The sequence below is a fragment of the Pedobacter sp. L105 genome (assembly GCF_009765875.1).
GTDB lineage: Bacteria > Bacteroidota > Bacteroidia > Sphingobacteriales > Sphingobacteriaceae > Pedobacter.
In genome coordinates this window covers 1,009,436-1,066,333 of record NZ_LMUP01000004.1, presented here as the reverse complement: position 1 = coordinate 1,066,333, position 56,898 = coordinate 1,009,436, and the positions used below count along the sequence as shown (strand labels likewise).

Sequence of the window (56,898 nt, the reverse complement as noted above, 5' to 3'; positions counted from 1 at the left end):
ATAATCTTTCCGGTTACCTCTATTCTGCCATTCGGAACAGGATACTGGATATCATTAGTCATAAAAAAGTAGAAGAGAAATATATTGACTCTTTGCAGCACTATATCGACCATGATTTTACTTATGCAGATCATTTAGTGCGTGAACGTGATCTGGCGAGACTCATTGAAAAGGAAATAGCCTCTTTGCCGCCTAAAATGCGGGAAGTTTTTGTGTTGAGCAGGAAATCACATCTAAGTCATAAGGAAATTGCCGAATTATTAGGTATTTCTGAACAAACTGTACGTACGCAAATTAAAAAAGCGCTTAGGATTTTACGTTTGAAGCTGGGTTTCTGGATTTATCTGCTTATTCTTTTAAAATTTCGTTAAACTGACGTACCCTATTCCTTTTATCTTCCCGTCTTAGTAGTGTAAGGATGAATTATCCGTCATGGCTATGGAAAAGAAAAGTGCGAAGATCTTATTGGAAAAATATACTGCAGGACTTTGTACTGATGAAGAAAGGGCAATAGTAGAGCGTTGGTATGTCACATTGCCTGATAGAGGTGAAACACCGGATTATGAAGCCATCCTTAGGGTAAAGGGTGAAATTTGGAATTCATTAGGTATTTATCCAGGAAATTCTTACCCATTTAACTGGCTTAAAATAATCAGTATAGCCGCAGTACTCATCATTTGCCTCGGGACGGCGGTTTATTTTTCTGCTGATCTTAAAAAGAAGACCACTCAGACCCGCATTGTTAAGAATGATATTGCCCCGGGTGGTAACAGGGCTACCCTTATTCTGGCTAATGGAAGGAAGATCATTCTTGATACCCAGCATAATGGCAGGATTGCACAACAGCAGGGGGTAACCATTACCAAGACTGCGGGAGGACAGCTCGCCTTTACCATTAGCGGTGCTGTGTCACCACATCCGGATACTTATAATTCTATTGTCACCCCCAGGGGTGGGCAATATCAAATCTCCTTACCCGATGGTACCAGGGTATGGCTCAATGCCTCATCGTCCTTGAAATTTCCTGCAACTTTTTCGGGAATTGAACGCAGGGTAGAATTAAATGGCGAAGCTTATTTCGAGGTAGCCAAAAATCAGCACATGCCTTTTAAAGTAGTAACTGCCCAACAGGAAGTGGAGGTAATGGGTACACATTTCAATATCAATTCCTATAGCAATGAACCTACTACACGAACAGCACTTTTTGAAGGATCTGTTAGGGTAGCCTTAAATTCTTCCGGTTTTTTCGAAATCCTTAAACCCGGGCAGCAGTCGGTTATTCATGGCGAAAAACTGGAACTCAGTGATGCAGATACAGAAGAAACGCTGGCCTGGAAAAATGGCTTATTCATTTTTAATGATGAAGCGCTGGAAAGTATTATGCGTAAAGTTTCCAGGTGGTACAATGTAGAAGTAGTTTATCAAAATGAGGCGGTAAGAAGAGAGGTCTTTGGCGGCAGTGTATCGCGCTTTGGAAATGTCTCCGAGATTTTAAGAATGCTGGAGATAACAGGAAATGTCCATTTTGAAATTGAAGCGCATAGAATTATAGCAACAGAAAAATAAATAAAATAATCAACTCAACCATTAACCAACCAAACATGAAAAATCAATCACAGAGTCCTTAGCAGGAGCAGGAAAAAGTTAAAAATCAGGGACGGTTGCAACGCCCCTGATAGAATAGCTGATCAACCGGAAATTATTGCGAAACACATTATTCAAATTAATCAGATACCCAAATGTATAGAATTTATACCAAAATTTTATGTTGGCAGCAATGCCGCATGCCCAAAATCCTGCTCCTAATGAAGCTAACCGCCGTCTTATTTATTGCTGCTATTATGCAGGTAAGCGCCTCAGGATTTGCCCAGGTAACCTTTAAAAAACAGGATGTTTCCCTAGAACAGCTGTTCAAAGAGATCAGGAAGCAAACAGGCTATAATGTATTGTGGTCTGCACTCAGCTTAAAGCGATCAGGTCTGATCAATGCTGATTTTAAAAGTACACCCTTGCAGGAAGTTTTAAAAAAGAGTCTTGCCGGACAGAATTTATCATTTACAATTGAAAACAACACCATACTAATCCGGTGCCTGAAGGAGGAGTATAAGGAAAAACAGAAAGATATTGTAGTTAGGGGCGTCGTCAAGGATGAAAAGGGCATCCCTCTGCTGGGTGCAGGCGTCAGGGTAAAAGGAACGCTGAATTCTACTTCTACTGATAATAACGGGGCTTTTAGCATTACCGTAGCAGATGAAAAAACAGTATTGATCTTTTCTTATGTAGGTTATGATCCCGTAGAAATGGTTGTAGGTACTCAGAAAACCATTACCCTGCAGTTAAAACCTACAGGCGGACAGTTGGAGGAAGTAGCTGTTGTAGCTTATGGCACTCAAAAAAAGGAGAGCCTGGTAGGTGCACAATCTTCTGTAAATGCTGCCGACCTGAATCAGCCTACGGCTAATATCAGTTCTATGCTGGCAGGAAGAATTGCCGGAGTAGTAGCTGTCACCAGGAACGGAGAACCGGGTTCGGATCAGGCTGACGTATGGATCAGGGGGATTTCAAATATTGGCGGCGACCGTAATCCGCTGATCGTGGTAGATGGTGTGCCAAACCGTCCGATTGACGGTCTGAGCCCTCAGGATATCGAATCTTTTACGGTGTTAAAAGATGCATCTGCCACTGCTGTTTATGGGATAAGGGGAGCCAATGGGGTAATCCTTGTGAACACCAAAAAAGGTAAAGTTGGGAAGCCGACCATCAGTTTGAATTATTACGAGGGGATCACCAGGCTGACAAAAACACCTGATCTGATTGACGGGGTGGAATATATGAAACTGGCAAATGAAGCGACCGCCACTGAAGCGATCAGGCAGGGTAAAACCTATACGCCACTGTATTCAGACGATATTATCAATAAGACAGCTTCGGGTGCCGACCCTTATGTGTACCCTAATGTAGACTGGTTATCTACACTGTTTAAGAATTTCGGCCAGAGCCGTACAATGACAACCAATTTATCCGGTGGAGTAAGTAATGCCCGCTATTTTGTTTCTCTGGGTTATTATGATGAAACCGGTCTGTTTAAAACAGATGATTCACAAAATTATGATGGGTCGCAGAAATATTCCAGGTATAACATTACCACCAACCTGGACTGGGACCTGACGCCGACCACCAAAATGAGTTTAGGTATTAAAGGGGTGTTAGCCCAGGGCAGGTATCCGGGAGCAAATAACGCCCAGGATATTTTTGCCCAGGCTTTTGAGATTTCTCCGGTGGAGTTCCCAAAGATGTATCCCAATGGATATGTACCCGGGATAAGCGCGCAGGGTGATCAGCGGAATCCCTATGCAGATTTAACGACCAGGGGATACCGGACCAATTATACGAACCAGCTCTACTCCAATTTACGTTTAACACAGGACCTTTCTTTCCTGACCAAAGGACTTGCAGCAACAGCCATGTATTCGTTTGATGCAACCAATAGTAATGAGGTAGACCGTACCAGAAGGGAGAGCACTTATTATGTAAGTCCGAATAATCCCTATTTGCCTGACGGTTCTTTAAATTATGGTGACCCTACTTATACGGGACAAAAATATCTGACTTATAGTTACGCGAACTCTGGTGACAGAAAGTTATATGCCGAAGCTGGGTTTACTTATAACCGCCAGTTTGGTAAACACAGCGTATCTGGTTTAGCACTTTACAATCAGAGTGACAATTTAAACCCTTTTGCGGGTTCTTTCACTTTATCTATCCCTTACAGAACCCTGGGTGTTGCAGGACGTACCACATATTCTTATGATGACCGTTTTTTTGCGGAGGTAAACATAGGGTATAATGGTTCGGAGAATTTCGCCGCCGACCGGCGCTTTGGATTTTTTCCTGCTTTTGGTGCCGGCTGGATCATCTCTAATGAGAAATTCTTTGAGCCTTTAAAAAATACTTTTCAGCTGCTTAAATTCAGGTATAGTGATGGTAAAGTAGGTAGCGGGGGCAGCACTTCAGGTTATGCCACCACCGACGATCAGCGGTTTTATTACCTGACACAGGTATCATCGAGCCAGCCGGGTTATACCTTTGGCCAAACCCGCGGACAGACTTTTCCTGGTATAAACGTAACAGCTTATGGCGTAAACGTTACCTGGTCTACTACACGAAAACAGGATCTGGGAATGGAGTTAAGAACCCTGAATAACAATCTCTCTGTGGTGGTAGATCTGTTTAAGGAACACCGTACCGATATTTTCCTGCAACGTGGAGCAGTGCCTGACTATATCGGTCTGACGACAGACCCCTACGGAAATTTAGGCATAGTGAACAATAAAGGTGTGGACGCAACTTTAGAATATAATACCAAGCTGGGTGACAGGCTGCACCTCACACTAAGGGCAAATTATACCTATAATAAGGATATCGTTGTAGAAAATGATCAGGCACCGGTTAAGTATAGTTACCAGGAATTGCGCGGCCATAATATCCTTGCCCGCATGGGTTATATCGCCGAAGGTTTGTTTACCAGTCAGGATGAGATTAATAAAAGTGCGGTTTTCGGCAGCAGGGCAGCAATATTACCGGGTGACATTAAGTACAAAGACTTAAATGGTGATGGAGTGATCGACGCTTATGATCAAACTGTTATTGGTCACGGTGATGTACCATCTGCAGTTTATGGATTTGGTTTTACACTCAATTACAAAAACTGGGATATCGGCTCGTTTTTCCAGGGGCAGCACCATGCAGATATTATGCTGAACGGAGATGCGATTAATCCTTTTACTGCTTCGGGAGGACTAAGTAATATCTACGCAAATGCTACCGACCGCTGGACGGTTTCCAATCCGAGCCAAAATGTTTTTTATCCCCGTCTTTCTTACGGTACCAATAACAATAATTTTCAGCCCAGCACCTGGTGGCAGCGCGACATTAGTTTTTTACGATTGAAAACAGTTGATCTGGGTTATACGATCAAAAATGGTTTAAAATCAATAGGTGTTCAAAATATGCGTGTTTATTTTACCGGTTACAATCTGGCCACCTTTAGCAAATTCAAATTGTGGGATCCGGAGCTTGCTTCTACAAATGGCACCCGATATCCTTTGGTCTCTACTTACTCTGTTGGTTTTACTGTTAAATTCTAATCATATGAAAAAATTATATCTATCCCTATTTGCCCTGGTATTAGTGCTGAGTAATTCTAGCTGTAAAAAATACCTGGACCAGGTGCCTGATGACAGGCTTACCTTTGATGAAGCCTTTACTACCAGAGCTACCGTTGATCAGTTGCTGGCCAACGTCTATTCTGTTTTACCTGATGAAGCCAGTCAGCGTTTTGCACCCTCCAGTAATGCCGGCGTATGGACGGGAGCTTCTGATGAGGCTGATTATACACTGGCCTTCGTTCCTGCCAATTCATTAAACCAGGGTGCCTGGGATGCCACCACCAGTTTTGTGGAAAGCTACTGGCAGAGTTATTACAAGGGCATACAGTCGGCCAGTAATTTTATTGCCAACGTGGATAAATGCAAGGATTGTAACCTCAATGAAGACCGGATTACCCGGTATAAAAATGAAGCCCGCGCTTTACGTGCCATTTATTATTTTTACCTGGTTCGTCAGTATGGGCCGGTTGTAATTTTAGGGAATGATCCTACCGCCGCAGATGCTACACTAAGTTCTATCAGTAAGCCGCGCAGTACTTTTGATGAGTGTATTAATTTTATCGTTTCAGAACTGGATGCTGCGACTGCAGGATTGCCTGCTGTACCCAATTCCACTGATGCTTACGGGCGTATCAATAAGGCAGTGGCACAAGCTTATAAAGTTAAAGCACTGCTCACGGCTGCCAGCCCTCAGTTTAATGGTAATGCGGATTTTGCCTCACTAAAAAATACCGACGGTACACAACTGATCAGTCAGGCTTATGATGTTTCCAAATGGAAAAAGGCGGCTGATGCAGCAAAAGCTTTTATCACCACCTTTCCTACCTTTTCCCTCTACAGGAAAAATGATGATAATGGCGCCTATAGTGCTTATCTTTCCTGCAGGGACGTGATGTTAACAGACTGGAATTCTGAAATTATCCTTGCGATGGGAAGTGCGGGGGTAACCAATTACTTTTACGACATCACACCAGATCATGCTAATGCCCCTTCATCGAGCAAGGGCGGATCATTCTGTTCCGCTACACAAAATATAGTGGATGCTTTTTTTACCGCAAACGGGCGGTCTATTGATGATCCACTCTCTAATTATAATAGCTCGGGTGTTTCTAATTTTCAATCTCCTTATGATAACCAAACGAGATCTGTTTCCAACATGTATGTTAACAGGGAACCACGTTTTTATGTAGATATCACCTATAACAATAGCAGGTGGCTCGATTTTGAGGATAACATTGTCACCAGTTTTGAATACAATGGAAATGCTGGGAAAGCTGGAATAGGCAATACCGATTATTCATCTACCGGTTATACCATACGCAAAAATATGCCCCTGGGCAGCAGGGAAAATGGAGGGAAGACCTTTGTGATGATCCGGCTGGCAGAGATCTACCTGGATTATGCGGAAGCACTGAATGAATCAGATCCTGGTAATCCGGATGTTCTGCTCTATTTAAATAAGATCAGGGACAGGGCAGGAATACCTTTATATGGTGGTGAAATCTCTGTTCCATCCAGCCAGGCCGATATGCGTACAGCAATATGGAAAGAGAGGAGAGTAGAGCTTGCTTTTGAAAATGCCCGTTATTTTGACGTCCGCAGATGGAAAATTGCGGAGAGCACGGAGACCTCAGTAAATGGACTCGATATTTATAAAAACGCCAACAATGGATTTTATAATGTTATCAGGACGGAGTCGCGGGTGTTTGAGAAAAAACATTATCTATTTCCCATCCCGAATGGAGATGTTCAAAAAGTGCCTTTAATTGTTCAAAATCCAGGATGGTAAATTCCTGAACTTATTTGTAAATTTATTGCCCATCACCAGGTAAAACTAGTGATGGGCTTTTTTAACCAGAATTTATATACCACGGTTTTTATATTCTTCCAGTTTATTGCGTTCATCCTGCAATTCGCGCGCTAATTTCTTTTCTTTCTCATTAGCTTTAGTTTTATAAGTCTGGTACTCCTGTGAAATTTCTTCGTAAAGTCCGGTTCTGTATTTTGCTTCCTGTATACCTTTTGCTGATCTGATGATGACGAAGGCCAATGCTAATGCCAGTAATACAATGATTGACCAAACCAGGGTGTTATAAGATGATTTGCTGAAGGCAATCCCCAGGAAACTTATCTCATCTATCTTTGAATTGGAAGAGGCCAGTGAGCTCTCATTGCCTTTAATTTCGCCATTCAGTTTTGTAATTACCGCATTCTGTTCGGTAAGGCGTGCTTCTGTTTTTTTCCTGATGGAGCGCTCAGCCCGGATAGAGTCTGCAACGTTTTTATAGAACACGGTTAGTTTATAAGGGTTGATCAACTTAAATCCATAATAAACCTTAGACCTGTATAAGAGTGTTTCATACTGTCCTTTAAGGCTTGGATCTACAATAGTACTATTTGGAACTACGGTGGTACTGTCCTGTGCAACGGCTTGTTTTACAGAAAGGTTAAAGGCGACCAGGGTGAAGAATAGCAGTATTAATTTGTTCATTTTTTTAATTTTATACTAATTTAACAATGATATTTAAATTTTGTTGGCTGTTTAATTGCGGATAATATATCCGCGGCCAATGTCGTTATTAGAATTCATAATTGGTGTTTTAGTAGCGGCTTTTTTCGCATATGAAATTGAAGCCTGCGGATAAAGCAGTCAATTCTTTCTTTATATTGATCAGTTTGACTGCTAAGCTGATAGCTCAAAACTGACTTTAACCGGCTGTTATCGGAATAGTCGTGAAATAATAGCATTTATTTGAAAAAATAATTCGCTAACTATTTGAAAATTAAGATTTCTTTCTTATTTTTGCCCTCCCGAAAAGGGAAAGTGTATCCACCTTGAACGAAGCCCTACTGCTTCGATGGGTGTTAAATTAAAAAAAGAAAATGTCAGGTATTATTGGAAAAAAAGTAGGAATGACCAGCATTTTCGACGCCGAAGGAAAAAACATTCCTTGTACGGTGATCGAAGCTGGGCCTTGTGTTGTTACACAGGTTAAGACCGAAGAGAAAGACGGTTACGTTTCAGTGCAATTGGGCTTCAGTGAAGCTAAAGAAAAAAACACGACCAAACCTCTTATGGGCCATTTTGCGAAAGCAAACACTACCCCAAAACGTAAATTAGTAGAATTCGAACCTTTTGAAGAGCCTGTAAGTTTAGGTGATACAGTAACGGTAAGCATTTTTGCTGAAGGCGATTTTGTGGATGTTGTTGGTACATCAAAAGGTAAAGGATTCCAGGGTGTTGTGAAACGTCATGGATTTGCCGGTGTTGGTGGTCAAACTCACGGTCAGCACAACAGAATGCGTGCTCCGGGTTCATTGGGTGCTGCATCTTATCCTGCACGTGTATTTAAAGGTATGCGTATGGCAGGCAGAATGGGTGGCGACAGAGTAAAAGTTCAGAACTTACAGGTTTTGAAAGTTTATGCTGATCAAAATCTTGTTGTAGTTAGTGGTTCCATTCCAGGAGCTAAAGGTTCTTACGTAATCTTAGACAAGTAAGCAGATGGAAGTTAATGTAGTAAACATTTCAGGAAAAGAGACAGGTGCCAAGGTGCAACTTCCTGAGTCGGTATTTGGTGTAACACCTAGCGATCATGCGATTTATTTAGATGTGAAACAGTATTTGGCTAACCAACGTCAAGGAACACACAAATCTAAGCAACGTAACGAAATTGCAGGTTCAACCCGCAAATTGTACAAACAAAAAGGAACTGGTGGTGCCCGTGCGGGTAGTATCAAATCTCCATTGTTTAATGGTGGTGGTCGTGTATTCGGTCCTCAACCACGTGATTACAGTTTTAAACTGAACAAAAAATTAAAATCTCTGGCACGTAAATCTGCGTTGTCATACAAAGCTCAGGATAAAAACATCCTTGTTTTAGAAGATTTTACTTTTGATTCAATTAAAACTAAGAATTACATCAACTTAGTTAATGCGTTAAGCTTAACTGGTGAAAAAACTTTGCTGGTTTTACCTGTACAGGATAACAATATCTATTTATCAAGCAGAAACATTCAGAAAGTAAAAGTAATTACAGCTGATCAGTTAAATACTTATGATGTATTAAACTGTGGTAAACTTTTGTTGACTGCAAATACTGTTAAATCATTGGAGGAGGCATTTGCCAAATAATATGGAATTTTTAAAGAAACCAATATTAACCGAAAAAGCTTCGGCTTTAACGGAAAAATCAAGCCGCTTTACTTTCAAAGTTGAACACAAAGCAAACAAGCTGCAGATTAAACAAGCTATCGAAAAAATGTATGGTGTTAATATCCTTGCAATCAATACTATGATTGTAAACGGAAAATTAAAATCAAGAAATACAAAAGGTGGTTTAGTAACGGGACGTAGCCCGAAATACAAAAAAGCGATTGTAACCCTGGCAGCAGGCGAAACGATTGACTATTACGCGAATATTTAATAAGAATTGAATTATTTATAACTATGGGCTTAAGAAAATTTAAACCAGTCACTCCGGGAACCCGCTTTAGAGTTGGGGCTGATTTCTCGGAGATTACAGCAACCAAGCCCGAAAAATCATTGGTTGTTTCTTCTAAAAAATCGGGAGGACGTAACAATACAGGAAAGATGACTATGCGCTACATGGGCGGTGGTCACAAGAAATCTTACCGTTTAATTGATTTTAAACGTGATAAGTTTGATATTCCTGCAACAGTAGCTACTGTTGAATACGATCCTAACCGTACAGCACGCATCGCATTATTACATTATGCAGATGGTGAGAAGCGTTATATTATTGCACCTGAAGGGTTGCAAGTAGGGCAAAAAGTAGTATCGGGAGATACAGCAACTCCAGAAGTTGGAAATACTTTAAAATTAGCTAACATTCCGTTAGGTTCAATTGTACACAATCTTGAAATACAGCCAGGACGTGGAGCACAATTAGCACGTAGTGCTGGTGCTTATGCTCAGTTAGCAGCACGTGATGGTAAATATGCAACATTGAAAATGCCATCAGGCGAGGTAAGATCTATCTTAACTACTTGTTTAGCAACAATCGGAGCAGTTTCCAATTCAGATCATGCAAATGAAGTATTAGGTAAAGCAGGTCGTAAACGTTGGTTAGGACGTCGTCCTAGAACACGTCCGGTTGCGATGAACCCTGTCGATCACCCTATGGGTGGTGGTGAAGGTCGTTCATCAGGTGGTCAGCCACGCTCAAGGAATGGTCTATATTCTAAAGGCTTCAAGACCCGTACACTTAAAAAATACTCAAATCGTTTCATCATAGAGAAAAGGAAGAAATAATGGCTCGTTCGATTAAAAAAGGACCTTATATTGACCACAACGTAGAGAAGAAAGTAGTCTCTATGAATGATTCAGGCAAAAAGTCTGTCATTAAAACTTGGTCACGCAGATCGATGATCTCACCAGATTTTGTGGGTCATACATTTGCAGTGCATAACGGTAATAAATTTATACCGGTATACGTAACAGAAAACATGGTTGGTCACAAGCTGGGAGAGTTTGCTCCAACCAGAACATTTAGGGGTCACTCTGAAAAGAAAAAATAATTAAGAGATGGAAGCAGTAGCGAAATTAAACAATTGTCCAACCTCACCACGTAAGATGCGTTTGGTTGTAGATCTTATCAGAGGTGAGCGTGTTGAGAAAGCATTACATATTTTGAAATTCACCAATAAAGATGCAGCAATAAGAGTTGAGAAACTTTTGTTATCTGCGATCAAAAACTGGGAACAAAAAAATGAAGGTTCTCGCCCTGAAGAAAACCAGTTATTTGTGAAAACAGTAATGGTTGGCGGTGGCCGTCAGTTGAAAAGACTGAGACCAGCACCTCAAGGTCGTGGTTATAGAATACGTAAACGTTCTAACCATGTAACTTTGATAGTAGATAGTAAAAACGTTGAAACTCAAACTAATTAGTAGAAATGGGACAAAAAGCACATCCAATAGGTAACAGGTTAGGAATCATCAGAGGATGGGACTCTAACTGGTTCGGTGGCAACAACTATGCTGACAAATTAGTTGAGGACGAAAAAATAAGAAAATACCTTTCTGTGCGTATCGCAAAAGGAGGAGTAGCTAAAGTAGTTATCGAACGTACGTTAAAACGTATCACTGTAACTATCCACACTGCCCGTCCGGGTATCGTAATCGGAAAAGCAGGAGCTGAGGTTGATAAGATCAAAGAAGAGTTAAAGAAACTTACAAAAAAAGAGATTCAGATTAACATTTTTGAGATCAAACGTCCTGAGCTTGATGCACAACTGGTAGCAGAAGGTGTAGCAAAACAATTAGAGGCAAGGATCTCTTTCCGTAGAGCCATGAAGTCAACTATCGCATCAACGATGCGTATGGGAGCTGAAGGTATCAAAATAATGACTTCAGGTCGTTTAGGCGGAGCAGAGATGGCTCGTAACGAGCAGTACAAAGAAGGAAGAATTCCTTTGCATACTTTCCGTGCTGATATTGACTATGCATTAGCTGAGGCATTAACTACCTATGGTAAGATTGGTGTTAAAGTATGGATCTGTAAAGGTGAAGTTTACGGTAAACGTGATCTTTCTCCAAACATTGGTGCAGTAAGTAATGCTCCTGGTAAAGGTGGCAGACCTGAAGGTGCTTTTGGTGCAGGCGGCAGAGACAGAGATAACCGTGGCGGTGGCGACAGAAGAAACGACAACAAAGGCGGTGCCGGTGGTCGTGGCGGAAGAGGTCCAGGTCAGGGTGGTCCGGGTCAAGGCGGTCCAGGTAGAGATAACAGAGGCGGAAACACTCCTAACAGAGGTCCTCGTAAATAATTAGTCAACAGATCGTTTAACGATAATATTAAAATAAAATGTTACAGCCAAAAAGAACGAAGTTCAGAAAGATGCAAAAGGGCAGAATGAAAGGTTTAGCAACACGTGGTGCTGAATTGTCATTCGGGTCTTTCGGGATAAAATCTTTAGAGGCGACCTGGATTACCAGTCGTCAGATAGAGGCAGCCCGTATTGCGGTAACTCGTTTCATGAAACGTGAAGGCCAGGTGTGGATTAGAATATTCCCGGACAAACCGGTAACTAAAAAACCAGCCGAAGTACGTATGGGTAAAGGTAAAGGTGCTCCTGAATACTGGGTAGCAGTTGTAAGACCAGGACGCATCATTTTTGAAGCTGAAGGCGTATCTTTAGAAGTTGCTAAAGAAGCGATGAGATTAGCTGCTCAGAAATTACCAATCCAAACAAAATTTGTAGTACGTAGAGATTACGTAGAGGCATAAAAAATTTTGGGGTCAATGTTGTCAATAACTTGTTGTGATAACCGCTAGACCCAAAATATAAAAATTAATAAAATGAAGAACTCAGAAATCACAGGTCTTTCACAAGAAGAACTAGTAGTCAGGATTGCAGAAGAGAGAGAAAACTTAGTTAAGTTAAAATTTGCACATACAATTTCGGCTATAGAGAATCCTACCCGTATCAATAAGGTAAGAAAAGACATTGCCAGATTAAATACTGAAATGACTAAGCGTAAAGCGGCGTCTACTAGTGAAACTAAATAACTTTAGAGTCGAAATGGAAAGACAATTAAGAAAAACAAGAACCGGGTTGGTAGTAAGCAATAAGATGGATAAATCTGTTGTTGTTGCAGTTGAACGTAAAGTGAAACACCCGATCTATGGTAAGTTTGTTAAGAAAACTACCAAATTTATGGCTCATGACGAGAAAAACGATTGCGGTATTGGTGATACAGTACTGATCATGGAGACTCGTCCGCTGAGTAAAAACAAGAACTGGAGATTAGTGGAAATTTTAGAGAGGGCTAAATAACATGGTACAACAGGAATCAAGATTAAACGTAGCCGACAATAGCGGCGCAAAACAAGTATTGGTTATCCGTGTACTTGGTGGAACCGGCAAAAGATACGCTTCTATTGGTGACAAAATCGTTGTTACCGTGAAAAGCGCATTACCTTCTGGAAACATTAAGAAAGGGGCAGTTTCTAAAGCAGTTGTTGTAAGAACGAAAAAAGAGATCAGACGTAAAGATGGTTCTTATATCCGTTTTGACGACAATGCCGCAGTCTTGTTAAATGCTCAGGATGAGCCGCGAGGAACACGTATTTTTGGCCCGGTGGCGAGAGAACTGCGTGAAAAACAATTCATGAAGATTGTATCATTAGCACCGGAGGTATTATAATATGAAAAATAAAGTAACTGTTCAACCAAAAATTAAAATCCGTAAAGGAGATTTAGTAAAGGTTATCGCTGGTGATTCAAGAGGCCAGGAAGGTAAAGTACTTTCTGTATTGATTACTAAAAGTAGAATTCTGATAGAAGGTGTGAACCTTGTATCTAAACATACAAAACCAAATGCTGCTACTCCAAACGGAGGTATCATTAAAAAAGAAGCTGCTCTTCATATTTCTAACGTTGCGTTAATTGATCCAAAAACTGGAAAAACTACGCGTGTTGGCAGAAAGCTTAATGCTGATGGGAAATTAGTTAGGGTATCTAAAAAATCAGGAGAGGAGATCAAATAATGACTTACATACCAAGATTAAAGACTAAATACAAAGAGGAAATTGTAACTGCACTTAAAGATAAGTTCAATTACAAAAGCGTAATGCAGGTTCCTAAGTTAGAGAAGATTGCTATCAACCAGGGTGTTGGTCGTTTCTCTGTAACTGATAAAAAGATTATGGACAGTTCTATTTTAGAAATGTCTACGATCTCTGGTCAGCAGGCAGTAGGTGCGAAATCTAAAAAAGATATCTCAAACTTTAAATTACGTAAAGGTATGCCGGTAGGTGTACGTGTAACTTTACGCGATAACAACATGTTTGAGTTTTTAGATCGTTTAATTTCCGTAGCTTTGCCACGTATTCGTGACTTCAAAGGTATCAACGATAAAGGATTTGATGGAAAAGGTAATTACACATTGGGTATTACTGAACAAATCATCTTCCCTGAGATCAACATCGACAAAATCTCTAAGATTTTAGGTATGGATATCACCTTTGTAACCACTGCAACAACTGATGTTGAAGCATTGGAATTGTTAAAGCAATTCGGATTACCGTTTAAAAATCAAACACCTAATACAGAGCAATAATGGCAAAAGAAGGAGTAAAAGCTCGCGAAGTTAAGCGCCAGAAATTGGTAGCTAAATATGCAGACAAACGTGCAGAATTAAAAGCTGCAGGTGATTTCGAAGGATTAGACAAGTTACCAAAAAACTCGTCGCCGGTACGTTTACACAACCGTTGTAAATTGACAGGACGTCCTCGTGGTTATATGCGTACTTTCGGTATATCAAGGGTATTATTCCGCGATATGGCTTTAGCAGGAAAAATTCCTGGAGTTACTAAAGCAAGCTGGTAAAAAAAATCGTTTTACGTTAGTTGTTGCACCCCGGTGTAAATGGCTAACGTTATAACGTTTAACAAAAAATATTAACCGATGGAAGGTCGCTCCGAATGGTTCGGAAAGGAAACCACTATCACAACTAAATAAAGATGAATACAGATCCAATAGCAGATTATCTTACAAGGGTAAGAAATGCCATTAAGGCAAATCACAGAATTGTAGAAATTCCTGCATCAAATCTTAAAAAGGAAATTACGAAAGTACTTTTTGACAAAGGTTACATTGCCAACTACAAGTTCGAGGACACTACAGTGCAAGGAACGATTAAAATCGCTTTAAAGTACAATCCAATTACTAAAATACCTGCGATCCGCACATTAGCGCGTATCAGCAAACCAGGTTTAAGGCAATATGCAGGCGTTGATAATATGCCAAGAGTATTGAACGGTTTAGGTATCGCTATCTTGTCTACTTCCAAAGGAGTAATGACAGATAAAGAAGCGGCCAGACTAAACATTGGTGGCGAAGTTTTGTGTCACGTTTATTAATTAAAGGAGGATAGCAAAATGTCAAGAATAGGAAGAGCCCCAATTAGTATCCCGGCAGGAGTAACCATTACAGTAGATGAAACTAATTTAGTTACTGTAAAAGGTCCAAAAGGAACATTAACACAAGCAGTCGATACAGAAATGACTGTTAGTCAGGAAGACGGAATACTTACAGTATCACGTCCGACAGAACAAAAAAGACACAAAGCATTGCACGGTTTATACCGTTCATTGATTAACAATATGGTTATTGGTGTTACAGAAGGTTATAAATTATCACAAGAATTAGTTGGTGTGGGTTACCGCGCAACGAACACAGGTAACACTTTGGATCTTGTTTTAGGTTATTCTCACCATTATGTATTCCAGTTACCGGAAGAGATTAAAGTGACTACTACCTCAGAAAAAGGTCAGACACCTAAAATCATTTTAGAAAGTATTGACAAACAACTGATTGGTCAGGTAGCAGCGAAAATACGCTCATTACGTGCACCAGAGCCTTACAAAGGTAAAGGTATCAAGTTTGTAGGAGAAGTGTTAAGAAGAAAAGCAGGTAAATCGGCTTCTAAAAAATAATCATCATGGCAGGGAAAAAATTATCTCGTAGAGATCGTATAAAAAAAGGAATCAGAAAAAGACTTACCGGTTCTGAAAACCGTCCACGTTTATCAGTTTATAGAAGCAATAAAGGAATTTATGCGCAGATCATTAACGACGTAACTGGAAGCACATTGGTATCAGCATCCTCATTATCAAAAGATTTTTCTGGTAATGGAAACAAATCAGAGCAATCTGTAGCTGTAGGTAAATTAGTAGCTGAAAAAGCAATCGCAGCTGGCATTAAAGAAGTTGTTTTCGATAGAAACGGCTATTTATACCACGGTCGCGTTAAATCACTGGCAGAAGGTGCACGTGAGGCTGGTTTAGTATTTTAATCTGAAAATAGGATAAGAATGTCAACTATCAATATAAAAAGAGTTAAGACTAGCGAGGTCGAATTGAAAGACCGTTTAGTTAGTATACAACGTGTTGCCAAAGTTACCAAGGGTGGTCGTACTTTCAGTTTCTCAGCTATCGTAGTTGTTGGAGATGAAAACGGAATCGTAGGTTACGGATTAGGTAAAGCGAAAGAAGTTACAGAAGCAATTGCTAAAGGTATCGATGACGCTAAAAAGAACTTGGTAAAAGTTCCTTTGTTAAACGGTACTGTTCCCCACGAACAAATCGGTAAATTCTCTGGTGGTTTTGTATTAATCAAACCAGCAGCAGTAGGTACAGGAGTTATCGCAGGTGGTGCAATGCGCGCTGTATTAGAGAGTGCTGGTGTACACAATGTATTAGCAAAATCAAAAGGTTCATCAAATCCTCACAACGTGGTAAAAGCAACTGTTGATGCTTTAACAAAGATGCGTGATGCTTACACAGTAGCACAACAACGTGGTGTTGATTTAAACAAAGTTTTTAACGGATAAGAACATGGCTAAGATCAAAATAACCCAGATAAAAAGTATCATTGACAGAAGCGAGCGTCAAAAAAGAACTATGCAGGCATTAGGTTTAACCAAAATGAACAAGTCTGTAGAAGTTGAGGCTAATGCTGCTATCATTGGAATGGTAAGAAAAGTTAATCACTTAGTTGCCATAGAAAGTATATAATTTCGCAAGGGTTGCAAAAGTAGTTTATATGATTACATTTGTAACCCTTGTATATGTTTCACCGTTGTCCCTGATTAGTGAAAGCGAAGGGCAACACAATAAGTTTCAAAAATGAACTTAAGTAATTTAAAACCTGCAGTAGGTAGTACTAAAAATAGTAAAAGGATTGGTCGTGGTACTGGTTCTGGTCGTGGTGGTACTTCCACTCGTGGTCATAAAGGTGCCGGATCCCGTTCAGGTCACAAAAACAAGATCGGTTTTGAAGGTGGTCAAATGCCTTTACAACGTCGTGTACCTAAGGTAGGTTTCAAACCAATTAACCGTGTTGAATATGTAGGCGTTAACTTAGACGTTTTACAAGGTTTAGCTGAGCGTTTTAGCCTGACTACTATTGATTTTGCTACTTTGCAAGAGCACGGTTTAGCACATAAAAATGACCTGGTTAAAATATTAGGTCGTGGTGAGGTAAAATCTAAAGTTGAAGTTAAAGCTCATGCTTTCTCTGCAACTGCACAAAAAGCAATTGAAGCTGTTGGAGGCTCAATAGAAAAATTGTAATTAATGAAGAAGCTGTTTACTACTTTAAGTAATATTTGGAAAATTCAAGAATTAAAAGAGCGTATAGTTTTTACGCTCGTAATTCTTTTGGTCTATAGGTTCGTTTCTCACGTTGTTCTACCAGGCGTTGATGCAACTGCCTTGGGCGATAATCAGAAATCTGGAATCTTAGGTTTGCTGGATATGTTTGCAGGGGGATCATTTTCCCGTGTATCTATCCTGGCCCTAGGGGTTATGCCTTATATTTCTGCGTCAATTGTAGTACAGTTATTGGGTATCGCTGTTCCCTCTTTCCAGAAAATGCAAAAAGAAGGAGAAAGCGGAAGAAATAAATTGAATCAGATCACCAGGTATCTAACTGTAGCAATTACAGCAGTTCAGGCTGTTGGTTACGTAAAGACGCAGGTTCCCGTAGAGGCAATTTTGATAGACCATACATTATTCTTTGTTCTGTCAACATTTGTTTTATGTGCAGGTACGCTGTTTGTGATGTGGCTTGGAGAAAAAATCACTGATAAGGGTATAGGAAACGGTATTTCACTGATCATCATGGTTGGTATCATTGCCCGTTTACCGGTAGCTTTACAACAGGAGATCAGTTCCAGATTTGTAGGAGAAGGCGGTTTAATTGCGCTAATTCTGGAAATCGTAGCGCTGTTTGCTGTAGTAATGTTTACTATCCTGATTGTTCAGGGTGTTCGTAAAGTTCCTGTTCAATACGCAAAACGTATTGTTGGAAACAGACAATTTGGAGGAGTAAGACAATACATCCCGTTGAAAGTTAATGCTGCTGGTGTTATGCCGATCATTTTCGCTCAGGCGCTGATGTTTATTCCAACAACACTTACACAGTTTTTCCCATCACTGCAAAACACATGGCTGATTCAGTTTAGTGATCCTACTTCACTGGCCTATAGCTTAACATTTGCATTTTTAATTATTGCATTTACATTCTTCTATACTGCGATTACAGTTAATCCGGTACAGATGTCTGATGATATGAAGAAAAACGGTGGTTTCATTCCGGGTATTAAACCAGGATTGTCTACCTCTTCTTTTATTGATGACGTAATCTCTAAGATCACCTTTCCAGGTTCTGTATTCTTAGCGATTGTTGCCATTCTTCCTTCACTGGCAGTAAAGTTCGGTATCAAATCTGAGTTCGCCCATTTCTATGGAGGAACTTCTCTGCTGATTTTAGTAGGTGTGGTATTGGATACCTTACAACAGATTGAAAGTTATTTGTTAATGCGTCACTATGATGGATTAATGAAAACAGGAAGAGTTACAGGCCGTACAGGAATACCCGCTGCTAGCGCAACTAGTGAAGGCAGTGCAGTAATTTAGTATTGAATGTCGAAAATCTACTATAAGTCTCCCGAAGAGATTGAACTGATCAGGGAGAGTTCCCTGCTGGTTTCTAAGACACTTGCAGAAGTGGCTAAGATCATTGGACCGGGAATGACCACAAAGCAGTTAAACACTGTCGCGGAGACTTACATGAAAGACAATGGTGCAATACCTGCGTTTTTAAACTACAATGGATTTCCATACGCACTTTGCATATCTCCGAACGAACAGGTTGTTCACGGATTTCCAAGTGATTATGTGATACAGGAAGGTGATTTAATTTCTGTGGATTGTGGAGTAATAAAGAACAACTTTTTTGGCGACTCAGCCTATACCTTTTCTATCGGAGAGATTAGTCCTGAACGTCAGAAACTGGTTGATATCACCCAGGAATGTTTAGTTCGAGCTATTGATAAAGCTGTTGTAGGTTCCCGTATCGGAGATGTGGGCTATGCAGTACAGTCATTGGCGGAAGCAAATGGTTTTGGTGTAGTGAGAGAATTGGTTGGTCATGGTGTTGGCGTAAAGCTGCATGAGAAACCAGAGGTTCCCAACTACGGAAGACGCGGCACCGGAATGAAATTAGAGGATGGGATGGTAATTGCCATAGAACCAATGATTAATGCCGGTACAGCTAATATAAAGTTTTGGTCTGATGGATGGACTGTGACCAGTAGGGACAACCAGCCGTCGGCACATTTTGAACACACTGTTGCGATAAAAAGGGGTAAAGCAGATGTTTTATCGACCTTTTCTTTTATTGAAGAAGTTTTAAAAGAAAAAAGGTAAATAATTAAATATTTTTATTTAATTTTGCAACCCTGTTTAATAGCAGCTAAATAAGTAAAAATCAATATTATATGGCTAAACAAGCCTCGATTGAACAAGACGGTGTAATAAGAGAAGCATTATCAAATGCCATGTTCCGCGTAGAGTTGGAGAATGGACATGAGATTATCGCTCATATCTCAGGTAAAATGAGGATGCACTACATTAAGATATTACCTGGGGATAAAGTAAAATTAGAGATGTCGCCTTACGATTTATCAAAGGGCAGGATTACTTATAGATATAAATAAAATGAAAGTTAGGTCATCAATTAAAAAACGCAGCGCTGATTGCAAGATTATTCGTCGTAAGGGTAAACTTTACGTAATCAACAAGAAGAATCCTAAATACAAGCAGCGTCAGGGTTAAGAGAAATTATTGAGTTATGATTAGATTGAATGTACAGGTTACTCAATCTGACATCAAATAATCAAACATTTTTACAAATATGGCAAGGATATCAGGTATTGATTTACCAAGAAACAAAAGAGGCGAAATTGGACTAACTTACATCTTTGGTGTAGGCAGATCAACTGCTCAGCGCATACTCACTGAAGCAGGTATCGATTTTAGCAAAAAAGTACAGGACTGGTCTGATGATGAATTATCAGCAATCCGTACCATTATTAATGACGGCGTTAAAGTAGAAGGTGCTTTACGTTCTGAGGTTCAGTTAAACATTAAACGTTTAATGGATATCGGTTGTTACCGTGGATTACGTCACAGAAAAGGTTTGCCGGTACGTGGACAACGTACTAAGAACAATTCTCGTACTCGTAAAGGCAAAAGAAAAACAGTTGCTAACAAGAAAAAAGCTACTAAATAAAATTAGTAACGAATAATAATTATGGCTAAGAGTAAAAAAGTAACCAAAAAGCGTATTGTTGTTATTGAACCAGTTGGTCAGGCACATATCAATGCGACTTTTAATAATATCATTGTTACCCTAACAAATAACAACGGTCAAACTATTTCATGGTCTTCAGCAGGTAAAATGGGATTCAAGGGTTCTAAAAAGAACACTCCATACGCTGCAGGTCAAGCTGCATCTGATTGCGGTAAGGTAGCATTTGACTTAGGTCTGCGTAAAGTAGAAGTTTTTGTTAAAGGTCCTGGATCAGGTCGTGAGTCTGCTATCAGAACACTACAGATCTCTGGAATCGAAGTTACTTCGATCAAAGATATTACGCCGCTTCCGCACAACGGATGTCGTCCTCCTAAGAAGAGAAGAGTTTAATTTATTAATTTTTAAAGCTAAGAGTCTGCAGCTTCAGGTTGCATGATACTTTAAAACAAAAAGCAATGGCAAGATATACAGGACCCAAGTCCAAAATCGCGCGTAAATTCAGAGAGCCAATTTTCGGCCCTGATAAAGTATTAGATAGAAAAAATTATCCTCCTGGACAGCACGGTGCGTCTAAAAGAAGAGGTAAACAATCTGAGTATTCAGTACAGTTAATGGAAAAACAGAAAGTTAAATATACTTATGGTGTATTAGAACGTCAGTTCCGTAACTTGTTTACTAAAGCATCTTCCCGTCAGGGTATCACAGGTGATAACTTGCTTCAATTATTGGAAGCTCGTTTAGATAACACAGTATACAGATTAGGTATTGCCACTACTCGCTCAGCTGCACGCCAGTTAGTTAGCCATAAACACGTAACAGTGAACGGTGAAGTAGTAAATATCCCTTCATATCAATTAAAAGCTGGAGATGTTATTGCAGTACGTGAGAAATCTAAAACTTTAGAAAGCATCACTAACTCAGTAGCCGGCAGAGTAATCAATAAATTTAATTGGTTAGACTGGAATGCAAGCGAATTGACAGGTAAGTTCTTAACTTATCCAAACCGCGATGAGATTCCAGAGAATATCAAAGAAAACTTGATTATCGAGTTATACTCTAAGTAATAATATATTTAATTAGCTGCCTTACGGGGTAGCTAATTTTTTGCGTTACATAATATTAATAACGATCTAAAAACATTATAAATGGCAATTTTAGCATTTCAGAAACCCGATAAGGTCATCATGCAGAAATCAACAGATTTCGATGGTATATTTGAATTTCGTCCCTTAGAACCCGGTTTCGGTGTAACAATTGGTAATGCCTTGAGAAGGATTCTTCTTTCTTCGTTAGAAGGTTATGCCATTACAAGTATTCGTTTTTCTGGTGTATCACATGAGTTTTCTACAATGAAAGGTGTTGTAGAAGATTTAACTGAAATTATCCTGAATTTGAAACAAGTTCGTTTCAAAAAAGCTGGTGATTCAGGTGAATCTGAAAAAGTTTTTATTGTAGTTAATGGCCAGGATCAATTCCTTGCAGGTGACATCACCAAATTCTCTAACAATTTCGAAGTCCTTAATCCGGATTTCGTAATTTGTAACATGGAGAAATCAGTTACTTTAGAGGTAGAATTAACTATCAATAAAGGACGTGGTTATGTACCAGCTGAAGAAAATAAAATTAATGATGCTGTTGTTGGTGTAATTGCTATCGATTCGATCTTTACCCCAATGAAAAATGTAAAATACACGATTGAAAATTATCGTGTTGAGCAGAAAACAGATTATGAAAAATTAATTCTGGATATTTCTACAGATGGTTCTATCCATCCTGAAGAAGCTTTGAAAGAAGCGGCCAAAATTTTGATTCAGCATTTCATGCTATTCTCTGATGAGAACTTAGTATTGGAGTCGCAGGCTAAAGAAGAAACTAAAGAGGTTGATGAAGAAATTTTGCATATGCGCAAAATCTTAAAAACTGAATTAGTTGATTTAGATCTTTCAGTACGTGCATTAAACTGCTTAAAAGCAGCTGATATCCGTACCCTGGCTGATCTTGTTTCCTACGATGTTGCTGATATGTTGAAGTTCAGAAATTTCGGTAAGAAATCACTGACTGAGATTCAGGAACTGGTTAAGTCTAAAAGCTTATCATTCGGTATGAATTTAACAAAATACAAACTGGACGAAGAGTAACCAGAAGATAACAACAAACATATTGTTAATAGTGTGTAATTCCCTCTTTAATTCAGAAGAGACGGTATGCACTAAATAAATTAAAAATGAGACACGGTAAAAAAAACAACCACTTAGGCAGAACTGACTCCCATCGTAAAGCGATGTTGGCTAACATGGCCTCATCATTGATCAAACACAAAAGGATCTCTACAACATTAGCTAAAGCTAAAGCTTTGCGTATGTATGTTGAACCCCTGATCACTAAATCTAAATTAGATACTACACATTCACGTCGTATTGTATTTAGCTATTTACAGGATAAAGATACAGTTACTGAATTGTTCCGTGATGTAGCTGCTAAAGTAGCTAACCGTCCGGGTGGTTATACCAGAATTATCAAATTAAACAGTCGTTTAGGTGATAATGCTGAGATGGCATTAATTGAACTGGTTGATTACAACGAAATTTACGGTGTAGATACTGAAGCTGCAGAAAAGAAAACGACTCGTCGTGGAAGAACTAAAGCTAAAAAATCTGATGCACCTGCTGCTAAAACTGAAGTTGTTGCTGAAGAAGCACCAGCTGCAGAAGAAGCAACTCCTGACGCTCCAGCAGCTGAAGAAGCAAAAGAAGATAAAGGAGAGTAATTTAACTCTTCTCCGATTTATAAATGCCTTTCTGAAATTCGGAAAGGCATTTTTTATTTATAACCTTAATTTGGTTTTATGTTAAATCATGAACATGTGGATGCATTCAAGGGACTATTTTCGGATAGCCTGAACAATGGTACATTCATCAAAGTTTCTTTAAGTAATTACCAGGGGGACGAAAAGGACTTGAAAAATATTTATATAAGGAAAGTGCTGCTTAAAGTTGGGGAACGTCTCGCTTTCACTTATCGTTACCAAACCAGGGATATCGTAAAGAATTATACCTATGAGGAAGGACTGGAACTGGTTTCTGCTTATCTTTCTTCCGGGTTTATGATTGGTACCTGTTTCACCACAGTACATGATTTTGTACTGCAACTGCATCAAACTAAAGGTAATTCTTTACACACCAATAAAGCTACACTGTCTGAACCTTTATCAGTGAACCACGATAAAGCGAAAGCACGGTTAATTCCTGCAACAGAGCGGCCTTACCTGCATGCGCTTAAGATCACTGATGCTAAAGGTGTAGTTTATCAGCATGCACAGGATAAATATAAACAGATCAATCAATATGTAGCATTACTTGATCCGCTGATCAGGACATTGCCTCAGGGAAGCGTTAAGAAGGTGGCGGATATGGGTTCCGGGAAAGGATACCTGACCTTTGCATTGTATGATTATCTGGTCAGTGTATTGAATATAGAGGTTAAAGTTACCGGTGTAGAGTACCGCCAGGACCTGGTAGACCTGTGTCAACAAATTGCTGTAGATGCTAAGTTTAGCGGACTTGATTTTGTTCAGGGCTCTATAGTGGATTATGATGCAGAGGGTATTGATCTTTTAATTGCACTGCATGCCTGTGATACAGCAACTGACGATGCTATTTATAAGGGGATTAAAGCAGGAGCTGAGCTAATTGTTGTTGCTCCCTGCTGTCACAAACAGATCAGAAGGCAGATAGAAAAAGGGAAGGCAACGAATGAGCTCGACTTCCTGACTAAGTACGGGATTTTTTTAGAACGGCAGGCAGAAATGGTAACAGATGGGATCCGGGCTTTGATACTTGAATATTTTGGCTATAAAACCAAAGTGTTTGAGTTCATTTCAGATGCCCATACACCCAAGAACGTTTTGGTAGTTGGTGTAAAAACAAAAGAAGCTGTAACAGATCAGGCGGGTCTATTGGAAAAAATCAGGACAACAAAGGCTTTTTTTGGAATCGAATATCATTATTTAGAAAAACTACTGGCACTGTAAGCCAATTTATTGACAGTTGAATTTGCAATTCTGACAACCTGTCAGAATTGCAAATGATTTTCATTTACATTGTACTGAAACATAATCATGATCTGTCTGTTTACCTGCCAAAAGCTAATTGGCACATTGCTTGTTAAATAGAATTAGTAAAATAGAATTCATCACATAAACAAAGATAAATAGCATGTCAAAAATTATTGGTATAGACTTAGGAACAACAAACTCTTGCGTAGCCGTAATGGAAGGTAACGAACCTGTAGTTATAGCCAACAGTGAGGGTAAACGTACAACGCCATCCATTGTTGCTTTTGCAGAAAATGGAGAACGTAAAGTAGGTGATTCTGCAAAACGTCAGGCAATCACTAACCCAACAAAAACAATTTATTCCATTAAACGCTTCATGGGCAGCAGTTTTGCTGAAGTATCAAAAGAAGCTGGCCGTGTGCCTTACAAAGTTGTAAAAGGTGACAATAATACTCCAAGAGTAGAAATTGATGACCGTAAATACACTCCACAGGAAATTTCTGCAATGATTCTGCAGAAAATGAAAAAAACTGCGGAAGACTTTTTAGGTCAGGAAGTTACTGAAGCAGTTATTACTGTTCCTGCATATTTCAACGATGCACAACGTCAGGCAACTAAAGAAGCTGGTGAAATCGCTGGTTTAACAGTTAAACGTATTATCAACGAGCCTACTGCGGCTGCTTTAGCTTACGGTTTAGATAAAGCACATAAAGACATGAAAATTGTTGTGTTTGACTGTGGTGGTGGTACGCATGACGTTTCTGTATTAGAGTTAGGAGATGGTGTATTTGAGGTTAAATCTACTGATGGTGATACTCACTTAGGTGGTGATGACTTTGACCATATTATCATAGATTGGTTAGCTGCTGAATTCAAAAATGAAAATGGCATGGACCTGGCTCAGGATCCAATGGCTTTACAACGTTTGAAAGAAGCTGCTGAAAAAGCTAAAATTGAATTGTCAAGCACAACTTCAACTGAGATTAACTTACCTTATATCACAGCTGACGCAAGCGGACCAAAACACTTAGTTAGAACTTTAAGCCGTGCTAAATTTGAGCAACTGGCATCTGACCTGATCAAACGTACTATCGAACCTTGTAAATCTGCTTTGAAAAACGCTGGTTTAAAAACAAGTGATATCGATGAGATCATTTTAGTAGGTGGTTCTACACGTATTCCTGCTATTCAGGATGCAGTAAAAGCATTTTTCGGTAAAGAACCTTCTAAAGGTGTTAACCCTGATGAGGTTGTTGCTATCGGTGCTGCAATTCAAGGTGGTGTATTAACTGGTGAAGTTAAAGATGTATTGTTATTAGATGTTACCCCTCTTTCTTTAGGAATTGAGACTATGGGTGGTGTAATGACTAAACTGATCGAAGCTAATACTACTATCCCTTCTAAAAAAGCAGAAACTTTCTCTACAGCAGCTGATAATCAGCCTTCAGTAGAAATACATATTTTACAGGGCGAGCGTCCAATGGCTGCTCAGAACCGTACAATTGGTCGTTTTATCTTAGACGGTATTCCACCAGCTCCACGCGGTGTGCCTCAGGTTGAAGTAGCATTTGATATTGATGCTAACGGTATCCTGCATGTAAGTGCTAAAGATAAAGCTACCGGTAAAGAACAAAAAATTCGTATTGAGGCTTCATCTGGTTTAACTGATGAAGAGATCAAAAGAATGAAAGAAGAAGCAGAGCAAAATGCTGATGCTGATAAAATTGCTAAAGAAGAAGCTGAAAAAATCAACAGCGCTGATGCTTTAATCTTCTCTACAGAGAAACAATTAAAAGAATTTGGCGAAAAGATCTCTGCTGATAAAAAAGCACCGATTGAAGCTGGTTTAGCGAAATTACAAGCTGCTCACGCTGCAAGAAATTTTGCTGATATTGATGCTGCTCAGGAAGAATTACAAGCTGCATGGAACGCTGCATCTGAAGAGATGTATAAAGGCGGACAAGAGGGCGCTCCTGCTGACGGTGGTGCTGACCAGTCTCATACTCAATCTGCAGAAGGTACTGATAACGTAACTGATGTTGACTTCGAAGAAGTAAAAGACGATAAAAAATAATCGTTAACAGATCAAATGAAAAAGGGGCGGAAATTAATTTCTGCCCCTTTTTTTATGCGATGTAATTTAAATTACTTCCACAGATTTTCAGGATAAACGCCATCTTTAATCAGCTGATCTATACTTGCCTGAACAATTGGTTTATCTTCTTTATAAGTTACACCAAACCATTTGCTGTCGGTAGGAACTACTTTAAAATCTGCCTTTTCTGAATTTAATAGTGTTTCCACAATGATAGGAATATAAAATTCTGATTTAGGGTCTTCTTGGTGCGATTCGGCGAACTCCCTGAATAATTCTTCACCCAGCTTAAATACTTCCGGTGTAAAGCCCCAGAAGTTCATAGAAACACGCGTATCAATAGCCAAAGGATATAGTTCTTCACCTTCTTCATAAAAGATCGCATCCCCTTTAGGAAATACTTTTGTTCTTTCAATGATTTCTTCCAGATAGCCTTCATGGCTTACTTTACATACTCCACGTGATACTGCACCAAAATCTGATAAAGTTTTAGCTACTTCATAACCGATCATAGAGTAGTTACTTCCTGTTACCTCTTCAGTCAGGAATTTAACCATTTTCTGAAAAGCATCCAGACCATAGAAATCATCCGCATTGATCACGCAGAAAGGTTCTTTGATGGCATGTCTTGCGGCAAGGATAGCGTGGCCTGTTCCCCATGGTTTACTTCTTTCAATTTGAAGATCAATACCATATTGCTTCAAATTAAAATTTTGAAATACATAATCAGTTTCTATTTTTCCATTTAGTTTGGCTTCGAATATGGCTTTAAAGTTATCTACAAAATCTTCTTTGATGATAAAAACAACTTTTCCGAAGCCGGCTTTTATGGCATCGTATATTGAATAATCGATGATGGTTTCATCGTTAGGTCCAAAGCCATCAATTTGTTTCATACTGCCATAGCGACTTGCCATACCAGCTGCGAGTATTAATAAAGTGGGTTTCATTTTTCTTATTTTTTAATCAAAAGGCCTCGGGCCATACGGGACAATATACCATAAAAAAGCGTGCTTGAAAGATCAGGCACGCTTAAATATTCGGTGAATATAAGATGTTATTTGTTGTATTTAAAATCGTGGTCTTTTTTAATGTTTAATAAAGAGTGATAGATCAGTCGGATAACATTATCTACATCTTCTTTATGGATCATTTCTACCGTAGTATGCATGTAACGCAAAGGTAATGAGATCAGCGCTGAGGGTACACCGCCATTTGAATATGCAAAGGCATCTGTGTCTGTTCCTGTAGAACGGGATGAAGCCTGGCGCTGGAAAGGAATGTTGTTTTTTTGTGCTGTTTCGATCAGCAATTTATTCAGGTTAGTTTGCACAGCAGGGGCGTAGGAAACTACCGGTCCGCGGCCGCAGGCTAAATCACCCTGTGTAATTTTGTTGATCATTGGTGTAGAAGTATCGTGAGTAACGTCTGTAATGATCGCTACGTTAGGCTTAATCCTATGCGCAATCATTTCTGCTCCTCTTAGACCGATTTCTTCCTGAACGGAGTTTACAATGTATAACCCAAAAGGTAGTTCCTGTTTGTTTTCTTTAAGTAAACGTGCCACTTCCGCGATCATAAACCCACCGGCACGGTTATCCAGTGCACGGCCTACATAGTAGCGGTCGTTTAATACCATGAATTCATCTTCATAAGTAATTACACAGCCTACATGGATACCCAGACTTTCTACTTCTTCTTTTGTGGTGCAGCCACAGTCAAGGAAAATGTTTTTCAAAGCAGGCGCTTCTTCTTTTTCTCCCGCACCGCGTGTATGTATTGCCGGCCAGCCAAAAACAGCTTTTACCAGGCCTTTATCAGTATGTATATTTACCCTTTTGGAAGGAGCGATCTGGTGATCTGAACCACCGTTTCTGATCACATAGATCAGTCCATCGCTGGTGATATAATTTACAAACCAGGAGATTTCATCAGCATGTGCTTCAATAACTACTTTAAAAGTAGCTTCGGGATTGATTACGCCTACTGCTGTTCCATAGTTATCGATAAAACTTTCATCAATATATGGTTTAAGGTAGTCTAACCAAAGTTTTTGTCCCGGGTATTCAAATCCCGTTGGAGATGGATTATTGATATATTCTTCAAAAAACTGGAGGGATTTCTCATTTACAACAGATATATGTTTCTGCTGATCATCTTTCTTTTTAGCCATCTTTAAATATAGGTTTATACAACAAATATATAAAGATGGCACTAAGCATCACAGAATCGGCTGTTTTATTTACAATGGAATGTTGCCATGTTTTTTACGCGGATTGTTGACTACTTTATTTTCCAGCATTTTAAATGCTTTAATGAGTTTGGTACGTGTGGCTGATGGTTCTATCACTTCATCTACAAATCCTCGTTCTGCTGCACGATAAGGATTGGCGAAGATCTCTGCATACATTTTTTCTTTTTCCAGCAATTTTTCTTCAGGATCTGCAGAAAGCTGGATCTCTTTTTTGAAGATGATTTCTGCAGCACCTTTGGCGCCCATTACTGCGATTTCTGCGGTCGGCCAGGCATAATTCATATCTGCACCAATGTGTTTGGAATTCATCACATCGTAAGCACCTCCATAGGCTTTCCTGATGATTACTGTAATTCTGGGTACAGTGGCTTCACTAAATGCGTACAATAGTTTTGCACCATTGGTAATGATGCCGTTCCATTCCTGATCTGTTCCGGGCAGAAAACCGGGTACATCTTCCAGTACCAGCAGGGGAATGTTAAAACAGTCACAAAATCTAACAAAACGTGCAGCTTTAACAGAAGCATGGTTGTCCAGCACACCGGCAAGATAAGCAGGCTGATTGGCGATAATGCCTATGCTTCTTCCGGCAAGGCGGGCAAAACCAACAACAATATTTTCTGCGTAGTCTTTATGGACTTCCAGGAAAGTATCCTGATCGGCGATCTGGCTGATAACTTCTCTTACGTCATAAGGCTGATTTGCATTTTCCGGTATGATCGTATTCAAAGTTATACGGGTTTCGTCCTGGCCAAGGCTATAGGCTAAAGGTGCCGGTATCTCCTCGCAATTCTGCGGCATATAACTGAGCAGGCGTTTGACATGGTTAATGGCATCAATTTCATTGCTGCAGGAGAAATGAGTTACGCCGGATTTTGTAGCATGTGTAGAGGCACCACCCAGTTCTTCTGAGCTCACTTCTTCATGCGTTACCGTCTTCACCACATTAGGGCCGGTTACAAACATATAGGAAGTGTTTTCTACCATGAGGATGAAATCTGTGATGGCAGGAGAGTATACTGCACCGCCTGCACAAGGACCCATAATGGCCGAAAGTTGTGGGATCACACCCGAAGCCTGTACATTCCTGTAAAATATATCTGCATAACCTCCGAGAGAAACTACGCCTTCCTGTATCCGTGCACCTCCGCTGTCGTTTAACCCAATGAGCGGAGCCCCGTTTTTTAAGGCCAGCTCCATAATCTTACAGATCTTTTCGGCATGTGTTTCAGAAAGGGAACCACCAAAAACAGTGAAATCCTGTGAAAATACATAAACCAGCCGTCCGTTAATATTTCCATAACCCGTTACTACACCGTCTCCGGGATATTTTTCTGTTTCCATTCCAAAGTCTACACTTCTGTGGGTTACCAGCATGCCTATTTCTTCAAAAGACCCTTCATCCAGCAAAAAATGCAGTCGCTCACGAGCAGTTAATTTGCCCTTTTTATGCTGACTTTCAATTCTTACCGGGCCACCGCCAGCATGTGCCTGCTTAATTTTGTCTTGTAGTAATGCTATTTTGTTATTCATGGATGTTCATACGATTGGTATAAATGTAGAAATTACTGGTGATATTGTGAATTAGTTCATAATTACATTTTTTTTACAAGTTTTATAGCTGTTTAAATGGGCTAGGTGTTATTTTTGGGCGTTAAGTAAAGCCGTTTACCAGATCTATGTTTTTTCGTAAGTACCGTTTAGTTATCGTTATTGCTTTTATCAGTATCTTTTTATCAAAGATGGTGATCTCTGCTGCCCCGGTATTGAGCTGGTATTTAGATGCAACTACGGTTAAATCTGTGATCCTTCAGCTAGAGCAAGAACACGGCTCAGAAGATGATGCCGGAAAGAGCCTGGTGAAATTTACAGACTATAAACCCATTGATCTTCATTATAACTATGCCTATGTCCCCATCATACGGGGTTTCAGTATCAGGAATTGTTATGTTGATCATTTCAGGCGTTATGTAGACCCCTATCATCCGTCAGTACCGACTCCACCTCCAAATTTTAGTTGATTGAAGTAAAACGTCTAGCTAATTTAAGATTGGCTAATCGTAAATATTGAATGCTCTCGAAATATCTTCATTATGCTTACATCAGAGGGATTATATTTACCTTAGATAGATAAAGCGTATTTTATTCAACGGACTGATAAATTAAAAAAAATATTATGTGCTCAAAAATTAGTGAACACTCACAACAAATTACATACGAAGGGTTATTAAAAGGCAATAAGGAATGGGTTGCAGCTACCCTGGCTGAAGATCCGACTTTCTTCGACCGCTTGTCTGCAGGCCAGAAACCACCAGTATTGTGGATTGGCTGTTCAGACAGCAGGGTTCCTGCCAATCAAATTACCAATACTACTCCAGGGGATATTTTTGTTCACCGTAATATTGCCAATGTAGTAGTGCATACGGATATGAACATGTTAAGTGTATTGGATTATGCAGTGAACGTACTGGAAGTAGAACATGTGATTGTATGCGGCCATTATGGTTGCGGTGGGGTAGAGGCTGCCATTGGAAATAAACAATTCGGTATCATTGATAATTGGTTAAGGAATATCAAGGATATCTACCGTTTGCATTACCATGAGCTGGACCTGATTTCTGATCATAAACAAAGATGTGCGCGCTTAGTAGAGCTGAATGTTATTGAAGGTGTATTTAACCTGACTAAAACATCCATTGTTCAAAACAGATGGGCCAATGGTAAAAAATTGGGTGTACATGGATGGGCTTATAGCCTTGAAACAGGATTGATCACGGATTTAAAAGTTACTACAGAATCCAATGATCATATTTCTTCTGTTTTTAAGATGGATAATTTGAAACCATTATAGTCTCCATAAAATTTAAACAAAAAAAGCCGCATCTGCGGCTTTTTTTGTTTAATTATCCTAAAAAAGGATAACGGTAATCTTTTGGCGGATCGAAAGATTCCTTAATTGTACGTGGAGAAACCCAACGCAATAAGTTGATCATTGAACCGGCTTTATCATTTGTACCTGAACCTCTGGCGCCTCCAAATGGCTGCTGACCAACAACGGCCCCTGTACATTTATCATTGATGTAGAAGTTACCTGCTGAATTACGTAAGGCGTAAGATGCCTGATCGATGATATAACGATCCTGTGCAATGATGGCACCAGTTAAAGCATAGATAGAAGTAGAGTCGATCAATTTAAGTGTCTGATCAAATTCTTCGTCTTCATATAAATAAATGCTTACTACCGGACCAAATAATTCCTCACACATAGTGGTATATTTAGGATCCTGAACGATCAGCACGGTAGGCTCTACAAAATAACCTTTAGATTTGTCGTAGTTTCCTCCTGCCATGATTTCCACTGCAGGATCTGATTTTGCCTGATCGATATATTTTGCCAGTTTATCAAATGATTTTTCATCGATAACAGCATTGATAAAGTTGCTGAAATCTTCAGTACCGCCCATTTTAAAGGTAGCGAGGTCACGCAACATAAACTCCTTAACATAAGGCCAGATGCTTTTCGCAATATATACCCTTGAAGCAGCTGAACATTTTTGTCCCTGGTATTCAAAGGCGCCTCGTAAAATAGCTGTACTTGAAACTTCGGCATCAGCAGAACCATGAACCAGGATAAAATCTTTACCACCGGTTTCACCTACGATGCGCGGGTAAGTTTTGTATTTATGAATATTTGTACCTACTGTTTTCCAGATGTGCTGAAATACAGGAGTAGAACCTGTAAAGTGTATACCTGCAAAGTCGGGACTGTTGAAAATTACGTCACCTGTTTCAGGACCATCTGCATAGATCAGGTTAATCACACCTGCCGGTAAACCTGCTTCAATGAAAATCTCCATCAGTAAGTTAGCTGCATATACTTGTGTATCTGCTGGTTTCCATACAACTACGTTACCCATCAGCGCTGCTGAAGTAGGCAGGTTACCAGCGATAGCTGTAAAGTTGAATGGCGTTAAAGCAAATACAAATCCTTCCAAAGGACGTTGTTCTACCCTGTTCCAAACACCTTTAGGAGATACCGGAGGCTGCTGACTGTAAATTTCCGACAGATAAGATACGTTGAAACGTAAGAAGTCTATCAACTCACAAACAGAATCAATTTCTGCCTGGTAAGCATTTTTTGATTGTCCAAGCATTGTAGCTGCATTCAGCTTGTAACGATAAGGACCAGAGATTAAATCGGCAACCTTTAAAAATATAGAAGCACGTTGTTCCCATGCCAGATTTTCCCATTTTTCTTTTGCTGCTAATGCGGCATCTATGGCTTGCTGAACATGTGTTTTGTCTCCTATACTGTAATGGGCTAAGATATGCTGATGATCGTGTGGTGGAGTAACTTTGCCCTTTTTATCTGTGTGGACTGGTTTGCCACCGATATACATAGGGATGTCGCCTGTTTTTGAACGCGCTTCTTCCAGAGCAGCTTTCAATAATTCACGTTCTTTACTTCCGGGAGCATAACCAAAAATGGGTTCGTTCGTCGGGGTTGGTACGTTAAAAAATCCTTTGAGCATGATATAAAAAAATTGTTTGGGCAAAGATAGTTTTTTATTTTATTCTTATTTTTGAATCCATACGATGATAAAATACCTTCGATTGCTTTTCCTGCCCTTTTCTGTGATTTACGGGATAGTGATTATATGCAGAAACAAACTATATGACTATGGCTTATTGAAATCGAGCCGATTTGACCTCCCTGTGATTTGCGTAGGCAATCTGGTAGTGGGTGGATCTGGTAAAAGCCCCGTGACGGAATATCTGGTTAATTTACTTTCAGGTTATAAAATCGCCATTCTTAGCCGTGGTTACGGTAGGGATACCAAAGGTTTTTTATATGCTGATGAAAGTTCCACAGCACGTACCATAGGGGATGAACCACTTCAGTTTTATCATAAATTTCCGCAGGTAACAGTGGCTGTATGTGAAGACCGCGTTTTTGGTATTAATCGACTTAAAGATACACACGACCTGATCATACTGGATGATGCATTCCAGCACAGGAGCGTAAATCCTGGTTTCAGTATTTTACTGTTTGAGTTTGAAAAACTGTTGCATCCGCAGTTTCTGCTGCCTGCAGGAAATATGAGGGAGCCATTCTGGGGATACAAACGCGCCTCAATTGTCATGGTGACCAAATCACCTGAGGAAATTACTGAATTACAGCGATCATATTGTGCGGGGAAATTTAATAATGATGCCCAGGAAAGGCTTTTTTTTTCTTCAATTCGCTATAGTAAGCTCACTTCGCTGTTTGGCAAAGAGACTTTAAACCTGGATGTTCTTGTTCATCAAACTGTTTTTTTACTGACAGGTATTGCCAATCCCAAACCCATGTTGAATGAGCTGAAAAGGCTTTCTTTAACTGTTGTGCACCACGATTATCCTGACCACCATACCTTTACTTCGCATAATTTAAGTAAATTGGTTGAGGCATTTCTTCAGCATCCTGCAAAAGAAAAGATCATTATCACAACAGAAAAGGATGCGCAACGTTTATTTGATGTTACAATCAAAGAATTACTGTTAGATTTGCCTGTATTTTACTTGCCAATCAGCATTGCTGTAGAAGCAGAACGTAAAGAAATAGTTGATCAAAAGATTTTAAAGTATGTTTCAGACACTGCACGAAACCGTTGAATATATAAAGCGAAAAAGCAATAATTTCCAGCCGGAAATCGGTATTGTTTTAGGAACAGGACTGGGGGGATTGGTAAATGAGATTATAGTGGAGTTTAGTATGATGTATGCTAATATTCCTAATTTTCCTATTTCAACGTTAGAGTTTCATTCCGGAAAGCTGATTTTTGGTGTATTGAACGGTAAGAGAGTAGTGGCTATGCAAGGCAGACTTCATTATTATGAGGGTTATTCTATGCAGCAGATCACCTTTCCAATACGGGTAATGAAAGCATTGGGTATTCAATATCTTTTTGTTTCCAATGCCGCAGGGTCGCTAAATTCTGATTTTAAAAAAGGCGATCTGATGGTGATCAATGACCATATTAACCTGCAGCCTGAAAGTCCGCTGCGCGGGATCAATGATGCTGACTTTGGTCCAAGATTTCCGGATATGAGCCAGCCTTATCACAAAGAATTGATCACAAAAGCGCTGAAAATAGCAGAACAGGAAAATATTACCTGTCATCAGGGCGTATATGTATCTGTAACTGGTCCTAATCTGGAAACAAAAGCAGAATATAAATATTTGCGTATCATTGGTGGAGATGCGGTAGGTATGAGTACAGTACCTGAGGTTATTGTGGCCAATCACATGAGTATTCCGGTTTTCGCGATGTCTGTTTTGACAGATGAAGGTTTTCCTGAGGTTCTTTTACCTGTAAGTTTAGAAGAAATACTGGCTACAGCAAGAACTGCTGAACCAAAAATGACTAAAATATTAAGCCAGTTAATTTCTCAATTATAATGTATAAAACAGTTGTTTTATTTTTCCTGATCTGCTTCTCTTTTGGAGTACAGCAGGTTTTTGCCCAGGATTTAAAAACTAATGTGAGAAATAATAAAGAATTGGACTCCGTTAGAAATAAGTTGGAGAACGGGAAGGATTCTGTTATTTTTACTTCCAGATTTGTTCGTTATACTACGCTCAGGTTAACTAAAGACAGTATCCAGACCTTACCATTGGATACCAGTTTAAGGCAGATGCAGAATTATAGCCCTATTCAGCAACCGAGAAGACCTACTATTAATACGGGTAATATCGGGCTTCCTGCAAAAGCGTTACTATTTGAGCCCGACAAAACAATCGGGTTTAATCCCGGTTTTCACTCCCTGGACTGGTATGCTTTGATGCCTGAGGATATCATCTATTACCAGGCACGTACTCCTTTTACCAACCTGACTTATAATGGCCAGTATAGCGGTGATGTGGAGCAGACTTTTCACGTAACCCATACCCAGAATATCAATAAGCGCTGGAATGCAGGAGGAAGTTACAACAGGATTGGTGCCAACGGAGATTATATCCGTCAGCGGGGAGACGTATTGAACGGTACGCTTTTTACCTGGTATACTTCTAAGGACAAGCGTTATACGTTATTCGCCAGTGCTATTTTTAATACTATGAAGGCTTATGAAAATGGATCGGTTACGAATGATTCGATTTTTACCGCAGGATCACTGGTTGGTAAAGCTTCAGAACCGGTAAGGCTAAATGATACCCGGCAGATCTACAGGAAAAACAATTTTTTAATTAAGCAGATCTATTTTGTGGGGCGTATAGATACAGTTGATCAGGAGATTACGAAGAAAGTATTACCTACCAATAAAATTACCTATACGATAAGATACGATAAGGATTCTTATGCTTTTCAGAAAAATGAGGCTGATGACCATACCGTATTGCCTGCTGGCCGGCAGGATCTGGTATTTACCAATGACAGTACTTCAGTACAGCATATCCAGAATGAGTTTATGTACAGTTTTTTTCTGCGTGGAAAACCCAGTGCAGTGATTAAGAATGAGCTAAAGCTTGACCTGGGTATAAGACATGATTTTTATAACTATCAACAGGTTGTGGGATTGTCTAATAAAACAGATTATTATGTACGTAACCTGGAATTTCAGAATATTTCATTATTGGGCTCTGCAGGTTACCGCTTTAGCGACCGTGTAAACCTGGATGTAGATTTGCAGCAGATTGCGCAGGGCAGGGAAGCTGGAGATTATTTGTATGAGGCAAAGACTAATGTTCTGGTGAGCAGGAGTATTGGGAGGATCGTCCTGGATGCGTATGCGCAGAATAAATCACCTGAAGAAATCTACAATAACTATTATGGTAACCACCTGGACTGGCTCAATAATTTTAACCGTACTAAAACCGTTAGTTTCTCTTTTAAATATATCAATGATAAGCTGAGACTAGATGCCAGCGCAGAATATTACCAGATTAAGAACTACCTGTATTTCAACCAGGCAAATTCTGAGGTAGATTCTACGTCTATTGCACCTGCACAGTATTCGGGAACGATCAACATGCTGAAGATTACCGTAGGTAAAAAATTCACTTATGGTAAATTTAACCTGGATAGTTATATCGTTTATCAGAAGACAAATAACACTGACCTGATGCGTACCCCCTCTTTTTATACCTTTAATAGTTTTTATATAGACAAGACTGTTTTCAAAGTATTAAGAACTAATTTCGGTTTTGATGTGCGCTATAATTCAAAGTATGAGAACTATGCATACTCACCGGTGGTTAGCCAGTTTTATGTAACTAACAGACCTACTACCGGGGTAGTTTCATTTGCTACCACGCCAATTGTAGATCTTTGGATACGTGCCAGTTTAAGAAAAGCGAACATCTTCCTTAAATATGAATATGCTAACCAGGGAATCGGACAAGGCGGATATTACACTGTTTATAAATACCCAATGCCTGATAAACTATTTAAGATAGGGGTAAGCTGGAATTTCTACGATTAAACTTATGTTTTCTGCGGTTTTTTCTTTGCTGCAGGAAATAGTACATTGTTTAGGATCAGGCGATATCCTGGAGAATTAGGATGAAGGTTTAAATCTGTGGGTGGGTCGCCTACGATATGCTGATAATCTTCAGGGTCGTGCCCTCCATAAAAGGTGAACTGTCCTTTACCTACTTCACCGTGAAGGTAACGTACCTCAGCAGCACCTTTGTTTTCTCCCAATACAGTGATGCTGGGTTTTAATAGATTTTTCCTGAAAGCAGTTGTTTGTCCCATAAAACCTTTGATCACGCGTTCATGATTTTGTGTTAACATGGTAGGAACGAGGTCTGATTTGGCAGAGAAGTCAAAGAGGGTGAAGTAATCATTCTGCTGTGTCAGGTTTCTGGTTTGTGTAACGTCTATATCCGAAAACCCATAACTAACCGGGTTTTGGTTCAGCCTGAAATTCTTAAAGGCAAATGTATTGGAGAAATTGAGTTTCTCCTGTGCGTTAGGATCTTCGGCATCCCCATCAAACATGCTGGCACAGATATCTACGCCATCGGCACTCAATGCGATATCAAAAGTATCCGTAGCCGAGCACATGGCAAAGAGAAATCCGCCGCCTACACAAAACTCACGCATTCTTTTTACCACAGCGAGTTTCATTGCCGATACTTTTGAGAATCCATTTCTTTTAGCTGTGGCTTCCTGGTTTTTTACATCTTCCTGATACCAGGATGCATTTTTAAAGGTACTCCAAAAGCGGCCGTACTGTCCCGTGAAATCCTCATGGTGCAGGTGGAGCCAGTCATAACCACTTAATTTATCTTTTAAAACGTCGTCATCATAAATAATATCATAGGGGATTTCTGCATAAGTAAGTACCAGCGTAACTGCATCATCCCAGGGTAATTTGCTTTTAGGAGAGTAAACCGCAATTTTTGGGGCTTTTTCCAGTTTCACAATTTCCATATTCACTTCAGGATCGCTGATTTCATTTAAGATATCATTTACTTTTGCATCTGCAAGCACAGTGTAGGATACACCCCTGACTTTACATTCATCTTCTATCACTTTGGCATATTTGATCAGAAAACTCCCTCCTTTATAGTTCAGCAGCCAGTTAACTTCTGCATTTTGTTTAATGCTCCAGTAAGCAATACCATAAGCCTTTAGATGGTTTTTCTGATCTTCGTCCATATTGATCAGGATAGAAGAGGCTTTTACAGCCAGGGTAAAGAGCAGCAAAAACAAAAGAAGAAAGCTACCTTTCATAAAGAAATGAATTAATGAAATACGAATTTACTTTTTTTGAAGACCATTGTTTGCATATTATATGTATTTAACGTTAAACTATTGTTCGTCTAGTCATTACAATTTACTAAATTTGCCGATCACAAAAAGACGAATATGAGCAAAGCAATAATAAAAACAGAAAAAGGCGACATGACTGTCGAATTTTATGAAAAGGATGCGCCTAAAGCAGTTGCGAACTTTAAAAAATTAGCAGGTGAAGGTTTCTACGATGGTGTTACATTTCACCGTGTTATTCCAAATTTTATGGTACAAAGTGGATGCCCTAACTCTAAAGATCCTAAAACAGCTCATTTAGCTGGTACAGGTGGGCCTGGTTATAAAATAGACTGTGAGTTGGATGGTGAAAACCAATATCATGACCGTGGTGTTTTATCTATGGCACATGCTGGTAGAAACACTGGTGGTTCACAATTCTTTATCTGCCACAGCAGAGCAAATACTGCACATTTGGATAGAAATCACACCGTCTTTGGTAAAGTTATCGAAAATGTAGACCTTGTTGATGATATTAAACAAGGAGACAGAATTTTAAGTATAGAAGTGTTAGCAGATTAATGATATGAATTTAAGAGGAATTGTAGCCGTATCCGGCAGACCAGGTTTATTTAAACTTGTTGGACAAAATAAGGCAGGTTATGTACTGGAAGGGTTAGATGCTCAAAAAGTTAAAATCGTAGCTAGTATTTCCAGTACTAAACTGGCTTCGCTGGAAGATATTACCATTTATGGTGAAGACGAAGATTTGAAATTAGTAGACGTTTTGGCAAATATTGCTGCAGTAAAAGGAGATATTCCTGATGCTAAAGCAGATCCTGCTGTATTGAAAAACTTATTTCTAGAAGTTGCCCCTACTCATGATCAGGATAAAGTTTATACTTCTGACATGAAAAAAATCGTTACCTGGTATCATCTCTTAAAGGATCTTCCTTTGTTCAGTGAAGAAACACCGGGAGCTGAAGGTACAACTGAAGGCGTAAAAGCGGAAGAAAAAGGCGAGAAGAAAGTTGTTAAAGCTACGCCTAAACCCGCTAATGCTAAAGCACCAAGCAAAACGGCTCAGCCTGCTAAAAAAGCAAGCATGACCAGCAAAAAAGGAGTTTAAAGTTTATTGTATATAAAAAAACCGGATGTGTAAACATCCGGTTTTTTTATGTCTGCTCTGCAGGTCTACAGATAAAACCAGATCAGTAAAAATGCAACAATAGAGATAATGATAGCGATCGTGAAGCTCCATTTATCTCCCTTCCTTTTACTCCTCATCTGATACTTACGCTTGGTGAAACCTATTTTTTCCATAAAATCCTTTCTTCCTATAAGATGCATAAAATAAAATATTCCACAAAAAAATGCGGAATTATTCGTGATGGTAAGGCTCTCCTTTTAGAATACTAAAAGCCCTGTATAGTTGCTCTACGAAAAACAAACGAACCATTTGGTGAGAGAACGTCATGTCTGACAACGAAATATTTCCATTTGCCCTTTTATAAATACTTTCATCAAATCCGTAAGGCCCACCAATAACGAATATCATTTGCTGAACACTTCCAATCATCTGTTTGTTTAAATAGTCTGCAAATTGAACTGAAGTATATTTCTTTCCTTTTTCGTCCATTAATATCACCATATCCAGGTTGCTCACCTGTTTTAAGATCAGTTCTGCTTCTTTTGTTTTTTGCTGTGCTTCTGTCAGGTTTTTGGTGTTCTTAATCTCCGGTATAACCAACAGGGTAAAGCCGATATAATGTTTTAGCCGGCTAAGATATTTCTCTATTCCCTCAATCAGGTATTTATCTTCAGTTTTCCCAACAACGAGTAAGGTTATCTTCATTAATGTATATTTGCTTTATAGTTACGGTAAAAATAGCTGTATTAGATTTTAAGAACACGCGCAAAGATATGGTAAAATTAAAAGATAGTATTTTAAAGGACTATCAAAATAACGTAGAAATTCAACATTCACTGATCACAAAATTAAAGGCAACGCTCAATACAATAAGTTATAGTCGGCTGGGATTGTTTTTATTAGAAATACTATTGGTCACTATTATTATTCTTGCGGGATATCATTGGTATATGGGGGTGTTGGTCTGTCTTCCTATTTTAGTATTTATAGTAATTTTAAAAAGGCAGGTAAAGGTTCAAAATGATCTTACTTATGCAGAGAAGTTACTCTTTGTCTTTCAGAATGAGGTAGATCTGATTACCATGGGACATCAAAAATATGATGACGGCACTGCTTATGTCAATGAATCCCATTCATATGCTTCAGATCTTGATATCTATGGAGCTTCTTCCTTATACGCTTTTATCAACCGTTCGAATACAGTTAAAGGAATGAAGCTACTGGCCGATAGTTTAGGTAAAGCGGGAGACCAGAATACAATAATTAAACGTCAGGAGGCTATTTTTGAGGTGAAGGAGCATATTGATGCCACTTATCATTTTAGAGCTGGACTTCAATACCATAAACCTCAACAACTAGAAATAATAAAGTATAAGATAGCGCATAAAATATCTGGGCAGCTGGAATTTACCCACAACAAATTATTGCGTTTTTACACTATACTGGCGCCGGTTTTATCTGTTGGAGTGCTGATAATGGGTGTCATTTATGAGGGAATTTGGTGGAAGTTTTTAGGCCTGTGCTTTTTTTCTAATTCAGCTGTAGCTTTCTACCATCAAAAGAATCTTAAGGAAGTAAAAGCTGGATTTGATAGTAGTTCAAGTCTGTTGAGTTCATTGGCAGATACCATCGCCTGGACGCAGGGAATTGCCTGGAAAAGTAGTTACATTAAAGATTTATTTGGTACTGATATCCCAAATGCGCCTTTAACAGAGCAAATAAAAGAATTATCTTCTTTTATTAATGCACTGGATGCTAGTCTTAACATATTTATAGGGCCTTTTCTTCAAGGGTTTCTTTTATGGGATTTTAAGTATGCCATCAAGCTTGATGGCTGGCATATAAAATCTTCGAAACTATTACTCTCAGGGTTGGAGACTATCAGTCATTTTGAAGAACTTATTTCCTTTGCAACGCTTGCACATAACCAACCGGAATGGATATTTCCTATTATCGCTGGTGATTTCCATTTTGAAGCCACCGGATTGGGCCATCCCCTGATTAGTGATGCGAAACGTGTAATCAATGATTATCAATTTGAAAAAATCCCTACAACAGATATTGTTACGGGCTCTAATATGGCGGGTAAAAGTACATTTCTTCGTACAGTAGGCATCAATATGGTTCTAGCTTTTGCTGGGGCACCAGTATGTGCGACAGCGATGAAATCATCCATTTTTGAATTGCTTACTTACATGCGAATCAAAGATTCCCTCAATGACCAGACCTCAACTTTTAAAGCTGAGCTGAACAGGTTAAAGATGATCCTGGGAGGGGTGAAAGCACTGTCGCATCCTTTAGTTTTGATTGATGAAATGTTAAGGGGAACGAACAGTAAGGATAAATACCTGGGGTCTAAAGTTTTTATTCAGCAAATGATCCTGGAGCATACGCCTACTTTATTTGCCACCCATGATCTTCAATTGTCAGAAATGATCGACAGTTATAGTCAGGAACTTAGAAATTATCATTTTGATATCCAGTTAACAAATGGAGAAATGAATTTTGATTATAAACTGAAATATGGGGCCTGTAAAACATTTAATGCAGCACTTCTGTTGAAAGAAATTGGTTTGGAATTTAATCCCGATGAACATAATTAGTGTGGTTTTTAGAAGATTAACAGGGAGTTAACACTAAATTCTCATATTGGCGTTTATAACATCAATATATGATCAAAGCATCCGATTTTGGCAGTGATTTTTCATGGGGCGTAGCAACTGCTGCTGCACAAATAGAGGGTGCCTCTGATCAATATGGGAAAGGCCCTTCCATTTGGGATACTTTCTCTAAACGGTCGGGAAAAATAAAAAAAGGGCATCAACTGGTTACAGCATGTGATTTTTATCATCGCTATCATGAGGATATTGCTTTGGTGAAGCTACTGGGCTTTTCCGTCTTCAGGTTTTCGATATCCTGGCCGAGGCTTCTTCCTTACGGAGATGGGCTGGTCAATGAAGAAGGTATCCGGTTTTACCACAACGTAATCGACGAATGTCTGGAACAGGGTTTAACACCTTATATTACCCTATATCACTGGGACCTGCCGCAGGCTTTAGAAGATGAAGGAGGATGGACAGCCTTTGGCATCAATACAGCCTTTAATGCCTTTGTATCTGTTTGTGCTAAAACTTATGGCGATAAGGTAAAGAACTGGCTGGTGCTGAATGAACCTTTTGGGTTTACTTCCCTGGGTTACATGCTGGGGGTTCATGCGCCCGGAAAAACTGGTCTTACTAACTTTTTTTCTGCAGTACACCACACCGCTATTGCACAGGCCGATGGCGGACGGATTTTGCGTGCAGAGGTTTCGGGTGCTAATATCGGTACTACTTATTCCTGCTCTGAAGTTATTCCCTATACGCAGAGCGACGCTGATGTGCTGGCTGCCTCCCGTGTGGACTGCCTGATGAACCGGCTGTTTATAGAACCAGCCTTAGGTCTGGGTTATCCTGGGGAGGAATGGGAGGTAATGGAAAAGTTTTCTATTTCACATTCTACCTGGCGACATACTGAACGGCTCACTTTCGATTTTGATTTTATCGGATTACAGAACTATTTTCCACTAACCGTAAAGTATAATGGCTTTATACCTGTGTTGCAAGCCTGGGAAGTGAAAGCCAAGAGCATGAAAAAACCTCATACGGCTATGGGCTGGGAAGTGAATGCAGATAGTTTTTATCGTATCATTAAGCAATTTGCATCCTATCCTAAGATTAAAAATCTGATGATTACAGAGAATGGCGCTGCCTATCAGGATAAGCTAATTGGGGGAACAGTAGACGATCAGGAAAGAATTGAATATTTTAAACTTTACCTGGCTGCTGTTTTAAAGGCAAAGGGAGAAGGAATGAACATTACCGGTTATATGGCCTGGACGCTGATGGATAATTTTGAATGGGCAGAAGGTTACAATGCCAGGTTTGGATTGGTCTATAACGATTTTAAAACCCAGCAGAGGACAATTAAATCATCAGGTTACTGGTGGCAGGATTTCCTGAAAAAATAGCATAAAAAAACTCCCGCATGATGTGCGGGAGTTTTTTTATGTATATAATGACTAAACTGCTGCTACCTGGCGGCGAATAATATTCAGTGCCCCACCGGCTTTAAACCAATCGATTTGTTGTGCATTATAGCTATGGTTAACAGGAAACTCTTCTTTAGTACCATCTGCGTGGTTTAACACGATAGTTAAAGGTACATCAGGAGTGAATGTAGTTAAACCAACGATATCAATGATATCATTTTCCAGGATCTTATCATAATCTTCCTTATTAGCGAAAGTTAAGCCTAACATCCCTTGTTTTTTAAGGTTAGTTTCGTGGATACGTGCAAATGATTTTACCAGTACGGCACGAACACCCAGGTGACGTGGTTCCATCGCAGCATGTTCACGTGAAGAACCTTCACCGTAATTTTCATCACCTACTACAATAGATCCTAAACCTGCGGCTTTATAAGCGCGTTGTGTAGCTGGGACTGGTCCGTATACGCCAGTTAAAGCATTTTTAACGTCATCAGTTTTGTCATTGAAATAATTGACAGCACCGATCAGCATGTTGTTAGAGATATTATCGAGGTGACCACGGAATTTTAACCATGGACCAGCCATAGAAATATGGTCAGTAGTACATTTTCCTTTTGCTTTGATCAGCAATCTCAGACCTTTAAGATCTGTACCTTCCCATGGAGTGAAAGGATCAAGTAATTGTAACCTGTGTGAAGTCGGGGAAACCAGGATCTGCACACCACTTCCATCGGCTGCCGGTTGTTGATAACCTGCGTCATCAACAGCAAATCCTCGTGGAGGCAATTCAAATCCAGTTGGCTCATCCAATTTTACCTGCTCGCCTTTATCATTGGTCAGTGTATCTGTCAACGGGTTAAAGCTCAGGTCGCCTGCAATAGCTAAAGCAGTTACCAGTTCCGGAGAACCAACAAATGCAAAAGTATTAGGATTACCATCGGCGCGTTTGGCAAAGTTACGGTTGAAAGAGTGGACGATTGTATTTTTCTCTTGTTTTTCTGCACCAACCCTATCCCACATTCCGATACAAGGTCCGCAGGCATTGGTAAATACTTTAGCACCAATAGAGTTGAAAACATCAAGGAATCCATCACGATGAATTGTGAAGCGGATCTGTTCAGAACCAGGATTGATACAATATTCTGATTTAGCGGTTAAGCCTTTTTCAGCAACTTGTCTGGCTATACTTACGGCTCTTGAAATATCTTCGTAAGAAGAGTTTGTACAAGAACCGATCAGACCAACATCAATTTTCATTGGCCAGCCATTGGCTAAAGCTACTTCTTTCATTTTTGAAATAGGTGTAGCTAAATCCGGGGTAAAAGGTCCGTTCAGGTAAGGTTCAAGTGTTGAAAGGTCAATTTCAATTACCTGATCAAAGAACTTATCAGGCTCAGCATAAACTTCAGCGTCACCGGTTAAGTATTCTTTAACTACATTGGCAGCATCTGCTACATCAGCCCTGTTGGTTGCACGTAAATAACGTTCCATGCTTTCATCATAACCGAAGGTAGAAGTTGTTGCGCCAATCTCTGCACCCATGTTACAGATGGTACCTTTACCGGTACAGCTCATGCTGGTTGCACCTTCACCAAAATATTCAACAATAGCTCCGGTACCACCTTTTACAGTAAGGATACCTGCTACTTTTAAGATCACATCTTTAGGAGAAACCCAACCGCTTAATTTTCCGGTTAGTTTTACACCAATTAATTTAGGGAATTTAAGCTCCCATGGCAATCCGGCCATTACGTCACAGGCGTCAGCACCACCAACACCAATAGCAACCATGCCTAAACCACCGGCATTAACCGTGTGAGAATCTGTACCGATCATCATTCCACCAGGAAATGCATAATTTTCCAATACTACCTGGTGAATAATACCTGCACCTGGTTTCCAGAATCCAATACCATATTTGTTAGATACTGAAGCCAGGAAATCAAATACTTCTTTACTTTCTGTATTTGCTGCCGGTAAATCCTGCTCTGCACCATATTTTGCAGTGATCAGGTGGTCACAGTGTACTGTTGAAGGTACCGCAACTTTAGGTCTGCCAGCCTGCATAAACTGCAATAGCGCCATTTGGGCTGTTGCATCCTGCATTGCTACACGGTCAGGAGCAAAATCTACATAATCCGTACCTCTAACGTAAGAAGTATTTGTGTTTTCATCCCAAAGGTGGGTATATAAGATTTTTTCTGAGAGTGTTAAAGGTCTGCCTACTAATTTACGGGCCGCCTCAACTCGGGGACCAAAGTTTGCATACACCTTTTTGATCATTTCAATATCAAAAGCCATTGATAGTATGTATTAAAAGGTTATATTAAAATTAATTTGTAGCGAATTTACAAAAAAAAACAGGCACAGGCTATCATATGCCTATCATAATATTATTTATATAAATTCTAAATAAAATGCTGACCAGTTAGGCGTTACAGTCAATTTCATTGTTCATTAATGAACGCCCTTGTTCGCTAACGGACAACGTCTTTTTGTGAAAACTGCTTAAAATATTGATGAACAGCCTTTTTAATCCTGCATCTTTTCTGGCCTGAACTTCGTAATAAATAAAGAAAATTAAAATGTATGGAACTGATAACCCTGGTTAATTAGGAATTTAAGTGCAGCAGGAAGGGCAAATTTTAACCTGTCAAATGCTTTGAGGCTATCATGAAATACGATTACAGATCCGTTTTCGGTATTTCTGATTACGTTTTGATAACATTTTTCAGGAGAAAGATTAAGGTCGAAATCTCCGCTCAATACATCCCACATGATAATATTAAGGGCTGGATAGAGGATTTTAAGCTGCCTGATCTGAGAATTTTTTATTCTTCCATAAGGAGGCCTGAAAAGCTGGGTGCCAGTAAGCTGCTGGCATTGGTTGAAATTGTCGATGTAGGTATTGTCGTCTGTTTTCCAGCCTTTTAAGTGGTTAAATGTATGGTTTCCAATTGCGTGGCCATCCGCTTTAACCTGGTTGAAAATTTCAGGATACTTGTTGATATTGTCTCCGATACAAAAGAAAGTTGCCTTGCAATTGAAATCTTTTAAAGTATTTAAAACAAAGTCTGTAACAACCGGTATAGGTCCGTCGTCAAAGGTTAAATAAACGACCTTTTCATGGCGGCTTTTGTTCCAGGTGAGAAATGGATAATACCATTTCAATAAAAGAGGAGATTTTACCAGATACATGACCAAATGTAATTAATAACAGTTGGTTGTAGCAGGAGAATTTTACAAAATGAATGAATTGTTTATCTTATAATAGTGAAATCAGAATTATGAAAATTGTTACTAACAAAAGGTTATTGTCGAAATTTGTTATCCTTACTGGAATAGGTTTTTTGAGTATTGGCTTATCCTTTTCTGTTCAGGCGCAGGAAGTCTTAACGATGCAGCAGGCAATTGACAGGATGCTGCAAAACAACCTGACGATTAAACAGGGAGCATTGAATATCAATACGCTGGCAGTAAATTTAGTGCAGTCAAAAGCTGCATTATATCCTACTTTAAATGGAAGCTCTGGTAATAGTTTGAGTTTTGGACGTGTATTGAACACAACGAATTACTCGGTGTCGACTAATAAGACATTGCAATCGAGCGGATCATTGGCAACCAGCGTAAATTTATTCGGAGGGTTTACTTTAATGAACCAGATCAGGCAGAATAAGCTTCTGCTCGAAGCAGGAAACAGTAATCTTGATAAAATTAAAAATGACCTTATCCTGCAGGTGGTAACAGCTTACTTCCAAATTGTATATAACGATGATCTCCTGAAAGCTTCTAAAGAACAGCTGGATGTAGCCGTACAAACCTTAACCAGGGAAGAAGCATTAATGGATGCGGGAAACAAAACCCTGGCCGATATTTCGCAGGCTAAAGCCCAGGTTGCTACAGCTGAATTAAATGTAACGAATGCACAAAATTCACTGACCATTTCTTATCTAACTTTATCACAATTGATGGAGATGAGGTCTGACACGGCCAATTATGTAGTGGTTGCACCAACTTTGCAGGAAATCGTAATGGCACAAAAGAATTATTCTATCAATGATGTTTACAATTCATCGCTGGAAATTTTCCCGGATATTAAATTAGCTAAATTAAATACGCAGGCTGCTAAAAAAGCAATTGATGTTGCAAAAGGTGGTTACAGTCCTGTAATTTCTTTAAACGGAGGACTGGGGTCATATTACTCTTATATCTTCAATTCGCCGATACCCAATCTGGCTTTTTCTAGACAGGTGAGTAATGCATTTAATCAATATGTTGGGCTAAACTTAAGCATTCCTATATTTAACGGACTTACTACCCGCTCAAATGTAAAAAGGGCAAAGATTACCTACGAAGACAATAAGATTCAGGAGCAACTGGCAAAAAACAACCTAAACAAAGTAATTGCACAGGCCATCGCCGACCTTAGAGCTGCCGATAGCAGGTACAAGTCAAATGAAAATACGTTCAATGCCCAGAAAGATGCCTTTAATGTGATCGAGCAACGCTACAACGTAGGGCTGGTGAATTCACTGGATTACAATACGGCAAGGACAAACAGAAATAAAGCAGAAACCGATTTTATACAGGCAAAATATGACCTTTTATTCAGGTCTAAAGTAATAGATTATTATTTGGGCAAGCAGATTACCTTTTAACGCTAATATAACAAAAACAAAAAATGAAACTAAAACACATACTCATCACAGTAGGAGTGCTTATCGCTTTACTGATTGGAGCAAAACTGGCGGGTTTAATAGGCGGTGAAAAAGCTGAAAAGGTTACTGTGGAAAAAGCAGAAAACAGACGGATCATAGAAACCGTTACCGCGAGCGGTAAAGTACAGCCTGAAACGGAAGTTAAGCTCAGTTCTGAGGTATCAGGAGAGGTAGTGGAACTACTGGTGAAAGAGGGTGATGTAGTAAAGAAAGGCCAGCTGCTGTTTAAAGTGAGACCAGATGTATTAAAATCCGGATTTGACAGGGCAAGTGCTTCTTATAGTTCCCAAAAGGCAAGCATAGCTTCTGCGGAGCAACAGTTACAGCAATCTCAGGGCATTTTCGAAAACGAAGAGGGTATTTATAAACGTAATGTTCAGCTATTTAAAAATAAGGTAATATCTGTAGCAGAGTTCGACGCGGCAAAAGCTGCTTATGGAACTTCTAAAACTAATCTGGAAGCTGCAAAACAGACAGTTATAGCAGCTAAGTTTAACCTTGCACAAATGGGTGCAACAGTTCAGGAAGCCAGTGCCAACCTTGCAAAAGCTACCATATTTGCCCCTGTTGACGGCGTCATCTCAAAATTGTCTGTAGAGCTTGGAGATAGGATTTTAGGAACCGCACAATTTGCAGGAACCGAAATTATGAGAATCTCCAACCTGAAATCTATGGAAGTTAATGTGGATGTGAATGAAAATGACATTAACCGCGTGAACGTTGGCGATAGCGCAGTAATTGAAGTGGATGCCTTTTCAGATAAAAAATTCAAAGGTATTGTTACTGAGATTGCCAGTTCATCTAAAGATGTGGGCACAGCAACTGCAGCCGTTTCCAGTACAGACCAGGTGACCAATTTTGTAGTTAAAGTGCGTATTGCTGCAGATTCTTACAGCGGTGTGAGCGGTGGCGCGAAAGATCTTCCATCCCCATTCCGCCCGGGGCTTTCTGCAACGGTAGATATTGAAAGTTCTTCTGTAACCAGTTTGTCGGTACCTATTCAATCTGTATTCACAAAAAATCCAGCTAAGGATAATAAAGAAGGCAGCACTGATGCCGATGCAGGGAAACAAAAAAACAAATTGAATGATAAAACCATTAAGCAATATGTATATACCTACGCAAATGGTGTAGTGAAACAGGTTGAAGTAACTACTGGTATTCAGGATGATCAATACATCCAAATTAAAAAAGGATTGAAGGCTGGTACTGAAGTAGTAAGCGGACCTTACTCTGCAATTCAGAACAAGTTAAAAGACAGCATGAAGGTAGAAAAAACGACTAAAGATAAGTTGTTTGCAGATCCTGATAAAAAGTAAAGATCCCTGTTACCAATAAAATAAGTAATTTGTCCCGGCTTGAAAACATTAAGCCGGGATTTTTTATTTATATATGATGAAACCAAAAGTTGCGATGATTGGTGGCGGTAGCTGGGCAACTGCTATTATAAAAATGCTTTCTGATAATACTACAGAAAAGGAAATTTTCTGGTGGTTACGTGATACGGAATCCATTGCCTACCTGAAAAAGTTTAAGCATAATCCAAAGTATCTAAGTGCTGTAGAAGTTAATTTAAAGGAGGATAATATCTCCAATGATATTGGGAATATTATCGGTGCTGCTGATTATATCATTTTAAATGTTCCCGCTGCTTTTTTAAAAGAGACCCTTAAGGATGTTACCCCTGCAATGCTTGCCGGTAAGAAAATCATTTCGGCTATTAAAGGTATTGTTCCTGATGAAAATCAGATTATCGGAGAGTTTATGCATGAAAAATTTCATGTGCCCTTAAAAGACATCCTGGTGATCAGCGGTCCTTGCCACGCAGAAGAAGTAGCCCTGGAAAAGCTTTCTTTTCTTACGATTGCCTCTATCCAGCTGGAAAATGCGGCCAACTTTTCGGATTTGATCCAGACAAGATATATCAAAACCATTCTTTCGGACGATATTTTCGGGACGGAATATGCTGCAGTACTAAAAAATATTTATGCGGTTGCCAGTGGAATCTGTCACGGCTTAGGTTATGGTGATAATTTTCAGGCAGTACTGATTTCCAATGCTGTCCGTGAGATGAAAAGATTTGTTGACGCTGTTCATCCGATTACCAGGGATATCAAGGAGTCTGCCTATCTGGGAGATCTGCTGGTTACCGCCTATTCCCAGTTCAGCCGTAACCGTACTTTCGGGAATATGATCGGTAAAGGTTATACAGTGAAATCTGCCCAGCTGGAGATGAATATGATTGCTGAAGGTTATTATGCCGCAAGCTGTATGCAGGTGGTCAATAAAAAGTATAACATAAAAATGCCTGTTTGTGATGCAGTATATGCTATCCTTTATGAGCGTCATTCACCACAAACAGAGATCAGCCAGCTGATAGAAAAGCTAAATTAAAACAAAAATATATCTTCTATTGTTATGGATGTGATAGTGCTTGTAAAGCAGCTCTCATTACATCTAAAATTTTAAATAATGAACAAGAAATATTTATTGGGTTTATTAACCCTTGCATTAGTCGGAACAATCTCTTTATCTTCACAAGCACAAGAGAAACCAACCGTTGGTCAAAAAATTGGACATGCTGCTACTGATGTTGGACATAAAACTGCAGAAGTTGCCGTAAAAGGGACATCTAAAGTTGGAAATAAGATTTACAAAGGCAAAATGGCACCAGATGGTTCGGATGTATACATCGATGGTAAAAACAAAAAATACTATGTGAACAAAAGAGGTGGTAAAGTTTATCTGAGACCATCTCAGATCAGAACCAGACCAATGCAACACTAGAAGAGCATCTTCAAAAGCTTTATATATTATCCGGATCAAAAGGTCCGGATTTTTTTTTGCCGGAAATATCCGTTGATAAAAGGATTTAAATTTCAATAGTTCCGTAAATCTGTTAAATTTAATGATCTGTATTAACGCTGCCTTATGAGAAAAAAAACGTCACTATCTTATTTTATTATTTGTCTTTTGCTGGCTGGCTATGAACAGGTTGCTGCGCAGGATACAGGAACGTATCAACATGCTGCGGTAGTTTGCGCCCATCCGGAAGCGGCTAAAGTTGGCGTGGAGATTATGAAGCAAGGCGGAAATGCTATCGATGCTGCTGTTGCAGTGCAGTTTGCACTGGCCGTTGTTTATCCTAATGCCGGTAATATCGGTGGTGGTGGTTTTCTGCTGTACAGAAGTAAGGCTGGCAGGACCGATGCGCTTGACTACCGGGAAGAAGCGCCGGGGAAAGCATCCAGGGATATGTACCTGGATGAACATGGAAATCCGGTAACAGATAAAAGCCTCCTTGGTGCACTGGCTTCTGGTGTACCTGGAAGTGTTGACGGGATGGTGAATGCACATGCCAAATATGGTAAACTTAACTGGAAGAAAGATATTCAACCAGCAATCGATCTTGCAGAAAATGGATTTCAGCTAACCGCGCAGCAGGCCTCAGAATTAAACAGAAATAAAGAAGGCTTTATCAGGTACAACAGAAAACCAGTGGCCTTTGTAAAAGAAGAATCCTGGAAAGCGGGTGACCTGCTTAAGCAGCCAGAACTGGCAGTTACCTTAAAGCTCATCAGGGATAAAGGCAGGGCAGGGTTTTATGAAGGTCCGGTTGCAGCAGCTATTATAGCTTCAATGGCTCATACCAGCGGTATAATCACTGCTGCCGACCTGAAGCGCTACAAAGCCGTCTGGAGAATGCCTGTATCAGGTAAATACAAAGATTATACGGTGATTTCTATGCCTCCTCCATCAAGTGGTGGGATTTCGTTAATCACTTTGCTTAAACAGGTCAGCAAATATCCGGTTAACCAATGGGGATTTCAGCGTGATTCTACTGTTCAGCTTATGGTAGAAGCAGAAAGAAGGGCTTATGCCGACAGGGCGAGTTACCTGGGCGATCCTGGTTTTTTTAAAGTACCTCAGGCAGCTTTACTGGATACAAATTATATCCTGTCGAGGATTAAAGATATCAGCTTTGCCAAAGCTACACCAAGTAGTGAAATTAAACCAGGAACGTTACCTGTACATGAAAGTGAGCAAACTACACATTATTCTATTGTAGACAGTGAAGGTAATGCTGTATCTGCAACAACAACTTTAAATGGTTCTTATGGATCAATGGTGGTTGTAGAAGGAGGTGGATTTATCCTGAACAACGAAATGGATGATTTTTCCGTAAAGCCAGGTTCACCTAATATGTATGGACTGATTGGAGGAGAAGCCAATTCTATTGCTCCGGGAAAAAGAATGCTAAGTTCTATGACGCCCACCATCCTCGAGCAAAATGGAAAATTGTTAATGGTAGTAGGTACGCCAGGCGGATCTACGATTATTACTTCCGTATTCCAGACGATCCTGAATGTACTGGCCTTTGGAAAGGATATGCAGTCGGCTGTGGCTGCACCGCGCTTTCATCACCAATGGTTACCTGATGTGATTGATGTGGAAAAAGGTGCTATAGATCCAGCTACAAGGGCTGAGCTGGAAGCTAAAGGTTATCATATCAAAGAGAGAGGAGCAATGGGAAGGGTAGATGCCATATTGGTCAAGCCCAATGGAGAGCTGGAAACCGGGGCCGATCCAAGAGGGAATGATAAAGGATTAGGTTTTTAAATTAGCCTGAAAACAACAAAGGCCCGAATATTCGGGCCTTTGTTGTTTTACTATTGATGTGTATTAAGATCTGCGTCTTCTGTCGCCGCTTCCGCTTCCTTCACGTCTTCCGCTTCCGCCAGCATTTCCGCCTTCACGTGGTTTACCAGAGAAATCCCTGAAACCTCCACCGCCACTGCTTGCTCCGCCTTCACGTCTTCCGCTTCCGCCAGAACTTCTTCTTTCTCCACCACCGCTATAGCTTTTTCTTTCGCCGCCACCATAACTTTTTCTCTCTCCGCCGCCGAAGCCGCCTCTTCTTTCACCACCACCTCTGCGTTCTCCACCTTCAGGTGCATCACCAGATTTTTCAATTCTTACACCACGGTTGTTAAACTGGATGTCTTTGAAATTGTTGAACAAGGTATCAACATGTGCATTTTCAACTTCAAAGAATGAATACACACCTTTAAGGTCAATTTTACCAATGTTTTTACCACTGATTTTACCGTTGTTACATACGAAAGATAATAAGTCACCTCTTGTAAATTCATCTACCGAACCTAAGTTGATAAATAAACGGGTATAATCACTGTTGCGCTCATTTCTAGCACCACGTTCTCCGCGTTCGCCACGTTCATCTGTTGCTGCTGCATTTAAGTCAGGAGCATTTTTGTAGTACTCTAAAAAGCGGTTAAACTCTAAAGATGCGAAACGTTTGATAATGTCTTCTTTACTTAATTCAGCAAACTCATCCATAATCCTTGGAATGTACTGATCAATCTGACCTTCGTTTACTTCAACATTGTGAACTTTGTGAACCAAAGAGAACAATTGTTTTTCGCAAACATCAAATCCTGTTGGCAATTCAGCTTTAGTGAATGACTTACCAATGATTCTTTCGATCTGACGGATCTTACCAATTTCCTTAGAATTGATGATACAGATAGAGATACCTGTTTTACCAGCTCTTCCTGTACGACCACTACGGTGGGTATAACTTTCAATTTCGTCAGGCAGTGAGTAATTCACAACGTGAGTTACATTGTTTACATCGATACCACGGGCAGCAACATCAGTAGCAATTAATAACTGCATGTTACGGTCACGGAATCTTTGCATTACTTTATCACGTTGTTGTTGAGACAAGTCGCCGTGTAAAGCATCAGCATTGTAACCATCCTTGATCAGGTTCTCTGCAACATCCTGTGTATCCAATTTGGTTTTACAGAATACTACGGCGAAAATTTCAGGGTTGAAATCTACAATACGTTTTAAGGCAGCATATTTATCTCTTGCACGTACTACATAGTACTCATGCTCAATATTTACGTTACCAGTGTTTTTGGTACCCATGGTCAACTCAGTAGGGTTGTCCATGTAGTTCTTAGCTATACGTCTCACTTCAGGAGGCATAGTTGCAGAGAATAACCATGTTTTTTTGTCGTCAGGAGTAGTAGACAAAATATCATTAATGTCTTCCTGGAAGCCCATGTTTAACATTTCATCGGCCTCATCCAGAACTACATATTTCACACTACTGAAATCTATAGCCTTACGACCAATAATATCTAACATACGACCCGGTGTTGCAACAACAACTTGTACACCGTTTCTGATCTCACGCAATTGCTGCATAATGTTTGCGCCACCGTAAACGGCAACCACACTAGCACCAGGCGTGTTTTTTGAGTAATTTTTGATGTCGCTAGCAATCTGCAAGCAAAGCTCTCTGGTAGGGCATAGAATTAATGCCTGAGGCTTTTTAACACTGAAGTCGATCAGTTCAATTAGCGGCAAACCAAATGCTGCTGTTTTTCCTGTTCCTGTTTGGGCCAAACCAACAAAGTCATTATTGCCCTCTAACAGCACAGGAATAGCTTGCTCCTGAATAGGTGTTGGATTTTCGAAACCTAAATCCTTTACGGCATTAACAACGTCATCACTTATCCCCAATAATTTAAATGGGTTTATCATTATAACTTTATTTATTAAGCCGCAAAGGTAAGCTTATTATTTGGTATTTGTTTGGTACATAACTAAATAATAATTAAAAATCGATTATCTAAGCCTATCGGCCGACCTGATCAGCTGCTCATCTTTACGGATACCTCTGAATGCCAGTGCACAAAAAATGATCGCCAGCACTGGCAGATAAGCGCCTGCACCAAATGTAGTTCCATCCATTCCACCGGGGAAATTTTCCACGTAAAATCCTATCCAGACGGCCAGTTGTATCAATAAAACAATAGTAAATAAGGTAATACGTTTTTGCAGCGTTCTGTTGCGGAAAGCGAAGATATTCGCTACACAGATCACACCAATAAGGATTGTCTCCCCAAAGAGCGTTGTGTAAGTCTCCATTTTCTGGGTGATTTTAGCGCCTTTCTGGTAAATACCGCCTACCTGTAAGGTAAGGTCTCCAGTATAATTATGTTTGGTTAATACGGGTAAAATTAACAATAAAAATAGTGTAAGACCAGCCAGAAAAAGCCATATGGATTGTACCCTTTGTATCATATCAATTTAATAATTTTGAACAAATATATTAAAACACAACTAAACGCCTGTCTTGTTAATAGGAAAAAAGTATTTTTGCAGTCAATTGAATACGCAACGTTTTTTTTTAGAATTATCTTACGATGGAACAGCTTATCACGGATGGCAAACACAGCCTAATTCGGTAACTGTACAGCAGGAACTGGATAGAGCACTCTCTGTTTATTTTAGACAGCCGGTAATCACTCTGGGATGTGGCAGGACTGATACAGGTGTTCATGCCAGCCAGTTTTTTGCACATATGGATCTCGTAGATATCAATGAGTCTGCTGCAAAGAATGCTGTTGGCAGCATCAATGCCCTTTTACCTTATGCCATTGCCATTAAAAGAATTTTTAAAGTTGCAGATACTGCCCATGCGCGCTTTGACGCAACATCAAGATCCTATGAATACCATTTTCATTTTCATAAAGATCCTTTTAAACTGAACCGGTCATGGTTGTATAAAACCAGGCTCGATATTGCCCTCATGAACACTGCAGCGGCAACACTATTCAATTATACTGATTTTACCAGTTTTAGTAAATCGAATACTTCGACAGCAACTAACAATTGCAAAATTACGCAAGCCGAATTTCAGGAAACGGAAGGTGGCTTGATTTTTAAGATCTCGGCCGATAGGTTTTTAAGAAATATGGTAAGGGCTATTGTAGGAACGCTGGTTTTGGCAGGTCGCCATGAAATAGATCTGTTGCAGTTTGCTGATATCATCACTAGTAAGAACCGTAGCAACGCTGGTCAGTCGGTACCTGCCTGCGGACTATACCTGGTGAATGTTGTTTATCCTTTTGTAAATTAATTATGTCTAAAATAACGGGTGACGCTTTTAATGTGAGCTTATTGCGAAGGATTTACAACTATGTAAAACCTTATCACAGCATCTTTATCTGGTCGGTGATCCTGACTATCCTGCTGGCGCTGGTTGCCCCGGTAAGACCTTTCCTCATTAAATATACACTGGATAACTATATCCTTAAAGGTCATTATAGTGGTTTGCTGATGATGACCATTGTGATGCTGGTATTGCTAGTGATACAAAGCGGAATACAATTCGGGCAGACATTGGTTACCAATATCCTCGGTCAGTCTGCCATACGCGATTTGAGAATTGATGTATTTAACCATATCACTAAACTGAGGCTGCAATATTTTGATAAAACACCCATTGGTCAGTTAATTACCCGTACCGTTTCTGATCTGGAAACGATCTCAGATATTTTTTCAGAAGGTCTGATCGTTATTATTGGGGATATCCTGCAGGTACTGGCTATTATAGGCGTGATGTTTTATGCCGACTGGGCCCTTACGCTGATGGTGCTGTTGCCTATGCCGCTACTGATCGTAGCTACTTCTATTTTTCAGAAATCTATTAAAGCTGCTTTTCAGGAAGTCAGAACAGAAGTATCCA

General features: G+C 39.7%; 63 protein-coding genes (2 of these 63 only partly in view). 51 read left to right on the top strand and 12 right to left on the bottom strand.

Annotation, left to right across the window (positions count from 1 at the left end; translation table 11 throughout):
- The 4 genes from GSQ84_RS09800 to GSQ84_RS09785 form a co-directional block, all read left to right on the top strand.
- Nucleotides 1-371: the 3' portion of an RNA polymerase sigma factor gene (locus GSQ84_RS09800; protein WP_158797034.1), read on the top strand. The gene continues 211 nt to the left of window position 1, outside the view; 371 of the gene's 582 nt are visible here — the last part of the coding sequence; its start codon lies off the left edge, out of view; it ends in the stop codon at nt 369-371.
- A 67-nt stretch (nt 372-438) separates the two neighbouring features.
- A complete protein-coding gene (locus GSQ84_RS09795; RefSeq protein ID WP_158797033.1) occupies nt 439-1,566 on the top strand; it encodes a FecR family protein in 1,128 nt (375 codons plus the stop codon).
- A 239-nt stretch (nt 1,567-1,805) separates the two neighbouring features.
- A complete protein-coding gene (locus GSQ84_RS09790; protein ID WP_254070819.1) occupies nt 1,806-5,147 on the top strand; it encodes a TonB-dependent receptor in 3,342 nt (1,113 codons plus the stop codon).
- Between the two features lie 4 nt (nt 5,148-5,151).
- Nucleotides 5,152-6,957, top strand: coding sequence for a RagB/SusD family nutrient uptake outer membrane protein (locus GSQ84_RS09785; RefSeq protein WP_158797031.1), 1,806 nt, complete (start codon nt 5,152-5,154; stop codon nt 6,955-6,957).
- Nucleotides 6,958-7,029: 72 nt separating this feature from the next.
- On the opposite strand, the gene GSQ84_RS09780 is transcribed toward GSQ84_RS09785, so the two are convergent.
- Nucleotides 7,030-7,659 carry a hypothetical protein gene (locus tag GSQ84_RS09780; RefSeq protein ID WP_158797030.1) on the bottom strand — a complete coding sequence of 210 codons (630 nt, stop codon included), beginning with the start codon at nt 7,657-7,659 and terminating at the stop codon, nt 7,030-7,032.
- A 392-nt stretch (nt 7,660-8,051) separates the two neighbouring features.
- On the opposite strand from GSQ84_RS09780, the gene rplC reads away from it, so the two are divergent.
- The 31 genes from rplC to dnaK all read left to right on the top strand — a co-directional run bounded on the left by rplC (nt 8,052) and on the right by dnaK (nt 26,422).
- Nucleotides 8,052-8,669, top strand: coding sequence for a 50S ribosomal protein L3 (rplC, locus tag GSQ84_RS09775; protein WP_158797029.1), 618 nt, complete (start codon nt 8,052-8,054; stop codon nt 8,667-8,669).
- A gap of 4 nt (nt 8,670-8,673) precedes the next feature.
- Nucleotides 8,674-9,303, top strand: coding sequence for a 50S ribosomal protein L4 (gene rplD, locus GSQ84_RS09770; RefSeq protein WP_158797028.1), 630 nt, complete (start codon nt 8,674-8,676; stop codon nt 9,301-9,303).
- Nucleotide 9,304: 1 nt separating this feature from the next.
- On the top strand, nt 9,305-9,595 hold the full coding sequence (gene rplW, locus GSQ84_RS09765; protein ID WP_037442609.1) for a 50S ribosomal protein L23: 291 nt from the start codon (nt 9,305-9,307) through the stop codon (nt 9,593-9,595).
- Nucleotides 9,596-9,618: 23 nt separating this feature from the next.
- Entirely contained in the window at nt 9,619-10,443 is an 825-nt protein-coding gene (gene rplB / locus GSQ84_RS09760) for a 50S ribosomal protein L2 (RefSeq protein ID WP_158797027.1), read from the top strand.
- A complete protein-coding gene (gene rpsS / locus GSQ84_RS09755; RefSeq protein ID WP_008244581.1) occupies nt 10,443-10,709 on the top strand; it encodes a 30S ribosomal protein S19 in 267 nt (88 codons plus the stop codon). Before rplB ends, rpsS begins: the two co-directional genes overlap by 1 nt.
- A 7-nt stretch (nt 10,710-10,716) precedes the next feature.
- A complete protein-coding gene (rplV, locus tag GSQ84_RS09750) occupies nt 10,717-11,079 on the top strand; it encodes a 50S ribosomal protein L22 (protein ID WP_158797026.1) in 363 nt (120 codons plus the stop codon).
- Between the two features lie 5 nt (nt 11,080-11,084).
- On the top strand, nt 11,085-11,957 hold the full coding sequence (rpsC, locus tag GSQ84_RS09745) for a 30S ribosomal protein S3 (protein ID WP_158797025.1): 873 nt from the start codon (nt 11,085-11,087) through the stop codon (nt 11,955-11,957).
- Nucleotides 11,958-11,995: 38 nt separating this feature from the next.
- The gene (rplP, locus tag GSQ84_RS09740; protein ID WP_068403497.1) at nt 11,996-12,418 is read left to right on the top strand and encodes a 50S ribosomal protein L16; all 423 of its coding nucleotides are present in this window, start codon (nt 11,996-11,998) and stop codon (nt 12,416-12,418) included.
- Between the two features lie 72 nt (nt 12,419-12,490).
- Nucleotides 12,491-12,700, top strand: a complete 210-nt coding sequence (gene rpmC, locus GSQ84_RS09735; RefSeq protein ID WP_158797024.1) for a 50S ribosomal protein L29 — start codon at nt 12,491-12,493, stop codon at nt 12,698-12,700.
- A 13-nt stretch (nt 12,701-12,713) separates the two neighbouring features.
- The gene (gene rpsQ / locus GSQ84_RS09730) at nt 12,714-12,968 is read left to right on the top strand and encodes a 30S ribosomal protein S17 (RefSeq protein WP_037442595.1); all 255 of its coding nucleotides are present in this window, start codon (nt 12,714-12,716) and stop codon (nt 12,966-12,968) included.
- Nucleotide 12,969: 1 nt separating this feature from the next.
- Nucleotides 12,970-13,338, top strand: coding sequence for a 50S ribosomal protein L14 (gene rplN, locus GSQ84_RS09725; protein WP_133556533.1), 369 nt, complete (start codon nt 12,970-12,972; stop codon nt 13,336-13,338).
- Between the two features lies 1 nt (nt 13,339).
- Nucleotides 13,340-13,681 carry a 50S ribosomal protein L24 gene (gene rplX / locus GSQ84_RS09720; RefSeq protein WP_158797023.1) on the top strand — a complete coding sequence of 114 codons (342 nt, stop codon included), beginning with the start codon at nt 13,340-13,342 and terminating at the stop codon, nt 13,679-13,681.
- A complete protein-coding gene (gene rplE / locus GSQ84_RS09715; RefSeq protein WP_090555286.1) occupies nt 13,681-14,253 on the top strand; it encodes a 50S ribosomal protein L5 in 573 nt (190 codons plus the stop codon). Before rplX ends, rplE begins: the two co-directional genes overlap by 1 nt.
- Nucleotides 14,253-14,522: a 30S ribosomal protein S14 gene (gene rpsN, locus GSQ84_RS09710; protein WP_158797022.1), complete on the top strand. Its 270-nt coding sequence runs from the start codon at nt 14,253-14,255 to the stop codon at nt 14,520-14,522. The genes rplE and rpsN overlap by 1 nt, the downstream gene beginning before the upstream one ends.
- A gap of 134 nt (nt 14,523-14,656) precedes the next feature.
- On the top strand, nt 14,657-15,055 hold the full coding sequence (rpsH, locus tag GSQ84_RS09705) for a 30S ribosomal protein S8 (RefSeq protein WP_158797021.1): 399 nt from the start codon (nt 14,657-14,659) through the stop codon (nt 15,053-15,055).
- Between the two features lie 18 nt (nt 15,056-15,073).
- Entirely contained in the window at nt 15,074-15,631 is a 558-nt protein-coding gene (rplF, locus tag GSQ84_RS09700; RefSeq protein ID WP_158797020.1) for a 50S ribosomal protein L6, read from the top strand.
- Nucleotides 15,632-15,636: 5 nt separating this feature from the next.
- Nucleotides 15,637-15,990, top strand: coding sequence for a 50S ribosomal protein L18 (rplR, locus tag GSQ84_RS09695; protein WP_158797019.1), 354 nt, complete (start codon nt 15,637-15,639; stop codon nt 15,988-15,990).
- Between the two features lie 18 nt (nt 15,991-16,008).
- The gene (rpsE, locus tag GSQ84_RS09690) at nt 16,009-16,527 is read left to right on the top strand and encodes a 30S ribosomal protein S5 (protein WP_090555282.1); all 519 of its coding nucleotides are present in this window, start codon (nt 16,009-16,011) and stop codon (nt 16,525-16,527) included.
- Nucleotides 16,528-16,531: 4 nt separating this feature from the next.
- Complete coding sequence (rpmD, locus tag GSQ84_RS09685; protein ID WP_158797018.1) at nt 16,532-16,711, top strand: 50S ribosomal protein L30; 180 nt, start codon at nt 16,532-16,534, stop codon at nt 16,709-16,711.
- Between the two features lie 111 nt (nt 16,712-16,822).
- A complete protein-coding gene (rplO, locus tag GSQ84_RS09680) occupies nt 16,823-17,269 on the top strand; it encodes a 50S ribosomal protein L15 (protein WP_158797017.1) in 447 nt (148 codons plus the stop codon).
- 3 nt (nt 17,270-17,272) lie between these two features.
- Entirely contained in the window at nt 17,273-18,616 is a 1,344-nt protein-coding gene (gene secY, locus GSQ84_RS09675) for a preprotein translocase subunit SecY (protein WP_158797016.1), read from the top strand.
- Between the two features lie 6 nt (nt 18,617-18,622).
- Nucleotides 18,623-19,408: a type I methionyl aminopeptidase gene (map, locus tag GSQ84_RS09670; protein ID WP_158797015.1), complete on the top strand. Its 786-nt coding sequence runs from the start codon at nt 18,623-18,625 to the stop codon at nt 19,406-19,408.
- Nucleotides 19,409-19,479: 71 nt separating this feature from the next.
- Nucleotides 19,480-19,698 (top strand): translation initiation factor IF-1, encoded by a 219-nt coding sequence (infA, locus tag GSQ84_RS09665; RefSeq protein WP_008244555.1) that lies wholly within the window; start codon nt 19,480-19,482, stop codon nt 19,696-19,698.
- A gap of 1 nt (nt 19,699) precedes the next feature.
- On the top strand, nt 19,700-19,816 hold the full coding sequence (gene rpmJ, locus GSQ84_RS09660; protein WP_010599887.1) for a 50S ribosomal protein L36: 117 nt from the start codon (nt 19,700-19,702) through the stop codon (nt 19,814-19,816).
- 79 nt (nt 19,817-19,895) lie between these two features.
- Nucleotides 19,896-20,273 carry a 30S ribosomal protein S13 gene (rpsM, locus tag GSQ84_RS09655; protein ID WP_090555277.1) on the top strand — a complete coding sequence of 126 codons (378 nt, stop codon included), beginning with the start codon at nt 19,896-19,898 and terminating at the stop codon, nt 20,271-20,273.
- A 21-nt stretch (nt 20,274-20,294) separates the two neighbouring features.
- Nucleotides 20,295-20,684 carry a 30S ribosomal protein S11 gene (gene rpsK / locus GSQ84_RS09650; RefSeq protein WP_041878538.1) on the top strand — a complete coding sequence of 130 codons (390 nt, stop codon included), beginning with the start codon at nt 20,295-20,297 and terminating at the stop codon, nt 20,682-20,684.
- A 65-nt stretch (nt 20,685-20,749) separates the two neighbouring features.
- On the top strand, nt 20,750-21,358 hold the full coding sequence (rpsD, locus tag GSQ84_RS09645) for a 30S ribosomal protein S4 (protein WP_158797014.1): 609 nt from the start codon (nt 20,750-20,752) through the stop codon (nt 21,356-21,358).
- 81 nt (nt 21,359-21,439) lie between these two features.
- On the top strand, nt 21,440-22,432 hold the full coding sequence (locus GSQ84_RS09640; protein WP_158797013.1) for a DNA-directed RNA polymerase subunit alpha: 993 nt from the start codon (nt 21,440-21,442) through the stop codon (nt 22,430-22,432).
- Nucleotides 22,433-22,518: 86 nt separating this feature from the next.
- Nucleotides 22,519-23,061, top strand: a complete 543-nt coding sequence (gene rplQ / locus GSQ84_RS09635; RefSeq protein WP_158797012.1) for a 50S ribosomal protein L17 — start codon at nt 22,519-22,521, stop codon at nt 23,059-23,061.
- A gap of 78 nt (nt 23,062-23,139) precedes the next feature.
- Entirely contained in the window at nt 23,140-24,324 is a 1,185-nt protein-coding gene (locus GSQ84_RS09630; protein WP_158797011.1) for an SAM-dependent methyltransferase, read from the top strand.
- 184 nt (nt 24,325-24,508) lie between these two features.
- Complete coding sequence (gene dnaK, locus GSQ84_RS09625; RefSeq protein WP_158797010.1) at nt 24,509-26,422, top strand: molecular chaperone DnaK; 1,914 nt, start codon at nt 24,509-24,511, stop codon at nt 26,420-26,422.
- A gap of 71 nt (nt 26,423-26,493) precedes the next feature.
- Here dnaK and GSQ84_RS09620 read toward each other — a convergent pair whose 3' ends face one another.
- The 3 genes from GSQ84_RS09620 to GSQ84_RS09610 all read right to left on the bottom strand — a co-directional run bounded on the left by GSQ84_RS09620 (nt 26,494) and on the right by GSQ84_RS09610 (nt 30,230).
- The gene (locus tag GSQ84_RS09620; RefSeq protein WP_158797009.1) at nt 26,494-27,393 is read right to left on the bottom strand and encodes a sugar phosphate nucleotidyltransferase; all 900 of its coding nucleotides are present in this window, start codon (nt 27,391-27,393) and stop codon (nt 26,494-26,496) included.
- Between the two features lie 107 nt (nt 27,394-27,500).
- The gene (locus GSQ84_RS09615) at nt 27,501-28,616 is read right to left on the bottom strand and encodes a M42 family metallopeptidase (RefSeq protein ID WP_158797008.1); all 1,116 of its coding nucleotides are present in this window, start codon (nt 28,614-28,616) and stop codon (nt 27,501-27,503) included.
- Nucleotides 28,617-28,685: 69 nt separating this feature from the next.
- On the bottom strand, nt 28,686-30,230 hold the full coding sequence (locus GSQ84_RS09610) for an acyl-CoA carboxylase subunit beta (protein WP_158797007.1): 1,545 nt from the start codon (nt 30,228-30,230) through the stop codon (nt 28,686-28,688).
- A gap of 146 nt (nt 30,231-30,376) precedes the next feature.
- Here GSQ84_RS09610 and GSQ84_RS09605 point away from each other — a divergent pair, with 146 nt between their 5' ends.
- On the top strand, nt 30,377-30,718 hold the full coding sequence (locus GSQ84_RS09605; RefSeq protein WP_158797006.1) for a hypothetical protein: 342 nt from the start codon (nt 30,377-30,379) through the stop codon (nt 30,716-30,718).
- A gap of 155 nt (nt 30,719-30,873) precedes the next feature.
- Nucleotides 30,874-31,548: a carbonate dehydratase gene (gene can, locus GSQ84_RS09600; RefSeq protein ID WP_158797005.1), complete on the top strand. Its 675-nt coding sequence runs from the start codon at nt 30,874-30,876 to the stop codon at nt 31,546-31,548.
- Between the two features lie 52 nt (nt 31,549-31,600).
- Here the strand turns inward: can and pruA are convergent, their stop codons facing one another.
- Nucleotides 31,601-33,229, bottom strand: a complete 1,629-nt coding sequence (gene pruA, locus GSQ84_RS09595; protein ID WP_158797004.1) for an L-glutamate gamma-semialdehyde dehydrogenase — start codon at nt 33,227-33,229, stop codon at nt 31,601-31,603.
- 64 nt (nt 33,230-33,293) lie between these two features.
- On the opposite strand from pruA, the gene lpxK reads away from it, so the two are divergent.
- Genes lpxK through GSQ84_RS09580 form a run of 3 tightly spaced genes read left to right on the top strand, consistent with a single transcriptional unit; the run spans nt 33,294 to nt 37,160 of the window.
- Nucleotides 33,294-34,352: a tetraacyldisaccharide 4'-kinase gene (gene lpxK / locus GSQ84_RS09590; protein ID WP_158797003.1), complete on the top strand. Its 1,059-nt coding sequence runs from the start codon at nt 33,294-33,296 to the stop codon at nt 34,350-34,352.
- On the top strand, nt 34,324-35,139 hold the full coding sequence (locus tag GSQ84_RS09585; protein WP_158797002.1) for a purine-nucleoside phosphorylase: 816 nt from the start codon (nt 34,324-34,326) through the stop codon (nt 35,137-35,139). Before lpxK ends, GSQ84_RS09585 begins: the two co-directional genes overlap by 29 nt.
- Nucleotides 35,139-37,160, top strand: coding sequence for a putative porin (locus GSQ84_RS09580; protein WP_158797001.1), 2,022 nt, complete (start codon nt 35,139-35,141; stop codon nt 37,158-37,160). The genes GSQ84_RS09585 and GSQ84_RS09580 overlap by 1 nt, the downstream gene beginning before the upstream one ends.
- 2 nt (nt 37,161-37,162) lie before the next feature.
- Here the strand turns inward: GSQ84_RS09580 and GSQ84_RS09575 are convergent, their stop codons facing one another.
- Nucleotides 37,163-38,419, bottom strand: a complete 1,257-nt coding sequence (locus tag GSQ84_RS09575; RefSeq protein ID WP_174238640.1) for an asparagine synthetase B — start codon at nt 38,417-38,419, stop codon at nt 37,163-37,165.
- A 135-nt stretch (nt 38,420-38,554) separates the two neighbouring features.
- Between GSQ84_RS09575 and GSQ84_RS09570 the strand changes: the two genes are divergently transcribed.
- Both GSQ84_RS09570 and GSQ84_RS09565 read left to right on the top strand, forming a co-directional pair.
- Entirely contained in the window at nt 38,555-39,016 is a 462-nt protein-coding gene (locus GSQ84_RS09570) for a peptidylprolyl isomerase (RefSeq protein ID WP_158797000.1), read from the top strand.
- A gap of 4 nt (nt 39,017-39,020) precedes the next feature.
- On the top strand, nt 39,021-39,563 hold the full coding sequence (locus GSQ84_RS09565; protein WP_158796999.1) for a DUF5606 domain-containing protein: 543 nt from the start codon (nt 39,021-39,023) through the stop codon (nt 39,561-39,563).
- A 65-nt stretch (nt 39,564-39,628) separates the two neighbouring features.
- On the opposite strand, the gene GSQ84_RS28205 is transcribed toward GSQ84_RS09565, so the two are convergent.
- The gene (locus GSQ84_RS28205; RefSeq protein WP_256377525.1) at nt 39,629-39,757 is read right to left on the bottom strand and encodes a hypothetical protein; all 129 of its coding nucleotides are present in this window, start codon (nt 39,755-39,757) and stop codon (nt 39,629-39,631) included.
- A gap of 58 nt (nt 39,758-39,815) precedes the next feature.
- Nucleotides 39,816-40,289, bottom strand: coding sequence for a 23S rRNA (pseudouridine(1915)-N(3))-methyltransferase RlmH (rlmH, locus tag GSQ84_RS09560; protein WP_158796998.1), 474 nt, complete (start codon nt 40,287-40,289; stop codon nt 39,816-39,818).
- A 68-nt stretch (nt 40,290-40,357) separates the two neighbouring features.
- Here rlmH and GSQ84_RS09555 point away from each other — a divergent pair, with 68 nt between their 5' ends.
- Nucleotides 40,358-42,187 carry a DNA mismatch repair protein MutS gene (locus GSQ84_RS09555; RefSeq protein WP_158796997.1) on the top strand — a complete coding sequence of 610 codons (1,830 nt, stop codon included), beginning with the start codon at nt 40,358-40,360 and terminating at the stop codon, nt 42,185-42,187.
- Nucleotides 42,188-42,255: 68 nt separating this feature from the next.
- Nucleotides 42,256-43,593, top strand: a complete 1,338-nt coding sequence (locus tag GSQ84_RS09550; RefSeq protein WP_158796996.1) for a GH1 family beta-glucosidase — start codon at nt 42,256-42,258, stop codon at nt 43,591-43,593.
- A gap of 51 nt (nt 43,594-43,644) precedes the next feature.
- Here GSQ84_RS09550 and GSQ84_RS09545 read toward each other — a convergent pair whose 3' ends face one another.
- Together GSQ84_RS09545 and GSQ84_RS09540 are read right to left on the bottom strand one after the other, a co-directional pair.
- Nucleotides 43,645-45,915 (bottom strand): aconitate hydratase, encoded by a 2,271-nt coding sequence (locus tag GSQ84_RS09545; protein ID WP_158796995.1) that lies wholly within the window; start codon nt 45,913-45,915, stop codon nt 43,645-43,647.
- A 279-nt stretch (nt 45,916-46,194) separates the two neighbouring features.
- The gene (locus GSQ84_RS09540) at nt 46,195-46,812 is read right to left on the bottom strand and encodes a polysaccharide deacetylase family protein (RefSeq protein WP_158796994.1); all 618 of its coding nucleotides are present in this window, start codon (nt 46,810-46,812) and stop codon (nt 46,195-46,197) included.
- 89 nt (nt 46,813-46,901) lie between these two features.
- On the opposite strand from GSQ84_RS09540, the gene GSQ84_RS09535 reads away from it, so the two are divergent.
- The 5 genes from GSQ84_RS09535 (at nt 46,902) to ggt (ending at nt 52,952) form a co-directional block, all read left to right on the top strand.
- The gene (locus tag GSQ84_RS09535) at nt 46,902-48,272 is read left to right on the top strand and encodes a TolC family protein (protein ID WP_158796993.1); all 1,371 of its coding nucleotides are present in this window, start codon (nt 46,902-46,904) and stop codon (nt 48,270-48,272) included.
- Between the two features lie 23 nt (nt 48,273-48,295).
- Nucleotides 48,296-49,651 carry an efflux RND transporter periplasmic adaptor subunit gene (locus GSQ84_RS09530; protein ID WP_158796992.1) on the top strand — a complete coding sequence of 452 codons (1,356 nt, stop codon included), beginning with the start codon at nt 48,296-48,298 and terminating at the stop codon, nt 49,649-49,651.
- 73 nt (nt 49,652-49,724) lie between these two features.
- Nucleotides 49,725-50,726 (top strand): NAD(P)H-dependent glycerol-3-phosphate dehydrogenase, encoded by a 1,002-nt coding sequence (locus GSQ84_RS09525; protein WP_158796991.1) that lies wholly within the window; start codon nt 49,725-49,727, stop codon nt 50,724-50,726.
- A gap of 78 nt (nt 50,727-50,804) precedes the next feature.
- A complete protein-coding gene (locus tag GSQ84_RS09520) occupies nt 50,805-51,119 on the top strand; it encodes a hypothetical protein (RefSeq protein WP_158796990.1) in 315 nt (104 codons plus the stop codon).
- A gap of 144 nt (nt 51,120-51,263) precedes the next feature.
- Entirely contained in the window at nt 51,264-52,952 is a 1,689-nt protein-coding gene (gene ggt / locus GSQ84_RS09515) for a gamma-glutamyltransferase (RefSeq protein ID WP_158796989.1), read from the top strand.
- Between the two features lie 63 nt (nt 52,953-53,015).
- Here ggt and GSQ84_RS09510 read toward each other — a convergent pair whose 3' ends face one another.
- Together GSQ84_RS09510 and GSQ84_RS09505 are read right to left on the bottom strand one after the other, a co-directional pair.
- Nucleotides 53,016-54,908 carry a DEAD/DEAH box helicase gene (locus GSQ84_RS09510; RefSeq protein ID WP_174238639.1) on the bottom strand — a complete coding sequence of 631 codons (1,893 nt, stop codon included), beginning with the start codon at nt 54,906-54,908 and terminating at the stop codon, nt 53,016-53,018.
- 84 nt (nt 54,909-54,992) lie between these two features.
- A complete protein-coding gene (locus tag GSQ84_RS09505) occupies nt 54,993-55,451 on the bottom strand; it encodes a DUF4293 domain-containing protein (RefSeq protein WP_158796988.1) in 459 nt (152 codons plus the stop codon).
- 52 nt (nt 55,452-55,503) lie between these two features.
- Here GSQ84_RS09505 and truA point away from each other — a divergent pair, with 52 nt between their 5' ends.
- Nucleotides 55,504-56,289, top strand: coding sequence for a tRNA pseudouridine(38-40) synthase TruA (truA, locus tag GSQ84_RS09500; RefSeq protein ID WP_254070818.1), 786 nt, complete (start codon nt 55,504-55,506; stop codon nt 56,287-56,289).
- A gap of 2 nt (nt 56,290-56,291) precedes the next feature.
- A protein-coding gene (locus GSQ84_RS09495; RefSeq protein WP_158796987.1) for an ABC transporter ATP-binding protein crosses the window boundary here: on the top strand, nt 56,292-56,898 show its beginning. It continues 1,163 nt past the right edge of the window; 607 of the gene's 1,770 nt are visible here — the first part of the coding sequence; its start codon is at nt 56,292-56,294; its stop codon lies off the right edge, out of view.

Bases quoted from the DNA above. Each gene is read 5' to 3' on its own strand.
- GSQ84_RS09795 (WP_158797033.1), top strand. From the start codon at position 439: ATGGAAAAGAAAAGTGCGAAGATCTTATTGGAAAAATATACTGCAGGA.
- GSQ84_RS09790 (WP_254070819.1), top strand. From the start codon at position 1,806: ATGAAGCTAACCGCCGTCTTATTTATTGCTGCTATTATGCAGGTAAGC.
- GSQ84_RS09785 (WP_158797031.1), top strand. From the start codon at position 5,152: ATGAAAAAATTATATCTATCCCTATTTGCCCTGGTATTAGTGCTGAGT.
- GSQ84_RS09780 (WP_158797030.1), bottom strand. From the start codon at position 7,659: ATGAACAAATTAATACTGCTATTCTTCACCCTGGTCGCCTTTAACCTT.
- rplC (WP_158797029.1), top strand. From the start codon at position 8,052: ATGTCAGGTATTATTGGAAAAAAAGTAGGAATGACCAGCATTTTCGAC.
- rplD (WP_158797028.1), top strand. From the start codon at position 8,674: ATGGAAGTTAATGTAGTAAACATTTCAGGAAAAGAGACAGGTGCCAAG.
- rplW (WP_037442609.1), top strand. From the start codon at position 9,305: ATGGAATTTTTAAAGAAACCAATATTAACCGAAAAAGCTTCGGCTTTA.
- rplB (WP_158797027.1), top strand. From the start codon at position 9,619: ATGGGCTTAAGAAAATTTAAACCAGTCACTCCGGGAACCCGCTTTAGA.
- rpsS (WP_008244581.1), top strand. From the start codon at position 10,443: ATGGCTCGTTCGATTAAAAAAGGACCTTATATTGACCACAACGTAGAG.
- rplV (WP_158797026.1), top strand. From the start codon at position 10,717: ATGGAAGCAGTAGCGAAATTAAACAATTGTCCAACCTCACCACGTAAG.
- rpsC (WP_158797025.1), top strand. From the start codon at position 11,085: ATGGGACAAAAAGCACATCCAATAGGTAACAGGTTAGGAATCATCAGA.
- rplP (WP_068403497.1), top strand. From the start codon at position 11,996: ATGTTACAGCCAAAAAGAACGAAGTTCAGAAAGATGCAAAAGGGCAGA.
- rpmC (WP_158797024.1), top strand. From the start codon at position 12,491: ATGAAGAACTCAGAAATCACAGGTCTTTCACAAGAAGAACTAGTAGTC.
- rpsQ (WP_037442595.1), top strand. From the start codon at position 12,714: ATGGAAAGACAATTAAGAAAAACAAGAACCGGGTTGGTAGTAAGCAAT.
- rplN (WP_133556533.1), top strand. From the start codon at position 12,970: ATGGTACAACAGGAATCAAGATTAAACGTAGCCGACAATAGCGGCGCA.
- rplX (WP_158797023.1), top strand. From the start codon at position 13,340: ATGAAAAATAAAGTAACTGTTCAACCAAAAATTAAAATCCGTAAAGGA.
- rplE (WP_090555286.1), top strand. From the start codon at position 13,681: ATGACTTACATACCAAGATTAAAGACTAAATACAAAGAGGAAATTGTA.
- rpsN (WP_158797022.1), top strand. From the start codon at position 14,253: ATGGCAAAAGAAGGAGTAAAAGCTCGCGAAGTTAAGCGCCAGAAATTG.
- rpsH (WP_158797021.1), top strand. From the start codon at position 14,657: ATGAATACAGATCCAATAGCAGATTATCTTACAAGGGTAAGAAATGCC.
- rplF (WP_158797020.1), top strand. From the start codon at position 15,074: ATGTCAAGAATAGGAAGAGCCCCAATTAGTATCCCGGCAGGAGTAACC.
- rplR (WP_158797019.1), top strand. From the start codon at position 15,637: ATGGCAGGGAAAAAATTATCTCGTAGAGATCGTATAAAAAAAGGAATC.
- rpsE (WP_090555282.1), top strand. From the start codon at position 16,009: ATGTCAACTATCAATATAAAAAGAGTTAAGACTAGCGAGGTCGAATTG.
- rpmD (WP_158797018.1), top strand. From the start codon at position 16,532: ATGGCTAAGATCAAAATAACCCAGATAAAAAGTATCATTGACAGAAGC.
- rplO (WP_158797017.1), top strand. From the start codon at position 16,823: ATGAACTTAAGTAATTTAAAACCTGCAGTAGGTAGTACTAAAAATAGT.
- secY (WP_158797016.1), top strand. From the start codon at position 17,273: ATGAAGAAGCTGTTTACTACTTTAAGTAATATTTGGAAAATTCAAGAA.
- map (WP_158797015.1), top strand. From the start codon at position 18,623: ATGTCGAAAATCTACTATAAGTCTCCCGAAGAGATTGAACTGATCAGG.
- infA (WP_008244555.1), top strand. From the start codon at position 19,480: ATGGCTAAACAAGCCTCGATTGAACAAGACGGTGTAATAAGAGAAGCA.
- rpmJ (WP_010599887.1), top strand. From the start codon at position 19,700: ATGAAAGTTAGGTCATCAATTAAAAAACGCAGCGCTGATTGCAAGATT.
- rpsM (WP_090555277.1), top strand. From the start codon at position 19,896: ATGGCAAGGATATCAGGTATTGATTTACCAAGAAACAAAAGAGGCGAA.
- rpsK (WP_041878538.1), top strand. From the start codon at position 20,295: ATGGCTAAGAGTAAAAAAGTAACCAAAAAGCGTATTGTTGTTATTGAA.
- rpsD (WP_158797014.1), top strand. From the start codon at position 20,750: ATGGCAAGATATACAGGACCCAAGTCCAAAATCGCGCGTAAATTCAGA.
- GSQ84_RS09640 (WP_158797013.1), top strand. From the start codon at position 21,440: ATGGCAATTTTAGCATTTCAGAAACCCGATAAGGTCATCATGCAGAAA.
- rplQ (WP_158797012.1), top strand. From the start codon at position 22,519: ATGAGACACGGTAAAAAAAACAACCACTTAGGCAGAACTGACTCCCAT.
- GSQ84_RS09630 (WP_158797011.1), top strand. From the start codon at position 23,140: ATGTTAAATCATGAACATGTGGATGCATTCAAGGGACTATTTTCGGAT.
- dnaK (WP_158797010.1), top strand. From the start codon at position 24,509: ATGTCAAAAATTATTGGTATAGACTTAGGAACAACAAACTCTTGCGTA.
- GSQ84_RS09620 (WP_158797009.1), bottom strand. From the start codon at position 27,393: ATGAAACCCACTTTATTAATACTCGCAGCTGGTATGGCAAGTCGCTAT.
- GSQ84_RS09615 (WP_158797008.1), bottom strand. From the start codon at position 28,616: ATGGCTAAAAAGAAAGATGATCAGCAGAAACATATATCTGTTGTAAAT.
- GSQ84_RS09610 (WP_158797007.1), bottom strand. From the start codon at position 30,230: ATGAATAACAAAATAGCATTACTACAAGACAAAATTAAGCAGGCACAT.
- GSQ84_RS09605 (WP_158797006.1), top strand. From the start codon at position 30,377: ATGTTTTTTCGTAAGTACCGTTTAGTTATCGTTATTGCTTTTATCAGT.
- can (WP_158797005.1), top strand. From the start codon at position 30,874: ATGTGCTCAAAAATTAGTGAACACTCACAACAAATTACATACGAAGGG.
- pruA (WP_158797004.1), bottom strand. From the start codon at position 33,229: ATGCTCAAAGGATTTTTTAACGTACCAACCCCGACGAACGAACCCATT.
- lpxK (WP_158797003.1), top strand. From the start codon at position 33,294: ATGATAAAATACCTTCGATTGCTTTTCCTGCCCTTTTCTGTGATTTAC.
- GSQ84_RS09585 (WP_158797002.1), top strand. From the start codon at position 34,324: ATGTTTCAGACACTGCACGAAACCGTTGAATATATAAAGCGAAAAAGC.
- GSQ84_RS09580 (WP_158797001.1), top strand. From the start codon at position 35,139: ATGTATAAAACAGTTGTTTTATTTTTCCTGATCTGCTTCTCTTTTGGA.
- GSQ84_RS09575 (WP_174238640.1), bottom strand. From the start codon at position 38,419: ATGAAAGGTAGCTTTCTTCTTTTGTTTTTGCTGCTCTTTACCCTGGCT.
- GSQ84_RS09570 (WP_158797000.1), top strand. From the start codon at position 38,555: ATGAGCAAAGCAATAATAAAAACAGAAAAAGGCGACATGACTGTCGAA.
- GSQ84_RS09565 (WP_158796999.1), top strand. From the start codon at position 39,021: ATGAATTTAAGAGGAATTGTAGCCGTATCCGGCAGACCAGGTTTATTT.
- GSQ84_RS28205 (WP_256377525.1), bottom strand. From the start codon at position 39,757: ATGGAAAAAATAGGTTTCACCAAGCGTAAGTATCAGATGAGGAGTAAA.
- rlmH (WP_158796998.1), bottom strand. From the start codon at position 40,289: ATGAAGATAACCTTACTCGTTGTTGGGAAAACTGAAGATAAATACCTG.
- GSQ84_RS09555 (WP_158796997.1), top strand. From the start codon at position 40,358: ATGGTAAAATTAAAAGATAGTATTTTAAAGGACTATCAAAATAACGTA.
- GSQ84_RS09550 (WP_158796996.1), top strand. From the start codon at position 42,256: ATGATCAAAGCATCCGATTTTGGCAGTGATTTTTCATGGGGCGTAGCA.
- GSQ84_RS09545 (WP_158796995.1), bottom strand. From the start codon at position 45,915: ATGGCTTTTGATATTGAAATGATCAAAAAGGTGTATGCAAACTTTGGT.
- GSQ84_RS09540 (WP_158796994.1), bottom strand. From the start codon at position 46,812: ATGTATCTGGTAAAATCTCCTCTTTTATTGAAATGGTATTATCCATTT.
- GSQ84_RS09535 (WP_158796993.1), top strand. From the start codon at position 46,902: ATGAAAATTGTTACTAACAAAAGGTTATTGTCGAAATTTGTTATCCTT.
- GSQ84_RS09530 (WP_158796992.1), top strand. From the start codon at position 48,296: ATGAAACTAAAACACATACTCATCACAGTAGGAGTGCTTATCGCTTTA.
- GSQ84_RS09525 (WP_158796991.1), top strand. From the start codon at position 49,725: ATGATGAAACCAAAAGTTGCGATGATTGGTGGCGGTAGCTGGGCAACT.
- GSQ84_RS09520 (WP_158796990.1), top strand. From the start codon at position 50,805: ATGAACAAGAAATATTTATTGGGTTTATTAACCCTTGCATTAGTCGGA.
- ggt (WP_158796989.1), top strand. From the start codon at position 51,264: ATGAGAAAAAAAACGTCACTATCTTATTTTATTATTTGTCTTTTGCTG.
- GSQ84_RS09510 (WP_174238639.1), bottom strand. From the start codon at position 54,908: ATGATAAACCCATTTAAATTATTGGGGATAAGTGATGACGTTGTTAAT.
- GSQ84_RS09505 (WP_158796988.1), bottom strand. From the start codon at position 55,451: ATGATACAAAGGGTACAATCCATATGGCTTTTTCTGGCTGGTCTTACA.